Genomic DNA, 57,540 nt, shown 5'->3' with positions numbered 1-57,540 from the left:
GATGGCATTATGTAAGTAATAAGTAAGTATTTTTACTATTCTTTATATATACATGTTAATAATGCATGTTAATAACGAATTTCTTATATAATTTATAATTTTCGTCATATATATTGTAAGTTTTCCTAAACCACGTACGTAACAAACTAAGCGAAGAAAAAGTGATGCTAAGAGTAGAAGCTAGCCTTATTTTTCCCTTCCTTAAAGGAAGAATTTATTGAAATCAAAGGAAAAAATGATCACTATAAGAACATTATTTTATATAATTTAAGATTTAAAAATTACTAATTATCTATAGTTACCTTATAAAACGTCAACTCTCTCTATATCTTGTACTTCAAATATTCCACACTCTGTTACTAGTCTACCTAGATAGTCTACGAATAGAGCTTTGCATTTCTTTTCTCCGTCTTTAGTCTCCAAGAGCACTTCCCTATCCTTTAACGAAAGTACCTCGTTCACTCTAGAAATAACTTGCTCGTTATCCTTAGATAGCCATGAGTTTATAGTTTCTATTATCTCTTCTATACTTTTTTGAAATAATTTCCCAGTTTCTAGATAATAAGATGTAGCTTTAATGTCCGGAGGGAAATCCTTAACCTCTGTATCTATTCCGAAACCTATGAATAGATCTGCCTTATTATTGTTTCCGCTGACGTTAGCCTCAATTAGAATTCCTGATATTTTCTTATCATTTACTACTATGTCGTTAGGCCACCTTATTCTAGGGTTCAGCTCATCTAAAATCTCCACTATAGCTAGAGCTACTTTTAAGGTAGAAAACGGAACTTCCTCCACTGGAAAGGATCTCTTCACATAAGTTACCCATAACCCTCCTCTTGGCGAAAACCACTTCCTTCTCATCCTCCCTCTAGCTCTAGTTTGCTCCTCAGCAATCACTACGAATTCTCCTTCGATCATGCTAGCTACTGCCTCGGCGAAGTCCTGAGTGGAGGTTACCTTTCTGAGTAAGATCTTACATACCAAGAGACTCTGCCTCCTTTAAGTTATGAATTGAATTGAACCCGCAAGCTTTCCTTGCCCTGTTCATTATCGCTAATCCGATTCCTTTCTCTGGGAAAGATTGAATTAAACCTATATCTACGTCCATCGTGTCTAGCTTTCTAAACGAACCGAACAAGTTCCTAGCTATCTCAAACAAGTTTTCCTCGGAGCCCAATATTATCCTCGCAATTCCTTGAGGTATCTTACTTTCCATTTCTCTTGAGCATAGGACAGCTACTTTCATCCTGGAAGAGATCATTGAAACAACTTGTGGGAAAATTGAGTTATCGTCAATCATTATCATCTTCTTTGACGGAGCGTAATGTTTATACTTCATTCCTGGTGCCAATGCTATGTTGAATTCCCCTATTCCCTTCAGTTGTGGAGGAACGTAAATCTCGCCGAAGATTTTGTTTAACTCCTCCAATGTAAAAGGACCAGGCCTAAGCAGAGCAGGAGGAGATACTGTCATATTTAGAATAGTTGATTCTACACCAAAGAACGTCTCTCCACCGTCAATAATCATGGGTATTCTTCCCATCATGTCTTCAGCAACATGTTCAGCAGTTGTAGGACTAGGTTTTGTGGCCATGTTAGCGCTGGGAGCCGCGATAGGAACGCCGCTTTCCCTTATCAGAGATAAAGCCACAGGGTGTGCAGGCATTCTTACTGCTACGGTATCAAGCCCTCCTGTGGTCTCCTTAGGTACCCTGTCAGTCTTCTTTAGAATGAAAGTTAATGGTCCTGGCCAGACGGTTTGAGAAATTTCCATAAGTTTTTCTGGTATTTCTTCTGCGACCTCAAATAGCTGTTCATGATCAGCTATGTGAACTATCAAAGGATTATCCATTGGTCTGTTCTTAGCTACGAAGACCTTCTTTGAAGCCTCAGCATTGAACGCATCACCTCCTAAACCGTAAACGGTCTCGGTCGGAAACGCTACTATCTCTCCTCTCTTCACAAGCTCAGCGGCTTTCTTTATTTTATCGATTTCAGGATTTACTGGGTCAACTTTGATGATCTCGGTCATAAATGCATTTAAGGGGAAGTAAATAAAATGGTTTCTAGTGATGACGAACTTCCGAGTGCCTTTTATGGCATGAAATGCTCATAGCTGAACAATGATAGATGATTTATGAGGTGATCGCTGAAAGGTGAGGATATAACATGTATTAACTAGTCAAAATAGTTTAAACCAAAGCATATATAGGTGCTAAGCTTATTTGTTAATTGATATGGCAGAAGAAATATTATTAACAGGCGATCTTAACGAGTCGGCGAGGAAAGCTGCTAAGTGGCTAGTTAATAGGAAGCCAATTCGTAACCTTAGAGATTGGGGCATATCTTTCTCTTTGTGGCCACCTCACCTTACCACATCTTGTTGTGGAACTGAGTTCGGCTCGTTTGCAGCTGCAAGGTTTGACGCTGAAAGGTTTGGAATGCTGCCTTTCTCGTCAGCTAGACAATCTAACATCCTAGTCATAGAAGGTACAATGACGAGGAAGATGGCTAGGGCAGCTAAGGTAGTTTACGATCAAATGCCAGAACCAAAGTTCGTTATGGCTATCGGTGCATGTAGTCTTGAGGGAGGTATATTCTGGAACTCATATAATACTGTACTTCCATCGGATATAGGAATACCAGTCGACATTTATGTCCCAGGCTGTCCTATAAGGCCTGAAGCTATAGCTAAAGGTCTAGTAATGTTACAAAAGAAGATAAGGACTCAAGGAGCGTACAGGATGTAAACGTTATTTATGTTTGTACCTGTAGGCCCAGTTTTGATTACGCTACTTTCTTTTTTTCCATCTCTTTCCAGCAATTCGTAGGACGAGTGTCTTCTGAGAGAATATGATATTTCCCTTGTGTCAAAACTCATTGATGAATTAACGTAACATCCAGTGTATTCCGAGTTGCCATCAATTCCATCGGTAGCTATAGCAAAGAGCTGATATTCTCCCCTAGCGTATTTAGCAAAGGATAGGCAGACTTCGCCGTTTCTTCCGCCCTTACCTGATTCACCTTCTACTTTCACTTCAGGTTCTCCTCCTGCTATTAGAGTGAACGGTGGTTTGAAAGGTTCTCTTCTCTCCCTTGAAGCATTAAAGATGGACGAGAGTAAGTATCCGAAATCTCTAGCTTCTCCCCTAACGCATGAAGATAGTATCGTACCACCTATTCTTTCCTTAACTTGCCTTAAGACTCCCTTAATATCTAAAACTATCCATGCCTTCGAGTTTGGCAACTCCTTTGGGGTCTCTGAGACTGCATTAAGGAATTTTTCCTCAATGTTAATGCTTCTCATAATGTCCAGTGCATCCATAGATGTGGTAGGATCAGGCACTGTAGGTCCGCTTCCCACGGAACTTACGTCCCCTCCTACAACGTCACTTAAGACCAACGTAAAAACTGGAGCCTTAGCTTCAATTCCCAGCCTTCCTCCTTTTATTGAAGATACATGCTTTCTAACAGTATTCACTTCGTCTATTGAGAGACCGGACTTAACTAATTTCCTATTTAGGTCTATCATTTCCTCCAAGGATAATCTATCTGACCATTCCATCATGGAAGAAGAACCTCCAGATAGAAGAAAGATGAAAGACGAGTAACCACCTTTTCTTACTTCCTCCAGTATGGTTTTCCCTGCCTTATAGCTTCCCTCGTTGGGATAAGGATGCCCTGCCTCAATTATTACGTCAGCGCCGACTTCTTTAGAATTAATTGTTCCTTTTGAGGTTACAACTATTGATTTCCAAGGCTCAACTCTACGTACAAAGGCTTGATACATTCTAATTGATGCCTTTCCTACCGAAACCACCATGGGTTTCTCCAAGTATTTCGAAGGTATTTTCTTTAGTCCTTCCTCGGTAGCTTTCCCTGGGTCCGAGGATTCCAGCACAACTTTTACTACTTCTTCTACGTTCAATGTTGATTCCTTTTGTTGTTTTTCTCTTCCTTTTCCTTATAATCCTTATATAGCTGAGAAGCTATTCTTCTACCTTCCTTAGTTAGATCGTAGTAAACGCCCTTTGGCTTATGACCAAGCTCCTTAGCTTTAACCTTAAGCCACGGCTTAACAGATGAAGTCACTGACTTCTTTAGAGCACCCTTAAAGGGCGTGAGGTATCCCTCGTCCTTAAGCTTTTTGCATACATTCTCTACCTGGTCCGCATCGTATTTAGGCGCCCAACCGCTTTCTCCCATTAACCTTCTAGCCATGTACCAAGGAGTGTCTGGCCCATATTTGTAAATGTGCATCAAAACCTTAGTAGACAACTCGTCCAAATCAGTCACTTACCATCACCTCCTTAGCTAAGGATGGCTGCAACGTGATTTCTTTTTCTGAGTCGGGCAATCTAATTTTAACTCCGGTCTCGTTTACTTCAAGCAAAACTACTTCAACTCCTGGCAAAAGACCAAGCTTCTCAGCTTCCCTTAAGATCCACTCTTCTTCCCTTATTATCATGATGATTCTATGCTTGCCTAAACTTGCATTTGTCATCGATTTCCCTAGTTCTACTTTCCTTCCAGGAATAGGGTGACCATGGGGACAAGTCGCAGGCCTATCCAGCTTCATGTCTATTACGTCTAGAACGTCGTCAGGCCAGATATGTTCTAATCTATGTGCTATTTCGTGAGATCTTATCCAATCCAAGCCTATCATGTCAGTAAGAAGTCTTTCACTAAGTCTATGGGATCTAATCAGCCTTTCTGCAATCTTCCTTCCTTCAGAAGTCAATTTAAGTCCGTCCTTTCTCTGGATCAACCCCATCTTTTCCAATCTATTTATTGCCTTGCTGATAGTACCTGGTGATACGTGAAAGGCTTCTATTAGGTCAGTTACTTTAGCCTTTCCTTTAATTTCCTCAAGCTCGTAGATCTCCTTTACGTAATTTTCTAAAGGCTCAGATAACTCCTCCATGATTACTAAATTGAAATTCTAGTTTTTATGCTCTCTACGAGATTTGAACATTCGTCGTCTTTTACGTAAACTTCTATTCTCGCTATGAACTTACCCTTCATTCCTTCCTTTGACAAGTAATCTCTGAGCTTTTCAATTGCCTCGTCCACAGCAGCTGATATATGCTTATGATCCCCCGTTAGTGTAATCTCTTCGGGTATATCTAAAGAGTCTACTTTTCCTATTGCATAGAACCTCTGAGTGGTATAAGAAGAGCTCATGGCTCATTAATAATAATTAGAGCACTCTTTCTTAAAGCTAAGGTTTTTAGAAAGTATTTGAGAAATATATTTATAGTTTTCAAATCGAAAGTATAAGCATGTACAAGGTTTCTTTTAAGGTCAGTGAATCTGCTGGTAATCTTCTACAGGAACTAAAGAGCTCAGGTTTCGTTCCCTTATATTACAGGAAGGACAAAGGTGTTGAGAACTATGTTGCTTTAATTAGGAGCAACGATTTAAACGAGGTAAAAGATGCTATTCTTGACTTCGCTATTCTAGCCAAGAGAAGAGGACGGGGCGGAGGAAGGGATTTCGCCACGATCTATAAGGTTAACGATCAAATTATGGGAAAGGCTTTCGGTTCCACCCTAGGTGGTCTATTGGGCTTAAAGTTGGCTGGAATTCCTGGCCTAGTTTTAGGTGCGTTGGGAGGTCTTTTAGCAGGGGAAATTTTAGATGTGAATTTAGGAGACTCTATAGTAGGTGTAGAGCAATGGCCCATATCATTAACAGATTGAAGAAGAGGGGCCTCAGTCTAATTTCTGGAGCAGTCCTGGTAGCGCTATCGGCCTTGCTTACTATAAGATTAGGACCTTCCGGATTGACCGACTTTTCGTTTTTCTTCTTCGGGTTCGATCCAGTGTATTTCTACATCCTTGGTCTAGTGTTAGGAGGAGAAAGAATTGTTTTCGGATTGACTGGAAGCGAGAGAGTCTTCAGGATTATAGCTGGAGACGGAGTAATGTATTATTATTCTATAATGATAATAGTAATGATCTTGGCTGTCGCTGGTATATACATTATGGCACTTTCGTTTGTTACGTTTTCCTCCACTACTTTCAGGCTTTTGGATATATTAGACGGACTAGCTTTCCTGGCGTCGGCTGTAACTGTTTGGATGAGATAATCATGGTAAGCGTTTTAAATCAAACCTTATTTATGAGAGCTCTAAGCCTAAACTCTTTTGGGAGAGTAAGTAGATACAAAAAATAACGACTAGTGCATTGTATTCTTCATGTCAACAAAGAATTCCTTTAATTGCGGTTCCAGATCACGTCACTATACTCTATCTCTTTACTGATATACTTTTAACGGACCATTCAAAGCTTCGTTCCCTTTATCATGACCCAAGGTCCCATGTCTTTTGTTTCATTAACTTGGATACCGTTTTCCTTGAAGTAGGAAAGATACAAGTCCTTAGATTTTATCTCTAACTTCCACCATTTTGATAAAAAGCTTGAGATTACGTTCTTGTTAGCCAACACAGTTACTGCCACATGCCCTCCTCTTTTGGTTATCCTGGAAAGTTCCTTTATGGCGACCGAAGGATTGGGCAACATATGAAGCACGAAAGATGAAGAAACTCCATCTGCTACCTCGTTAGCAATTGGTAATCCCAACGCATTTCCCTTCACTGCTATTACATTTTTTCTTTTATTTACTAACATTAAAAGGAACCTAGTGGATAGATCAACGCCTACGCAAGTCGAACACTTAACGAAATCAAAGAGTCTGCCTGGTCCAGTTCCCACGTCCACTACGACTTCTCCCGATACGAAATCCGATATCTCCCTCATTATGGAACCGTAAGTCCTGTGGGAAGTCAAGAACATCCCTACGGGAGCCCACAAGTTCTCATAAAGCGGGGCTACCTTCTCTAGAACGTCATCTACTTTCACATCTTTAAGCACGAAGTCGTAATATCCGTTAACCTTATAGAATCTATGTTCTTTCTCACACATCAAAGTATCTGGATCGACTCTACTCCCATCTATGGGACAAGAGAAAATGTTTTTCACATTAATACCTCTATAGATACTTTGAAATAACTTTTATCAAATCTCTTAAGGTAAACAATTTAACTGAAGAGTTAGTAGTTATTATAGTACCGACATTTCTAGATAACATTAAGTTAACAGCTTCCCTAACTTCAAGGTAGCATGGAACTGATACTAAGGATGGCTGTATAAAGTTAGATATTTCAGTGGATAAGCTGACTTGTCCATAAGAGAAAACTATGTCCCTTGAAGATAGAATCCCTATGGGTTTTTTATCGGCTATTATCAAATGTCTTATCCCCCTCTTTATCATGATTTCAATTGCAGTAAAGAGTTTGGTATAAGGAGGTAAGGTTACCCCTTCGTTTGATATGTCGGAAACCCTTTCCTTTACATCTTTCCAATCGAACATGGAAACCACACTCTTTTCTGTAATTATCTTGTTTCCTACCAGAACGAAGTCAGAATTCTCTTCTACCATTCTTTTTACTATTCTCTTCAAATCGAGGCTTTCCTCAATTATGGGCTTCTTTTTCTTAGCGTCGACTAATCTGACATCTGTGGTGTTATCTAAAATGTGGTGTAACGCCTCATCCACCGAGAAGACGCCGTATATTTTGTCTCCGTCCCTTACCACTATTCTCCTTATGTTGTTTCTTTTCATAAAGAAAATAGCGTCAGAGACGAAAGCTGATGCCGAAAGTGAGATCTGCTCTTCACCTATCACCTAACCTTACCTCATCTATGTTCATTTTACGCATGAGATTATAGATTAACCAGAGCTTTAGATCTGTTGTTACGTCCTTTTCGTTACCCATGATGTTTAGATAATGTGTATCATGACATTGATCTAGCTTTTGAATTATCTGTTTTGATATTTCCTCTACCTGATCAGGTGAGCCAACAACGAACTTTTCTCCAACGGTTTCTTGGTTGTATCCTTCAATTATTATTATATGAGAAGGTAAATAATCTACTAGGTCAAAAGGGGATTTTTCCAATAAAAGCGAGGTTACCTCGTCGCTACCCGTGAAGAGCACAAGGTCTGCCCCTGCATTTCTGAATCTCCACGTGTCCTTTCCCTCTGGGTCTACAATGTGATGCGACTTCTTGATCACCGTTACTGTCATTCCCTTAAGTTTAGCTTCCCTTATCACCCTCTCTATCACGGAAGTTTTTCCTGAATCCTTAAGCCCGCTAACTTGGAACACGCAATTCATAGGTTAATATAGGACGAAATTTTAAATGATTAACAGCATTATCTTAATATATGGCATTAATATCACTAGACGAAGCTAGAGGAATTCTAATGGCATATCCATTCAATCTGAGATGTAAAGGAAAGGAAATGGACGTGTTTAGGGCAGTCGGTAGAGCAGTGTCGCGGGATGTTATAGCCGTGAAGAACGTCCCAGATAGGAGACTTTCAGCCATGGATGGCTACGCAGTGAGATTTGAGGATTTGAACTTAAAGAAGTTAAAAGTGGCAGGGAAGGTTTTTCCAGATTCCCAACCACCTTCCATAAATCCAGGGGAGGCCTATTACGTTACAACTGGAGCTCCTGTTCCCATAGGAGCAGATACCGTTGTGAGGGTTGAGAACAGCACGCTGGAAGATGGTTATGTTCAATTTAAGGGAAAGATTAGTGCAGGTAAGGATATTAGGGAAATAGGGGAGGACGTCAAGGAGGGAGACCTCATTCTAGGAAAGGGGGAAATCCTTACTCCCAACAAGCTAGGAGCCGTTCTAATTCAAGGCCTTAATATGGTAGAGGTAATGGACATGACCTTCGCAATCTTCGCCAACGGTGACGAGCTTTCATCTTACTACAGCGGTGAAAGCAACAGAGATATAATTTCTCCCATGATTATGAACTTACTCTATCCATTCGGTAAGTCAGAGTACCTCGGCGTTGCCAAGGACAAAAAGGAAGACGTCAGGTCAATGATTCTTAAGGGAGCAGAGGAGGCTGACGTAGTTATATCCATAGGCGGATCTTCAGTAGGAGAAAAGGACTTCGTCAAGAAGGTAATAAAGGAGGAGGGCGATCTCCTCTTTGAAGGCGTTAACGTTAACGTTATAAAGAGGGGAGCTGTAGGATCTGTGAAGGGAAAGCCAATAATTGTTCTGCCTGGACAAGTTGTTTCAGCTTACTTGACCTTTCTAGAGTTCGGAATGACTCTACTCTCCAAGATAGGAGTTAAGAGGAGAAAGGTAAAAGTTATCTTAGACGAAGACCTTCTAATAGTTCACAACATGGACTCAACTTTTCTACTGGATATAGAAGGCTGTTACGCCAAGCCATTGAGATGGGGAGTGGGGTTATATTCTGATTTAGCCAAAGCAAACGGTTACGGGTATTTCAAGAAGATGACTCACTACAAGAAAGGGGATGAGGTAGAGGCATATCTCTTTTGACGTCGTAATATTAGCTGGGGGAAAGTCAAGTAGGTTCGGCTGTGATAAGTGCGAGTTCAAGATAAATGGAGCTACAATGTTAGATAGGCTCAACTTCGAGTTTGGAGAACCTCTTATAGTGAGCAGACATCAAAGAGGTTACAAGAGGGAGGTAGTTGAGGAAGGAAGATACGAGGGTCCTTTAAAGGGTATTAAGACTGCTCTAAACTACATGAAGGGCGATAAAGTATTTTTGACTGGGTGCGATTACCCTTTCTTAACAAGTAGGTTAGTTGAACACTTTTGTGACAAGAATTTCAAGGTTGTTTCCTACTACGATGGAAGATTTCAGCCTTTGCTTTCATGCTATTCCTTGGATTACCTGAAGCAAGTGATAGGAAATGCAAGGAAGTTAACCGACTTAATACTCATGTCCAACGAAATTTACTTAGTAGGCTACTACGAAGTCAAAATGTTAGATCCATATATGCTTTCCGTGGAAGATATGGACAGTCTCGTTAGCCAAAGAAGAAAGGAGGAATTCAAGGTTAGTCAAATTCTACTTAAAGAAAGTTCCGAAATTCTCATGAGATCATGAAATACACAAACACTTAATAGAAACTAAAACTGTCTTCACTGTCTTAATGATACTATGTGTGTTATTCTCTGGAGGAAAGGACAGTACTTACGCACTGCATTGGGCAATATTCAAGGGTTTTAAGTTAGGTAAATTAATCACTTTTATCCCAGAGAGGGATGACTCATGGATGTTTCAATATCAGAACGTGAAGTTTACTAAATTTCAAGCCGATTCTATGGGTCTACCTTTAACATTCATCAATACATCAGGAGAAAAGTCGTCTGAGCTGAACGACCTTAGGAGGGCAATGTCAAGTTGCGTAGATGAAGGGATGGACGGAGTCCTAACCGGAGCGTTGCTTTCGGATTATCAACGGATGAACGTTAACATGATAGCTCAGGAGCTGAACCTGAGGGTTTTCTCTCCTCTTTGGAGGAAAAACCAAGAGGAATACCTCAGGTGGCTCCCCAGGGAAGGTTTCTCGTTCATAATAACTCACTCAGCCTCTATGGGTTTTCCTCACGATTTGGTTGGAAAAGAAATTGGAGAAGCTGAAGTGGAGAGAATTATCTCAGCCTCCAGAAAGTTTAGCTTCAATCCTGCGTTCGAAGGAGGAGAAGCTGAGACTTTCGTGGTTAATGCACCGCTATTCACTAAAAAGATAAACGTTAAAGGCAAAACGTCATGTAAGGGAGACTCATGTACATTCATTATAGAGAAGGTGAACCTAGTTGAGAGAGTCATTTAGGGAATTTACTATCACTGGCTGTTCATTCGTGTTGTCTGACCCTTGGAACGTGCTTAGTGGGGTTAACGTATACATTAAAGACGGTATGGTGATGGACGTAGGGGATTATCAGTCGGGCGACGTGTTGGACTGCAAAGGAGGAGTCCTAATGTCAGGGTTGGTAAATGCTCACACTCATACTCCAATGTCGATTTTGAGGGGCTACAAGGACGATTTGGACTTACATCAATGGTTGTCCTTCATGTGGGAGAAAGAGGCATCCATTTATAACGACATCATGAACGTCGGTAGCGAAATCTCTGTTATAGAGATGTTGCTCTCTGGAACTACGGCTTTCGTGGACATGTATTTCAATCCTTCGGGGATAAAGGGTTTGGCGGAAAAGTACCGCATAAGGGCATTTGCAGGTGAAACTTTCATGGATAACAGAGAGGACTCGGAATCGGTAAAGAGAAGGCAAGAATCTCTCTCCCCTTCAACCTTCTTCAAGCCCATAGTTAACGTTCACTCTCTCTATACCGCCTCCTTAGAAACCCTGCATAAGGCGGCCCAAATAGCTAAATCTCAGAAAACGTGGATTCACATGCATGTATCAGAAACAAGACAAGAGGTTTACTCTATTAAGAGAAAAACCGGTAAGTTCCCAGTGGAGTTGCTTAATGAAACCGGTTTCCTAAACCTGATTCAAGCGGTTCACATGGGTTGGATTACAAACCAAGAGATATCATATATGAAGGGAAAAACATCCACCCATTGTCCAACTTCTAACATGAAGCTTGCTACAGCTGGATCATTTCCATTCAAGGAAATGCATGAGTCAGGCGTCAACGTGACAATAGGTACAGATGGCGCTGCAAGCAATAACTCCCTGGATATGTTCAGAGAAATGAAGACTGCTGTCCTATTACAGAGACACTCTTATTGGGATCTTTGGGTTAAGGCTTCCCACGTCTTAGAGGCTTCCACAGTAAACGGATACAAATTGATAGGCATAAACGGAGGTGAAGTCAAGAAAGGAAAGGTAGCAGATCTAGTTATTCTAGATAGACGGAGCATGTTACCGCTGAAGGAGGATAGAATAGTGTCTAACTTGGTGTATAACGTTACCGGAAACGCAGTGAAGACAGTTATTGTAGGAGGAGAGATATCTTATGACGTTTCAATGAAAGAAACTTTCCTTAACAGAATTGAAACCTTATATAACGAAGTAAAGGATCTTTAGTGTTTGTGTCTTCTTACCAAGTTCCATGCTATTCCATAGGGAAAAGCTAAAGCTAGAGCTAATCCCGGAATTAGATTATAGAACCATCTCCTAAATCCTCCGTAATACTTAATGCCGACTCCAACTATCGGTAAGTAAAGTAATGAGGCAGGGTAAAATAGAACAGAGAGTACTCCTACTATGTAATATGAACCATAATATGTATATCCAGTGAGAAAGGTTGCTTGGGTTAACCCATCCATCATGAGCATAACGTCGTATTTAGGTCTCCATAAATTCCTCCTGGCTTCCTTAATGGAAGTTCTAAGGTCTTTCCTTTCATGGGATCTATTGAGGTGCAGACATCTCTCTTCAATTGATCCCACCTTCATTCCCTCCTTTCTCAGCTTAGAATAGACCCAGACATCCTCATCCCTAGCGTATTTCTCGTCGAACATACCTATCTTCTTTATAGCTTCCAAGTCGAGGGAAGCGCAACCCAAGTTAGGATTGTTCTCTCCTACTTCTGTAGGCTTGTTCATCTCATCTTCCGAGTATGCGTAATGCATCCACGAGAAAGAATATCCCTCCTCTTCTACCTTTCTTATTAGGTTGGAAGCCGACTTAATCACAACATCACTGTCCATAAGAACAACGACTCTTTCCCTAGCTAAAGAGATAAGCTTGTTCCTAAGTCTCGCCATGTTAACTTGTTTCATTCTTTTATCCTTTACGTGAACTACGTTGAATTGGTCTATCAGCTGAGATAAGTCTTCTCTCTCGCTGTTGTCGTATACTATAACTCTGCTTAAGTTCAAAGATACCGCAGAAGACAACGTTTTCTTAACCCAATCAAGCCTATCGCTTGGTCCCACTGGAATTAAAACCTCGGGCATTAATTATCTCTTGTGCCTTCAATAAAAAACGTTGAAGTCGGCGTCATCGCTCATGGTTTAGGGATCAAAGAGGTTTACAGCGGTGAAGGTAAGGTTTACTTGACTTGTTTTGACATGTTGAAGCAAAAGGGCGTTTCTTTCGTTCCTATATCTTTTGCTAAGCCAAGAAAAACCCAATCAGTTCATACTCTTCCTTTCTCTCTGCCTAAGTTTGACAAATATCAAAGGCTTCTAGTTAAGATATCAGCTTCCAAGGTGAAGCCAAAGGTTTTCTTAAACTTGTCAGGAGTTCCCATACCGCTCTCATCAATCGCACCTCATCTAGTTTACGCAGGAGCTCCAGCAATTTCGTCATTACCATCAAAGTATAAAGGAATATGGAAACTTTACCTCTTACCTTTTTACTTGTACCTTCCCGCCTTAAAGAGGGAAGCATCTAGGATCGAGATAATTGCTAACTCAAACTTGTCAGCTGAGGCCATAAGCGAGGTTTACGGTATTCCCAAACCTAAGGTTATCTATCCTCCTGTAGATGTGGAGAAATTTGAGTTAGCATACAAGTGCAAAGAGAGGGATGACATGTTTATCACTGTAGGCAGAATCGAAAGAGGCAAGATGCTAGAAAATGCAGTTAACCTGTCAGCAAGAACAGGGATAAGCGGCATCATAGTAGGCTCTCTCATTGAGAAGGATTACCTTGAAAGACTTCTCAAACTTGCTAGGGAAACTGGAGCTAAAGTTAAGATACTTTATGACCTGCCCCAAAACGAGCTGGTAAAATTGATGGGTAAGGCAAAAGTTTACTTCCATCCTACTATAGGGGAACATTTCGGAATCCCAGTAGTGGAAGCCATGGCAGCTGGGTTAACGCCTTTAGTTCCCGTAAAAAGCGGAGCTTACGAGATTGTGCCAAAGGAATTGGGTTACTCTACAATTGACGAAGCTTCAACTAAGCTTAAGGACTTAATGAAGGTAGATATGAAGGAGAAAGTTCACGAAATTTCAAAAGGATTCTCATCATCAGTGTTCAAGGAGAAAATGTGGGAACATCTATCTAAGTATTTATGAAAAAGAATTAGAATGGATATATATATTCGATTTTATAAATGTATGTTACATTTCATTTTTTAAAAAAAAGTTTTATATATAAAATTCAAAATAGCTTCTCCATGTTGATCATTTTTTTTACAATATTTCCTAATTCTGGTTAACGGATGAAGGGGTGGGAGTTAATGATAAGTCTCTCTTATTCTTTCCTTCTACTTCTTAGGGAAAATCACGGTGAACTTCTCCTTTAGAAATTCTTCGTATTCCTTCATTTCCGGCGTAACTCCGGAGATTTCCTTGAATTCTTCCTCGTTAAGCTCCCTGTATTCATACGTTGGTATTCCTACCTTTTCTTCGAACAGTCTCATAGCATATTCCTTAGCCTTTCCCTGCATTTTCTCCATAGCTTCAATGTATTCCATCTTAGAAAGACCTTCTAGCTCATCTTGAGAAATCAAGTTATCTAATGCAAGTGCCCTCAGCAAGCGTAGGAACTCAAATCTAGGCGGCTGTAGACCAAGTTTGGAAGGACTTACCTTTCCTCTCAAGTATATTCTTCCACCTACCATTCCGGTTCCAACGAAGTTTCCCACTCTAGCGTTATTTCCTTTCACGTCCAATACTATCGTTACTCCTCCAGCCATATACTCTCCAAGATAATCGTCAACAATTCCACCAATTATCAAGTAAGGTCTCTTTTCTTGATATTCTCTCATCTGTATCCCTACCCTATTACCTGCATTTCCTTTAACAAGAATTACGCCCCCCTGAAGAGTCTGCCCTAAAACGTCCCTTGCATCACCTTCTATCAATACTTTTCCGCCATGCATTGTATCGCAACAGTCGTCCTGAACATTACCATGCACGTGAAAAGTGTTTCCGTCATTAAGGTTAGCCATGGCGTTTCCCGCAACGCCGTAAATGTGAATTTCCACTCCGCGGATTCCCTTAAATGGAAGTGTATTTCCTATGAAACGTTGTCCGTTCACGTTCTTAACTACTACCTTTCCTTTGCTGGACGTTTCTTCTATCCTGAGGTTTAGCTCTTCAGACGACATGTTGATGGCATCTATGTCGAAATCGTGGGTTTCGAAGATAGGAGGAGCAGAGAAGGACAGAACCTCTTCCTCTTCCCTACCTTTGTTTATTATTCCTTTCTTCAGGGAAGCTATGAAGTAAGATCCAGGCTTTAGAGTCCAAATTGTAGCCTTCGCTGAGACTTCTCTGATTTCGCTCTCCTCGCTAGCTACGTAAAACGCGTTCTCATCCTCGCCTATTATTGCAGGTCTGAATTTGGAACGATCAGCTATTCCAACCAAGTATATGTCCTCCCCGGAGTCGTACCCAACAATTGCGGTGAAAGGTCCGTCCAGTTTAGCGTTCCTATATAAGTAGTCCTTTACCTTTGGTAGTGACGAAGAACGACGGGACGGGTTCAGTATTATCTTCACTGCCTCCTCTATTGGAAGCCCTTCCTCCAATAACTCTTGGAAAAGGAATGCTATTACTTCGCTATCAGTTCCCACAAAACTTTCCCATCCTCTGTTTTGTAGGAACTCCACGTTTGCTCCAAAAGAGCTCACGTCTCCGTTGTGAACTATGGCAATGTTGAATGTGGAGAAAGGATGAGACCAATAAGGATAAAACCCAGGGGAGTTTGTTGGTTGCCTGGTATGGGCTAGCCACATGTCTCCCTCTAAGGCATCTACGTTATATTTTCTTGCAACGTCTATTGGATATCCCACATCTTTGAATACTGACACAGATGTTCCCACGCTATAGATCCTTCCCTTTCCTCTATTGTCATCCCATAGGACCTCGTTTATGTTTCTAATGGCTTTCTTTACTCTGTTGACGTCTCCTAACGTCATTATGGAGCAATTACAGAAGTTTCCTCTCTCGTACGATACGTTAAGCGAGGTAACTTGTAGACCGTGTTCGTTGAGCAGTCTAACAACCTTTGTGGGGTCCCCCTCAACGAAAGCTTTTATCACATAGGAATTCCCTTCTCCCAAATTGAAGGTTGCAAATCCTGCTCCCTTGTCGCTTCCCCTGTGTCTGACTCTCTCTATTGCCCTCACAACCGTAGAGCCAGGTATCTTCTTCGCTGTTTCTTTTCTTATTATGCCAAAAACTCCGCATCCGGAAGGAATCATCATAAACCACCTGCTGGCTTAACTCTCAGGATTTCCCTCGTTTTTGGGTTCAAGTTTATGGCTCTCAAAAGCTCCCTGTTTCCGGTGAGTGAAGATTGAACGCTGTATACGCCAGCAGCCCCTGCTAGAAGGGATATCTCCTTTTTCATCCCGGCTATTACATTGAATGCCCTCTCCTTTAGGTCTCCTTCGCTTCCCTGTCCTATTGCCCTTTCCAGGAGAGAATAAGAGACTATAGTGGAGTCAGCTCCGAGAAGGAGATTCTTGAAGACGTCTGCAGAGTCCCTTAGTTTGCTTGACTTAGCAATGATATCATAATAGTACCTCACTCCGTTTCTCTTTAACGTGGAATCTAATCTAGATATCATGAGCTCCAAATCATCCTTTCCTTCGTCTTCGTCCACTATGAAACCAGGCACATCCAGACCAACTAACCCTTCTACGGCGTCAAGAGAGGATGGTATTACGTAGTACCTCTCTGGAAAAGGTTTTTTGCTCCAAGAGGCAATCCCTTTCCCGTCGTAGGAGAAGGATATATCCTCAAAACCTGGATTTGTTTCGTCAGTGAAGATGGCAGAACTCAAGGCTAGTGAAGCCCAGGAAAAAGCGTTTCTGAACTTCTCTGGAGCACTAGTTATATCATATATCACCGGAAGGGAAAGGTATATTTTTCCATGATTTAGATAGAATGAAGTATCTATATCCTCCCTGTATGGATCGATTGGAGGTCTAGTAACTTGCGCACCGTCAGATCTCAACCAATCGGATATCCTTCCAGGCTTCTCTACGTCAGGAGGTGCAGTACTTCCCATGCTAGTTATTACTGGCTCTCCCTTGTTCATAAGCTCGTGAAGGTAAACTTGAATTCTCTTAGTCCAAAGTTCTCCCTGCTTAACGGGAGAGTCCTCCACACGTCCATCGATTCCCAGTATTGTCAAAGTTTCCTCGCTTAACCCGTTACCGTAAAGTAGGTCTCTTCTTCCTCTCAATTCTCTCACGTTTCTTATTCCTAAGTTGTCCAAGATGTTCATTAGCTCCAATCCGAACCCGTTGATGAAATTAGTGAGTGTCTTCACTCCAAACTCTATATCCATTTCCCTGGTTCCGTCTATCTTGTTTGTCAAAGCAGTGGGACATGATCCTATATGACACTTATGAACCATTACACAGCCCATGGCAATCAGTGCCCCTGTGCCGACGCTGACTACATCTGCTCCTAGAGCAATTAGTTTGGCAGCGTCAGTAGAGGAAGTAACTCTACCAGCAGCTATGACAGTGAACCTATCTCTGAGTCCCTCCTGTCTTAACACGTTATCAGCAGAAGCGACTGCAAGCTCAATTGGTATACCTACGTTGTCCCTAATTACTTGAGGAGTTGCGCCAGTGCCAGCTCCATGGCCATCTATGATTACTCCATCAGCGTTCATTCTGGCTATTCCAGCTACAACATAGGGGATGTAGTTAGTCGCGGCAACCTTAACGAAAACTGGTTTCCCAGTCATGTCCTTTAACGCTGCTATTCTCTGACCAAGGTCTTCTATGGAATAGATGTCGTGATGGGGGGCTGGAGAAATGGCGTCCATTCCCTCGGGAATCCTTCTAGTTAACGAGATTGGCTTCGTTACCTTCTTTCCGGGTAGATGACCTCCAATGCCGGGCTTTGCACCTTGACCAATTTTTATTACAATTCCTAATCCTGCAGTTAAAGTTTTGGCGTCAACTCCAAACCTTGCCGAGGCCCATTGTACGAATATTCTCTTATGTTTTGCCACTTCTGGATGAAGTCCTCCTTCTCCGGTACCAGCCAAAGTACCCGTCATGTCTGCAACCCTCGCTATGGTGATATTAGGATTTCCGCTCAGAGCGCCATAGGACATGTCACCTAAGTAAAGAGGCATTGACATATCTATGCCTGAAAACGAGAATGATAAGGAGGAGGTAGGATTATCCGTCATTTCGGGGTTCTTCTTTAACTTGAACTCTACCTTATCAAGTACCCTGTTTCCATTTCTTTCAAATATTCCTTGAGGTTTTCCCGTCAATGATAGTCTTCTAACATGTTCAATTTTCTCAGCAGTCCAAAGCTCGCTGTCTGTTTGACGCGGAACCGGAAGGTACTTGTTTATTATCATCACGAGAGGTCGCAAGAATGGTATGTAGATTTTCTTATATAACTGTTAATGACAAAACTTTCGAGAAGATTTGGTTAGATTTAATGTAGTTAATAGTTTTATTCTAGCAAACGAAATGGACTTACTATTGAACAAAACACTTGATTTATCAAACTTTTAGTGGGAGTCTAGATTAGGATTTTTACTTTCTTATAATTTAAACTATAATTTAAAACATGATAAATTAGATGACGTTAAATATGTATATTTTTTATATCATTTGTAAGAGGAGAACTGCGTATACTAAAATTTCCTAAATGGAGATCAAAGTAGTAGAGTTATTCGTATACATGTATTGCATGAACGAGTTTGAGCTTTTTTATTTTGTACAGCTAATTTATTTATATTAAATAAAATGAAGAGATAACAAATTCTTTAGATATAGAATCGTGTTCAAGGTGTAAAAGAAAAAGAATTGAGTTTTAACTTGGAAGTTAGCCTAGGTAAGCTTAATTTCAAGTACGTTGCCATTTCCATACCCGACTTGAATAACGTCATCTTTTTTTACCTCTACTGGTCCGACGAATACTCCTGAAGACACATAACCATTTACGTTCCCTATCCTATCTGTAAGCCATCTCAACATTTCAAAAGGTCCTCCAAGAATGAATTCTGGAGAGTCCTCTCCAATTACCTTTCCATTAACCGACATCCATGCTTGTATGGGTAACTTTATAGAATCACCTACAAAAAGCCTTCCAGCTGCTGAATCGTCTGCCAACAATTGATATGCATTTAAATTCCAAGTGTTGAACCTAGTTGAAGGTAATTCCACTCCTATGTAGGTTCCTTTCACACATTCGGGCACGGTTGCAGGATTGCAGTTCTCTGCCTTCAAGACAACCTCTAACTCAGCAAAGTTCTTTTCGAACCATAGCTCTACTTCGTTCACTTTAGTAATCATCTTCTTTGTTAAAACTCCATACATTGGTTCTTTTCCTTTGAATCTTTCTAAGTGTTCCTTTCTAACAAGTGAAATCTTATATCCTCCCAGTCCTTCATCTGCAACTAGCATCGAAGAGAAGCGTAAAAATACATCTCTAGCTTCCTCTTTTGTCACTTCAAAAGGGGGAATTGATTGTTTTCTTTTATATGCTTCGTAAAGTAGGTTGGCTTTATCCATGACTTACATTTTATGAAGTTTTCGACTAAAAGGGATTCGGAACAAAACGTACGTAGAACACGAAAATAATAGAAAGGATAAGAAAAACGTGCGGCCGCCGGGATTTGAACCCGGGACCTCCGGCTTGGAAGGCCGGCGTCCTAATCCATGCTAGACTACGACCGCACTACTAATTACGGGAAGGGGTTAAAAAAATCTTTTCACTTTATCTTTCTTAAGACCAGAACTATAGCTACTATTGCTATTATTAGACCTATTATGCCAGCTATCAGAGCCGCGTATATAAGAGTGGTTGCAGAGCTTACGGAGGACTTTAGTGAACTAACTGTGCTGTTTACGCTTGACAACTCACTCTTCAACGATGATATCTGAGAGCTTAGTGACGATATCTTTGCCTCTAGGTTTGGAACTGTAGTGGAATTTATGTTAGTTACAGTGTTATTAAGAGATATCAGTGTCTTATTTAATGACGATAGTTCGTTGGAGAGAGATGTTATCTTCGACTCTAAGCTACTTACGGTACTGTTCAGAGACATTATGCTCTTGTTAAGATAGCTAGTTGTACTCTCTAGACTGGAAATCTCACTTTCTATTTCAGATATTGTCTTATAGTAGTTGAATGTCGCTGTGACGTATATCGAATATGGCAAACTTGTGTTCATAGAGTTGTATGTAGCTGATGCCTTTATTATCATGTTTAGAGTTGTGTTTGGAGATATTGTAGGAGTGAAAGTTATATTTACTAGACCAGTGGATCCAACAGTTCCAGTATAATCTACTGTACTTCCATTGGGGAATGTAACCATTTCAGTTATCTCAGCACCTTTTGCAGGCATTCCGTCATTAACTGCCTTGTATTCTATTGTCAGAGGAATACCTTGATACACATTTACGAAGTTGTCAGTAGGTGGAGCTATACTCTGCCCGTTTTGGAATACTCCTTCCTCTACTAAAATAAATCCTGTCTTAGGCAATATTAGAGTTACAGGGAAAGTTCCATTTGATGTTACGTTAACCGTAGTGTTTTCAGTTACGTATCCTGATGCGCTTGCCTTTACTATATATGTAACTGGAACTCCGAAGTATGGTACGGTCAAACTTACTGTACCAGATGAGGTAGTAGTTCCAGACGTTACAAGCGCATTGGTTGTTGAATTAAGAACTTCTACAGTAGCTCCAATTATAGGCTCATTTGTCTCATTCTCTACGGTGACTTGTAAGGTAGCTTGTTCATAATGTGGTGGTACTATGGTTACGTTAAATGCAACGGAAGCACTGTATTGGGCATCATTTACTATTATTAAGTAAGTACCAGTTGGATTATCTCCTGATAGGATAGCTCCGCTAAATCCTCCTGTGGAGTTAGTTATCGCACCTATAGAGTTGTATAGCTTAGGTATTCCATTTTCGTAGTGATCTATAGTTATGGTAAATTCAGAGTTTTTGTATGGAGAAGTGAAGGTTAGTGTAACAGTCTGCCCGTATTGATAGACTTGGTTGTTTTGTGAGGGACTATAAATTGTAAATCCACCACCAGTTATTGTAGCTCCAGCTAATAGTCCAGTAAATGAAGTAAATATGAAAGACATTGCAACCAAAGCCATTATTATTCCGATTCTATTTACCTTCATGATTTATCACACATTTAGACATATAAATAATTTATGGAGAGAGAATTAAAAAAATTTATTCCTTACACATATGTTACATTGGCGAACTCGAGGGTTATTGGATACTCAGACATTACCGGTCCGCCAGGATAGGAATATGCTTGTACATATACTGTGTATGTATGTCCAGACGTTAGTCCGCTTATTCCACCTAGGTTGAGTGATACTGGCAGAGATACTCCTGGTGCGAAGAATGGATCATACGTGAATCCCGTAGCTACTCCGAGTACTGCGCTAGATACACTTGCATTATATCCTTCGTGAACTTCGCCTTGCATGTATACGAAGAATGGATAATTTATCACTGGAGTTACGTTAAGGTCTAGCACTAAGTTTCCAGATGTGATCTGTACTGGTTTGCTATATACAAAGGTCTCAGACATGTTACCCATAGTGCCGTTATATAGAGCAGGGTTGTGAGGTACATATACTCCGTCAGGAGATATTCTCAATGGTGCTTCGCTGGCCGGAGTTATATATACTATAGCGCTGAAGTGATCTCCTATTCCATCAGATACTTGTACAGTTACTGTGGAGTTGACAGTCTCATTGACCACTGTTCCATTTTGCAGTCTAATTTGTGGAGCTACGAAATCTTGTACTGGCAGTCCTAAGTTGAGAGTTATTCCGTTAGATACTATGCTCATATTTGGATATGGGTTAGTCGTACTTCCAGGAGTGAACTCTATGTTCAGTGGAGATCCTATGTAATATGGTGCTGCAACACTGTATCTGGGTATTAATGGTAAAGCATCACCGGAGACTTTCTGAGACATCATGTACATGTACTTACCAGTTGTTGTATTCAGCTTGTATACCGTTGCATTTGTAGTGTCAGTAGTAGAATTGTACATTATTGTGACCTTGTATCCATCGGTGGAGGTTATAGTTACCTGGTTAGTCGTTAAGTATGTTATGGAGGTTGGGTTGGTCTGAGCGTAGCTTGGATCAGTTATGTTGATTTCAGGCTGGGTTAGTATTTTTACTGGAATTCTACCTACCTCCACTTGGGTTATGCTTACTTCTTTTATGGTCGTTATTATGAAGTCAACTGTTCCGTTATGAACTGGTTTCTGTAATGTAGCATTCAGATATAACAATGTACTATTGGTGACAGTCTTTCCAGTTATGTTGTCCATGTAGGATATCTTTACTGTGCTTCCGTTAAGCTGCTGTCCAGTTACGTGTAATACTGATTCAAGTCCGGGTATGCTAATCTCTGTCGTGAATACTCCGCTGCATGATGTGTCTTCAGATAGCTCTAGGTTGGGTATTATTGAACTTAGGTTATTATTGGTTAGACGTATATTTACAGTGGTTCCGTTAGCAAAGGTTACTGTTACATTAGTTAGATTACCCACGTATATCCCTTGGGTTGCACCTGGATAGAATAGATATACTGCTGGTTCAACGCTGGTTGTACTTATCTTCAGTATTGATCCTAAAGGTCCACTATAGAATCCGTCCTTTATAGAAACGTTATAGTAGTTAGCGTATATTGGTGCGGTATGAGGAGTTGTTAAAGATGGAACTGCAGATCCATTAAAGGTTATGGTATAGTTTAGTTCATATCCCTTAGTGTTGTTGAAGTAATAGTATACTGCATAGTCAGAGTCTATATAAGATATCACTATTTTTGTATTTGCTAGCTCAGATGGTGGAATACTTACGCTGATTCCAGATACATAACTTATCCCATCTAATTGAGACTGTGTTGGTGTGACGTTGATGGATGAAGTTGGTGATAGTTGCATACTGAGGTTTAGATAGTAGAATGGAGTTGTGTTTGTTATTACGTTCACAGTCTTAGTTTCATACTGCTTAGTTGTGGAATTGTATATGGTCACATTTATTGGTTTAATAGATGGTGGCTGTGGTAATGTGAATAGTCCAGATAGAGAATTTACCAGCTTACCGTTATTGTATATGTATATGTGATATCCAGTGGAATTATAGACTGGGGGTACGTTCATATCATATAATCCGTTAACAGTAGGAGAGTTAATTGGATTTGCAGTAGCATTCGTGTATAGTACATCATCGGGGGCCTTTACTGATATATATTCCTGTCCTAAGCAGAACGGTGAGAATGAGCTAATTGTGGAGTCATTAAGTATATGACTGAACTCTGGAGGTATGACCACAGCTCTGAATGGATATACGTTAGAGAAAGGAATATTGTACTGATCGTATCCTCCTACTGTTACTACTGTGTAATTTGCCCATATTCCGAAGTCTACTAGTGCTATATAGCCTATACCGGTTGCATTTACTAATATTGGTAATGGATAGTTACCAGTGGAGTGATATCCTGCTGCCTGAAGCTCTAATATGCTGGATCCAAATCCTGTGTGCTTGTTATCTTCAATCGTATACGTAGAGAAGCTCATTGTGTAGACGTTTCCGCTCTTAGTTAATGATGCAGTTGCCTCAATTGTCACATTTACCTTATCATATAGATATGGATAGTTAGGTGTGATTGTTAAGTTTAGTATAGAAATGTTATTCAGGGGTACATTGCTAAAGTAGATGGTTGCATTCATTATGTTTTCAGTTCCCGACGCATGTCCTGTCGTTAATAGTGTAGCGTTATCGTTTACTGTTATAACGGTTGAAATATTGTTTACTGTTGGTGGGGTAGAGTTGAAATTATCAGTTGGATACGATGCGTAAGTAGTTGAGTTGCTATTTGGTGTTGTAGATACTGTTCCTACGTAACCAGTTACCTCGCTTACATTTTCAAATGCCGTAGATTTGAATAGTCCAGTTATAACAAAAGGATACATGGTTAGATTGTTGACAACACCTGGTTGGTATATTAATTTTCCACCTTGGCTATATACTTTGACGTATGGTGTATTGGTTTTACTTTGTACTACTTTGAAGTATACGGTCTGTGGGTAAGGTGGAGTATATGTTAAGTTAAGGTATAATTTGTCATAATGAGCGTTTGAATATAAAGTTGCATAATACGCAGACATGTCAGATACAATTATCGATCCATTCTGCCTTCCAGCGAATTCAGTATAAGAACTCTTGGGCATGAATCCAGCTTCCTGCAGACCGTTCTCTAGACCTATAATGGTATTCTTTGCACCTACTCCAAATGTGTAAGCTGTGCCGTTGTAGTAAATTACTATTATGTCACCTATTGATATCTTTGCTGGATCAAATACGTTTGGAAGAGCTACTTCATTTACTGATGTTACTTTAGCTACATATGTTCCGTTTATCAATGCATATATAAAGGTTCCGGCGTTGGGAATTTCACCGACGTATTCTTTGTAAGGTTCTGTAACAGAGGTTGACTCAGTTGCGTTAAGTGCTAATAGTACTGCTCCTAAGCTCGGAGAGTAGTAAGTTATATTGCTTGAATAAGGAGGTACAGCAGTTGATAATGCTTGATAAAGTGTTGTAGTTGCTATCATTGAACCATTCTGAGCGTATAGTGTAATATTAACCTCGTTCTCGAACTGTTGTAGAGCTTTTAAGGAATCTAGGTTAGTCGCATTATGAATGAATAAGTTAACTATTCCGCCTGGTAGTATTCCGTTGTAATATGGAATTATGTTCGTTGCTGGGTCAGTAAATATCGTTGATGTACAAGTGCTGCCGAACATTATAGGATATGTCATAGCCGCAGATGTGGCTAGTGGGAGAACTCCCACTAACACGGACCCTAAGAAAATGCTTAAGAGGGCTAGTCCTACTATCTTGTTCATTTGAATTCCCTGCCTTTTCACTCTGGCTAGTGCTATATATACTTTAGTATATCTCTGTATACAAAGAAAAAACACTTAAATTGAAAGAGCCAAAAACTACTATTTCTAATATATCTTGTAATACCAAGTTAGAAAAAAATTAGATATGCTTTTGATATAGTAGTTTGATGGTTGATATACAAAAAGAAGTTAAGATAAGTCAAGGTTCAGTAAGAAATACTTCAGCGTTATTATTATTTGCATTATTTTTTTTAGGCGTATTTATAGGACTGAACCTTTCGCCTCTTCATGCCTCTACCGGCTACTCAGATTTACAACTTGCTCCTTTAACAATATCTGACGTGAACGGCTATGGTTTCGTTCCAACTCAGGGAGATAATACACAGTTTCCAATACTTGTCTTAAATCAAGGAAACTCTCAAGGAAGCGGAGTGATCTATGTAAATGGAGTTGCGGTAGAAACGGTAACAGTAAAGCCTCTTTCTTATCAGGAGGTTGAATTGAATTTGCCAATAGGTAAGAACGTGATAACCTTGAACGGACATAGCTTCACGGTGAATGTAGAGAAGGTCAGTAACCAGATTCAAGGAGTTGTATACATTAATGGTAGTGATGGATTATATGAAACATCCGCATCACCAGGTCAATACTTAAGCTTTAACGTTACGCTAAAATATCAAGCAAATAACCTGACTTCGTTTCAATCTTACGAGGACTTAGAAACTAATGCGTTTTTAAACGGAGTAGAACAACCAACTTCCTTTCCATCTGCTACGCCACAGAATGAGGTGAGTGAGAACGAGTTCATAATAATTCCGCAAGGAATATCTCAAGGTTTATACTACTTCTACGGAGCATTTGATATCAATTATAATGGAAGCTTTGCAGGATACGTTCCTTATTTCGTCATAGTTAACGTTAGTTATGGTCTTTCAGGGCAAGTGGTTCCGACGTATTCTGTCATGGGTCCTAATTCCTCAATGATTTGCGTTCAGAACATAAGCGAAGGATACTTCATTCTGATGAATAATTTAGTTAATCAACAGGATCAAGTTAAAATAATCGAAGGAGGAAATAGCGGCAATTCTACGTTTACTTTCACCAACATGACATATAGTTACGCATATAATTTGCAACCAGATGGAGCAAGCGGACTAATTTACGGTTCTAATAGCAACCTGAAGTTCTATATGACAAGTTCGTTTATGGAAGTCTACGTTCCAGGCTCCGCAAGCCATGGGTTATGGATACAAGTTATAGGGCCACAATATCCTAACGGAGTCACGATATCTGTATTTTCTTCCGCAACCTCGAGTACAACTACAACCTCGTCTTCCACTTCCTCAACCTCCTCCTCAACGTCATCTTCAACGTCATCAACTACAACAGTCCCGCCCGCAACCTCCTCCTCAACCTCGAGTACAACTACAACCTCGTCTTCCACTTCCTCAACCTCCTCCTCAACGTCATCTTCAACGTCATCAACTACAACAGTCCCGCCCGCAACCTCGAGTACAACTACCGTTTCAACTTCTTTATCTACTATGCCATCGTCCTCCTCAAGTTCATCCTCTACTCCAATCTATATTGCAATAATTGTAGTTATAATAGCTGTAATTGTAGCTGGAGTAGTCCTACTTAGAAGGAAGTAAAGTTAATTCTTTTTAAAAAACTTTATATATTTCACTAAATATTTTTGACAATATGATATTCCTCCTTTCTTTTTATATTTTATATTTACAATACTAAAAATCTCGTTATCATGATCTATAATATCTTCAATTCCGCTATGGCTATTAGAATGTTTCAATTTTTACAACGAAGTCATATAGCTATCAAACTATGTGAAAAACATGGTCATTGAAACAAAGTATAGTTGAGGAAGAAATAACTTAGGTAGACAAATTAAATGACATAGTCAAGCTTTATCTTAGTAGTTGGCGTTAAAGAGCATTCTCGTATGGACCGGCCGGGATTTGAACCCGGGACCTCTCGGGTGCAAACCGAGCACTCTTCCAGGCTGAGCTACCGGCCCTCATTTTGTTGTGAGCATCGTTATTATAAAAATCTTACTCATAAGATGATTCATCATTTTCTTAACTTTTTCTTAACTTTAGATTACTGAACATCATTGCTACAAGGAACGACGAGGATTTTATGCTCTCCAACGTTGGATACAACTCCCATTCTAACTCACCGTGAGCTAGCAAGTTCCTCACGTTTATAGCTAACCTAATGGCTAAATCAGCCCTCTCATCTCTTATGAACTTACTTGCCCAAGTGAGTAGGCTTCCCTGAGAGAATGGAAATACCTCGCCATTCACTTTAACTTTGTATATGCTCCACCCTTTCTTTCTAAGGTAAAGCTTAAGTCTTCTGTAGGTCGGGTGTTTAACTTTTACCTTATGGTCCTTGTATTTGATGGTAGTCACATCACCTAGCCAAGTTGTATATAAACTTCTGAGCCCCATCTCCAGGATTAAATATGTCTCTAACGTGGTAACGTGCCTTAAACAAGGGAATTCAATCAACTTGATGGCGGACCTCTGTATTTCAGCGACTTTTTCTGGCAAATCCCATATTAACTGTCCTTCACCATAAACGAAATAAGGAATGTTAGCTAGGAAAATACCAATTGCACTACTCTTTTTACTCTTTATTTCAAACTTACTCTCGCCGATTATGGCGAAATGCTTGTCTCCTTCCTTCATTACATCGAATTTGAATCCGTCTAGAACCTCTTCCAGTAATTGCTGATCACTCTTCTTCCAGTATTGAAAGAAATCCTTTACCGTTGACAGCAACTTCTTCTTGTACACTGTAGGAGACTTTTTACTTCTCATACTTAAACTGTTTCTATGCCAGGAGGAAGAGGTAGGATAGGAGTAGTCATTCCAGCAGGTAATGCCGCTATGGAATATGACTTGTGGAAGATGGCTCCAGATGGGGTCACTATTCACTTCACTAGAATGAAGCCGACCAAGGGATGTGAACCTACGGATGAGACGCAGTTCGAAAGGGAATTAAAAGAAGTGTTTTCCCTCTTGGACGACGTTGCTGAGGCGATAATTTACGGTAGGACTTATGGCACCCATAAACATGCCCACGTAATCAAGAGAGTGGCTACAAAACCCTTGGTTCTTCCAGAGGAGGAAGCAGTTAACACTCTAAGGACACTTGAGGCAAGAAAAATTTTCGTTGCTACTCCTTACATTCAGAAAAGAACCATGGAAGAAGTGAATTTCTTTAAAGAAAACGGATTTGAAGTGACCGGTTACGACGGTTTAAACAAGGTAAGGGGAGTAGACATATCAAACACAGCAGTGTTTACGATTTATAGGCTTGTAAAGCGTAATATTGAGGCTGTAAGAAAAGCCGATGCTGTATATATTGCTTGTACTGCGCTGGCGACGTATGAAGCATCAACTTATCTACACGAGGATTTGGGCATTCCTGTGGTAACCGAGAACGCGGTGGCAATGTTAGGAGCTCTAAACAAAATAGGAGTGAAGTTTTCTCCACCAGGTTTCAGCGTTTGCACCCGGAGATCACAGATCACCTAGTCTGGAAACTCATCATTGCATAGAATTAATAATTAAAATAAAAACAAAGAAAGGAAAAATTTAATGTCGAAAGGAATAAAGCTCACCATTCATAAGGGCAAAGTTGCTTCTCTTTTAATATTTTTCTTCTGGCGTAACTGCAAAGTATACATAGGTTATATGTCTCTTCCTTCTTAGTTAATACTTTTTGTGCATACTCTTTAACGATCCCCCTGAACTCTTCGCTTTCCTCTAGTTTCTTTGTAAGTTCCGTATTTCCCCTTTTCCCGTGAAGGTAATAATTGACATCTGCAGTGGTTATATCAAAAACCTTAGCTATTTCAGCTTGGGTCATTCCACCTTCGTTTAGATATCTTATAAGTAAAACCTTAACTGCTGGTATTACGTCCTTCGTAGCTTTCTCACACGGGATAACTATTCTACCCATAATTAACACACTTTTTTATATGATAGTTTTGTGATCTACGGTTTTAAGATTAGCTTAGTAAAATTTCATTTATTGGATACAAGAAGACAATAATCTTCTTGAACAGAGTTAAACTTAACTTCAGATATCTTACGGTAAACATGTAAAAAGAACAAACTGTACAAATCAAAGTATTTTTAAACATTAGCTTAGAAGGCAAACACTTTAAACATGAAAGGGAAAAATAATAAAATGGGAGAAGGGAGGGTAATTTAAATATTTTATGGTGTGATATGCCATATTTGGCGTGCATGTATACCTTGTAATGAGGTAAGTCTGTCTTTTCACATTATTTTCCCAAATCATTATTTGACAAAAACATTTTCAGGTTATGAAAGAAAATTAGATGTGGAACTTAAAATAAGAAGGGCGTCTATGTCGGATCTTCCGCACTTAACGGAACTTTACGGATCCCTGAACGATGACGATCTATATATGAGGTTCTTCATTTATCATAGAGTATCTGAGGAAGAAGTTAAGAGGATACTTGCTCAGGAAGACCATGTGACGTTGCTGGCTGAACGTGATGACAAGATTGTAGGAGAAGGATCCCTTTTCACTAACGGAGAGTTCAGCTTAGTGGTAAGAAGAGAACATAGAAGAATGGGAGTAGGAACCAAAATTGTAGAGTCGCTAATTGAGGAAGCCAAAGCTAGGAGAATTAAGATGCTAATCTTCTACACTCTTCCTAACAATTATCCAATGATAGCAATAGGAAGAAAGCTAGGTTTCACCCTTAAATTTGATGAGGATGAAGTAATAGGAACAAAGGTTCTGTTATAGATTTTAAGCAGTTCTAAAGACATTTATCTTAGATGACTTCGGCGTCAGACCATCTTGCCAACGAGAGGACCTTCCTGGCTTGGATAAGGACCGGGATAGCGCTAATTGGATTCGGTTTCGTTATAGCTAAGTTTGCGATCTTTCTGAACTTAATAAAGGGCACCAAGGGCGTATCAATCTCATCTTCCGTAATCTACGGGGAAGTCCTGATCTTCATGGGGGCAATTACAATAGCCTATGGGCTATACTCTTACGTGGAAGTGGAAAAGGATCTTCAAGAGGGAACCTATAGGTCAAGGAAACTTGAGAACGGAATCTTCGCGGGTTCCATTATAATCATTGCTTTGGTCATGTCGTTCTTGCTACTTTAAAGTGAAAAAAAGTGAATTTTCACTCAAGCTTATCCTTAGTGATATAACCCTTTCATATATAGTGAAAAGACTTTAAGTTAAATGTGGAAAGTCATTTCGATGAAGTTTGATACCTTAATTGATGTAGCATTACTTGTAACCTCAGTTGTGTTGATATACGTCTCCATGGCTAGTACTGGCAACGCAGTAATATTTTACTCTTATGCTATCTATCCCCTCTTTGCCTTTATAGTTCTCGTATTAATCGTTATGACAAAGGGGCGTTAGTTTTATGGAGGAAGAGAAGAGACTCCTTAAAGAGATAGTATATATAGCAATTGTGGTTGTGATATTTCTAGTCATACTTAGAAACTTGATAACCTCGCCTCCTTACTCTATGCTGGATACTGAACCTCCTCCTCCTTCTCCGTCCTTTCCACAGTTCTTTTCTCCCTCAAATTATGGAACATTTGGCGAAATATCACCTTCGTCCCTTCTTGAGTTCGCATTCACGCTTCTAGGTACCCTTAATGCAGTAAAGATAGAAACTATATTGCCATTCATTATAGGAACTCTAGCTTTTCATTTTATGTCAAAGGAAGTTTACGTAGGACCAAAGAAAATCACACAATTAACGCGGGCTTACAAGAATTTTGTAATTTATGTTTTACCTTTCTTCTTTGTTATAAATCCCATAAACTCGACCTTTCTCTATTTGGGCGACAGCCCCGGTATATTGTTCGCATCGTCCTTCATACCTCTTGTGTTTCTGTTTTCCTATAAACTACTGAAGGAAACCACTTTGAGGAACTTCGCCCTCCTGTCAATTTTTACCGTCGTATCCAACTTGGTTTACTTTGAAGGTTTTCTATTCTCTTTTATATTTGAGTTTCCTATTCTTTTATTATCTTTATTACAGAGAAAATTTAGAGTATCTTATCTCCTTATAACTTCCATTGTGATATCATTCATGTCGGAACTTTCCGAAGAACTTTATACATATCTTGTAGTAGTTCCTTCTGTATCTGCACCATTTAAAATAACGTATGATATTTTCATTTATTCAGTAATTGTTTTTTCAATTATTGTCTCGATTGTTTTATTGACGTGGAATTTCAGGCTATCTAAGGAAAAAACGAAGGACATGACGATTCTTTCTTTGATTCTAACCTCTTCGCTCGTTATGTTTCTGTTTCTCTTTCTATTACACTATCCGATTAAATTGCCCTTGATAGGCTCATTGATCTTGACCATTACAACGTTTCCGCAGAAGGTTTTCCTCTTTTCTTTCGAACTCATACTTTTAGCTTTACCTTTCTTCAGGTTTACTTGGTTAGTTTTCCTGATAATCTTGATTAGCGTCTTCTTTCCAACTTATTCTCCCTTGAACTCTACTTATCAAGAGCTATCCTTTTCCACAACAGGCCATGAAGTTATACCTCAGTTCTATCAGGTTTATGGGTACCTTGAATCCAAGGATCCGTATTATCTAATAGTTCAGCCAGACCGATGCGTTATACCCACCAGACTATCGTTCCAAACATGGCCTGGATTCGTGGATTTAGCGTATTATAACTCTCAGATAGCCCAAATGACGGAGAATTCGTCTTATGGAATAAAGTACGTTATAACGTTCTCTCCTATAAACGATTCCAACCTAACTTTAATAACGGTCTTCAAGGGTGACCCCTCTGTTTACTTATACAAGAATAACTTATATCAAGGTTTGATCCTTTATCCCAATGGTACTGGAACTGGAGGTAATTTCAGTATAGAAGGAGATAAGATTATAATTAACTTGGGTAATAATTACACCGGCAATGTAATTCTTCTTTTCCATCATTCGTATTTCTGGGACACTAATAACTATCATAATTTAGTGGAGGTATACGTTGAGAATGGAAGAGGCACGGCTTACTTTTCGTCTTACTTCTCATTTCTCTATATTACTTTATCTATCTCAGCAATTTTCTTTATTTTACCATTTATAATGCTTTTATACTCATTTATTAAAAAGAAGACTTGAAGGATAGAAAGGATAATAGTGTCGAAGCGATGGATAACGAAAGAAAAAGGAAAAATATAATGATAATAATATGATGCATTTCATCGTCAGAGTTCTAAATCTACATAAATTGTGCACTTTTCGGAAGACTTAGTCGAGGTTAAACCTAGCTTATAAAATCCCACGTTTTTATAATTATTATGATAGACAAACTGATGGATAATGTGAAGACTAAGATCGTTGTAACTCTTGGTCCTTCATCCATAGATAAGGTTCAAGAAATTGCGAATTTCGTTGACATATTTAGAATAAACTTCGCCCATGGAGATGAGGATTCTCACAAGCTTTACTTCGAAAAAGTCAGGAACACTATGTCATCAGTTCTAGTTGATCTTCCTGGACCCAAATTGAGGATAGGAGAGCTTAAGGATAAGTTAATTTTGAGGAAAGGAGACGACGTTGTCTTTTCTCAAAGCGATGGAATACCAGTTGAGGATCCCCTATTTTATGAGGCAGTTCAGGAAAATCACGACATTCTCCTGGCTGATGGAACAATAAGGGTCAGGATAACCGAAGTTGAAAAGGATAAGGTTAAGGGAAAGGTATTGGAGGGAGGTACGTTAACCTCTAGAAAGGGTATAAATATACCAGATGCTAAATTGAAAGTAGGTTTAACCGACAACGACGTTAAGCTTATGAAGGAAGCAATCAACTTAGGAGCTGACTTCATAGGGTTATCTTTCGTTTTGAGTTCAGAGGACGTTAAGAGAGCCAAATCAATAGTAGCAGATAGAGCGTGGATAATTGCTAAAATAGAAAAGAAAGAAGCCGTAGATAGAATAAAGGAAATAGTTTACGTTACAGACGGAATTATGGTAGCTAGAGGAGATCTTGGCGTAGAGATAGGTCTTCAAAACTTGCCAATAGCACAGAGAAGAATAATAAGGCTCTCCAAGGTTGCAGGTAGGCCTGTAATATTGGCAACTCAGGTCTTAGAATCCATGGTAAACAGCCCAATTCCAACAAGGGCAGAGGTTATAGATGTAGCTAACTCGATCGTTCAAGGCGTTGATGCAATCATGTTAAGCGATGAGACGGCAGCGGGGAACTTTCCCATAGAGAGCGTAAAATACTTGCACGATACGATTAAGGCTGTAGAACCTCATGTAAGATCTAGAAGACCGAAGGGAACTAACAACGAGGACGACGCAATAGCTTTGGCTGGAGTCAATGCTGCAGACGTATCCTCAGCAGTTGCAATAGTGGTACATAGCAGAAGCGGAAGTTCAATAGTCAGGGTATCTAGGTTGAGACCTAAACAGCCCATAATAGGTTTGTGCCCTGACGAGAGTCTTGCTAGGAGACTTAGATTATGCTGGGGAGTGTCTCCGATAGCAATACAAAAGGCAGAGAGCGTCAATGAGGTGATCGAATTAGCTGAAAGAAACTTGATCAAGGACTTAAAGGGTAAAATAGTTCTTCTTGGAGGAGACCCAGCACAGGAGGAGGGGAAGACGAACTTCCTCATGATTATGGATAAGACTTAGTCTTCTTTTTCTACATGCGCTTGCTTGTAGGGCACTATGTTTTTTATTCCTTGACAAATCTTGAAAGATAACCGTAATCTTTACGTCTATCATAAACTAAGTCCGCAGCTGCCTTTCCTATTGCTGGGGCGTAGCTCCATCCTAGCCTACACGCTCCTGTGGAGATTATCACGTTTCCTACTTTTCCAAGAATTGGGAATCCGTCTGGGGAGCAAGGTCTGAATCCACTTTTGATGTCAATGATCTCCTCAATTTTTATTAAATCTGAAGAAGAGTTCAAGATCTCCTCCCTTCTATCTTGAGCGGAAAAATCTGCGTCAAAGCCTCCTGTCAACTTTACGTGATCGTCTAAGGGTGAAATTGCTATTCCTCTTTTAACGTGAACGAAAGGATAGTTTAACACTGGTTTCCCCTTAACTCTGAATCCAACTCCTCTAAAGGCCGTAAGCGGAACTTTTATGAATTCCCTAGAATTCACGCCTGCGGTTACTATTACAACATCATATTTCCTGGTTCCTATTTTACCTTCCTTTATATGTGATACTTCCTTTTTAACTACCTTAGCGTTTATTTCCTTTTTCATTCTCTCTATAAAACTCTCAGTGGACAGCCTTGAAAGTTCTGGAAAAAATATGCCTCCAGCGAATCCCTCAATGTCCACTTCCTCAAACTTGTTCTTGAAAGGAGATTTCCTTTCCTCCTCCAGACCCTTTTCCAAGTCCTGCGTTGAAGAGTAAACTTCAAGCAAACCGTCCTCCTTATACATGAAGTCGTTTCTCTCCTCTGCCATTCTCTTATACTCGCTTAAAGAAAACGCAGCCATTTCTCTTACTGTATCCCAAGCATCCTGCGGAGGTTTTCTTTCAAGTTCTCTTAAAAGAGTTAAAAGCCAAGACTTGTCAACTTCCTTTAAAGTTGTTACTCCTTCCTTTCTGAACTTCAACATCTTCTTTATCATGGAAAGAGAATTTATTTTGTCAAATCTGTAAGGTTCAATTAAACCTGCAGCATGGACTGAACCAAAGCCTAATTCCTCTTTTTCGAAGATCGTGACTTCCTCTTCCTTCAGATAGTACGCCGCAAAAAGACCTATAATCCCTCCTCCGATTACGGCAACTTTCAACTGAGTTCATGAATAATTTTCTCAGCTTCTAATTTAACTTTGCTATCCTCCTTAGTTAGCTCCTGTAAATACGGCAACATGTTCCTTAATTCTTCCTTCGAGAAAAGCCTCGTTGACAACGCGTTTTTCCAAGCCGTGACCCTTATAGAAGCCTTCTCAGCCTTCAACAAGTTCATGTAACGCGGTTTGTCCTTTTCAGTGAAGATACCCTCTTTGACTAGCTTCTGAAAGAGCTTCCAAGCCTTCTTCCTTATTGTGGGATATCTGCTTTTTAACAACCTCCAATACGAGTCCCTTACGCTGTAAATGTAACCCCAGTCCACTATTCCCTTCTCAACCAGAAGGTTTACTCTCTGCCAAGCCGACCACTTTATTGTGTCGGATCTAGCTTTCAACGTCCTCTCTATCCCTTTTACGTTAAGGTAAACTAGCAAGTCAAGATGGGACCAAGCGTCCTCCCTGATTCCCTCCAAAGAATTCCAAAGTAAAGATCTGAGATATAGCCTACTCTTTATCAATGGGAACAAGTTGTCATTCTTCATTCTTTCTACAGCGTTCCAAGCATTCTTTCTCTTCCTTGGATCAGGGTCCTTCAATGATGATAAGATTTCCCTAACCGACATCCTTAACCACCCGTAGCTACAAGGTAAACCGTGAGGAAGTCCCCATCCTTTACCTTATCGTCTTCAGGTATTGGGATTTCTCCCCTTACTACTACCGACCCCTGAGGGATGTAACCGATCTTCTTTAACACTTCCCTGACGGTTGAACCTTCGTCTATCTCCACTTCAATGATCCTAGATTCCTTAATCAGATTAACTGTAACTTTCATAATTGTCTAAATTTTCTTGTAGCTAAAAGTTTACGGATTTTCCTGTATCAATTAGATTTCTTAATGTCTTCACAGCTTCCTCAAGTTCGTTTTGGTCTTCAGAATAAGCCGATAAGTTGTTTGAATAGAAACAAGGTCTCTCAGAGTCCAATCTCAGTTTTCCGCATATTCTGGTCCTGGCGAATCTACCTTTCTTGATTTCTTCAATGGAGAAGTTTTTGTATACCGATATAACTCCCTTCTTGGTTACTATGTTTCCCATGAACCTTCCCTTTATTACGTCTGCTACGGTAATGTACGCTGACAATTTGACGTTATCTGCCCTTCGCATTATTGGTATCATTAGAGGATTAGCGTCTATGTATCCCTTGTCGAAGTCAACCTTAAGCCTTGTTTCCTTACATTCTACGGATTCAACGATGATCTCGGTTTTCGAGGCTTTAATAACGTCTTCCCAGGATACATCGCCTGCCTCTATTGAGGCTTCCTCGAATAGAGCTACTGTATGCCCTTCGATTGATATACCAATCTTGTAAAGCTCCGTATCGTAAGTTAAATCATCTATTTCGCCGGAAAACAGCTTTCTGGTTAACGAGTTCAATTCTTCCTTAACTTCTCCTGAGCTTCTTATGACTCTAAATGATCCGAAGCCGTAGGCAGGAACATACATCATTAAGTACCCGTTTATATAAACTGTGTGATTGCCTACTTTACCCTCACGAAGGGCGGAGAAAAGTTGCTCTATGGAATTCATGTCTAGACCTTCCTCTAACGTGATCTCGAATCCTCTTCCCTTGACTATCCTCTTATTTTCACCCTCAATTGTGAAAATTGGAGGTTTCTCATTATAGACGTAAGCTTGATCCTTCAACATTCCGTTTGAGCAAACTTCCATATTAGAAAGATGAAGTGGCTCTATATTTAGCCATGTTAAGAGCCTTCTTGTAACAGTCTAAGACTGAGTTAGTAACAGACCCCCAAGTGAATTTCTCCTCTACCCTCTTTGATGCATTGTTTCTAACTTTTTCCCACAGATTAACGTCGGCTTGTTTCACGGTTCTTAACCTAGATAAATGGCTAGGATCCTTGGTCTCTGTCCCTTCAGCTAAGTGAAGGGAATCCATTATGGCGATAGCTAAATCACCGATGCTCTCTGGAGTTACTAACATTCCAGTTCCGTTTTCCTGATCTGCCCTTAGATCTATTACACTTTCCCTTAGACCGCCAACTGCGTAAGCAATAGTAGGCGTGCCAACCGCCATAGCCTCTATTGCGTTTATTCCGAAGGGTTCCCATCTTGACGGAACGATGAAGGCGGACGAAATGTAGTGGAATACCTTATACATGTTATAATCGAATCTGCCAAGAATCAGCCTGACATTATCCCTCAGTTCTGAAGCTCTGTCTATGAGATCCTGCATCAGCCCATAATCTCCTATAGGAATTCCTAAAGCTATTAGCCTTGCGTTATGGACTTCATTAACAACGTCCTTCATAGCTCTAAGTAAGAGGTCTAGTCCTTTCTGGAAGGATAGCCTTCCAGTGAAGAGCAGCATCGGTCCCTCCCCCATGTCATCGAAGGTCCAGTCATCTCTTATACCTAGAGAACGTCTGGCGTTCCACAGCATGTTTCCAGTAGTATAGTCGTCAGGAATCACCTTAAGATTGTGCAAGGAGGAGAGCAACTTAAGTCTGCCTTCCCTTCTATCCGTTGTGGATAAGGCTTTCTCAGTCAAAGACTGTGCTTCTTTTACGTTCCAATCAGTACCATTATATTCGACGCAACTCTTATTCTCTATCCAGTTCCCCACGAAGTTATATACATCGTATGTGAGATAACTGTAGCTTACTGTAGACACAACGTCTGCTTCATAACAGCCAAACTTTTCTATGGAGCCTTGAGCTAGAGTGTCCCAAACGTAGGAATACTTCATCAGGGAATGTTTGGAAACCATCCACACATAATGGTAACTGTCTTCTAACCCGCTCCAATCTACTGAAGGGTAATGCCACGGAGCCGAAACCTTGTTTAGCAAATGTATTGTGAAAACCATGGGTATAACTACTCTCCTATCTTCGAGCACTTGTTTCAGCTTTACGGCTCCAACCACTGAGTGCCAATCGTTAGCGTGGACTAAATCAGGCAAATTGTCAGGCATATAGTGAAATACCAGCCTTTCTATTCCCTTAGTAAAGAGAGAAGACTTCTCCATGGCGTTCTCGTAAATGTTCCACGAGTCCAAGATCTTACCTGTATTGTAGTCAAGTCCCTTAACCATGATCAATTTAAAACCGTCAAGTTTTCCCTCCTCAAAGCCTACCTTATAGTGGTAATACTTCCCATCAATTCCACGTCTATCTCCCTCTGCAGATATCCCCATATCCATCAATGACAGCATCGATCTGTAGTTCCCGTTCATGTGCCTACCGTGCGATGGCATGATTACAGTTACGTCGTATCCTCTGGTCGCCAGTTCCTTGCTGAGATAATAAACTACGTTCCCCATCCCACCTACTCCGGCAATCTTGAACAGCTCAAAAGAAATGAACCAAAGCTTCTTTACGTCATCAGGTATCCATATTGACTCAATTCTCTTGAGCATCGTCTAACCACCTCCTCAAGTTAGCCTCGTGAGATTTAAACTTGGGTTCTCTCTTCAATATCTCCATGAACTCCTTCTGATTCCAAGCAACGGAAGAGCGCTTATCCATTGAAGTGAAGAAGTACGGCTCATTCTTCACGTTAAGCTTGTGTAGTTCTTCGTCAAGGAATACATTGATGGCAAAGAACTCATTGATGAATGCATCTATTGGAGATCCGAAGGCGTTAAAATAAGAGTGTACTTCAGCAGGTCCTCCTTCTCCAAGGAACATGTAATAATAATTGTCACTAGTAGTGAAGTACTTCCACAACTTCAATCTCTCCTTTCCAAGTTCCTTTGATGGCATTTCCGATCTTCTCACCATATCATCGTAAGCCCACTGCATTATGTTACCCAGCCAACTGCTTTCGTCCTTTCTTATATCAGCCCAAGACGTAGTCCCCTGGAACTCAAAGTTATCATAAACGTCTTTTGAAACTTCCTTAGGAAGAGTCATAGAAACTCCCTCTCTATTAAGCGAGGAGGGAAGCCACCTCAGGAACTCCAATATTCCCGTTGACTGATCATGATGCTCCCCAAACGTTTCGTAATCAACGAATATTAACCCATTCTGTCCCGGGGTGCTCTTAACCCAACTGGAGAACTTATCTGCAGTCAACGGGTATTGATCCCAAGCCTTATTGGAAAATCTGAACGCTATATCATCACTGAGTCTATAATTCCTGAAGAGAATGGAAACATCACTATCCTTGTGTTTATAAACGTAGTTTGGATTCTTTCCTCGTAGTTCCCTCTCTATCCCTTCACTGAGTATAGCGTTGAACCCCATCTTTCCAGCCTCATCTATGATCCTGTTGTTGGTCAGTAGTTCTGTGTTCTCAAAAGTCCTAGGCGTCTGCTTAAAGTAGGATCTTATCAGTTCTGCGTGTTCCTTGACTTGATCCCTCCATTCGGTCAAGTCCTCCCACATAGACGTCACTGAATGGTAATACGTTTGAGCCAAGAATTCTACATTATGAGTATATGATAACTGTTGGAACAGCTCTATTACGTCCCGACCCCATTTCTCAGCTTGTTCCAGAAAGGTTCCACTTATTGAAAAGAAGAACTTTACATCCCTGCCTTCCTCTTCACCCCGCTCAATTTCCTCCAGAATTATGCTCGTTGCAGGAACGTAACATCTCCTCCTTACCTTCTCGAAAATTTCCCTGTTAACCTTCATGTCAATAAATCTCTCCTCCAAGTATCCTCTGTAAATTGGATTCCAGAACATGTCCCTCCTTATTCTGAAAGGTTGATGTACCTCAAAGCCTACAGTTAATTTGTTCATGACTGTTTATATGTGGTTATCGATTATTAATAATCATGAACTGGAACCTTTACGACGTAAAGGTCATAGTGCCAATAGGAGGCGAAGCCACAAGGCTTAGACCACTAACTGTAGAAACGTCTAAAGCTACAGTCAGATTACTCAATAGACCTTTAATAGAGTTCCCCGTGGCAGAGTTAGCCATGCAGGGCTTAAAGGAGTTCATCTTTGGGGTTAAAGGTTACATAAACTATAGGTCACTGTTTGATACTTTCAAGGAGGGGGTAGGGTTCTCAGCTAGGCATAGAATAAAGCCACGAGTTCATTTCAAGTACCAGCCTAGGGTTGATAGCATAGGTAACGCAGACTCGGTTAGAATAAACATGGAATATTATAAGATCCAGGAGCCGGTGCTCGTAATACAAGGGGACAACATTTTCAGGCTTGATGTGAGGAAGGCTTTAGAATATCACGACAAGAAGGAAGCAATGATGACCATAATCCTCAAAAAATGGGAAGACGTCAGAGAGTTCGGCGTGGCAGATCTAGACAAGGAAATGAGGATAAAGCGTTTTGTGGAGAAGCCTAAGAGACCAGAGGATGCACCTTCCAATCTAATCAACACGGGAATTTACATTCTATCTCCCGAGATTAGAAAGGTGTTTAAGAGCGACAAGATGTTGGAGATGTTGAAACAAGGCAAAATGGACTTCGGTAATGATGTCATACCCTACATGATAGATAGGGGTTACCCCGTTTACGGTTACGTAACGGAGGATTTGTGGTTTGACGTTGGTACTCCAGATAGATACCTTGATGCGATGATTACCTTACTCAGGGAATTACCTGATAAGGAAATAGAAGGAATGAGAATAGATAAGGATAGAAGGATTTTCGTTCAGGGAACAAGTCCAGATTCAGTTAGAAGAAGGAATATAATCAGGAATAAATACAGAAAGGGAAAGATATCCATAGAAGGTAATGTTCTAATAGGAAGACATTGCCAAGTAAATGAAGGTTCGCATGTGGAAAATTCTACAATAGACAACTTCACCATCCTAGGTAAAGGTGTAAAGGTCATCAATTCCTCTGTAATGGATAGGGTGTTTCTAGGCGACGGCACTATTGTGGAGAATTCCATTATAGGAAGGCATGTGGAAGTGAGGTCGTCCCTCGGCAAGCCAGTGAAGATAATAAATAGCGTCATAGGGGACGATGTAGTTATAATGGCAGGAGTAGAGCTAATAAGGTCTAGGGTTTACCCACACAAAATAGTTAATGAAGGTAGCAAGATGAATGATACGGTGCTAACGTGAATGAGGGTAGCTAGCCTGGGGAATGGTAACCTTCTCGTAAACGTTGATGAAAAGGGAAGAATAATAGACCTTTATTACCCTTACGTCGGAATGGAGAATCAGACCTCTGGAGAACCAGTAAGGATGGCCGTTTTCAGCGAGGGCGTTACCAGCATAGATGATGAATGGAAAGTAGACGTAGGTTATCTTGACTCAACTAACATGATCGAGGTTAAGCAGAACTTAGAAAAAATGAAACTTTCTCTCTTGACCTATTACTTTCTGGACAATGAAGAGAATACACTTTATGCTCTGATAAAGGTATTCAATGGTACAAATAAGAAGAGGGATGTTAAGCTATTCTTCATTAATAATTTCAATTTGTACTCCTCTCCATTTGGTGATACTGGATTTTATGACCCGATCACCCAATCTGTGATACATTATAAGGCAAAGAGGTACATAGGCGTGAAGCTGTTCTCCACCTCCTCCTTTACGGAGGAATATCAAATCTCGAAGGGAGACCTAATGTACGACGTTTATGATGGCAAATTGGATGGAGGAACAATAGCCAACGGTGACGTAAACTCCGCGGTTGCTGTGAACCTGACCATAGACGCGGGAAGTTTCTCCAAGGCTTACTTCACCTTGTCGTTCTCCAGGGGATTGGAGGAGCTTAGAAGGATGCTCAGGAAGGTAAACTTCGCCCAAGTGGAAACTTCCTTCACCCTTAGCTACATGTTCTGGAAAAATTGGCTCTCAAAGAGTTCATTTAAGTTTAACGACGATAAACTGAGGAAGCTTTACAACATTAGTCTCCTCACCGTGAGGAATCACATGGATGCTAGGGGTAGTATGATAGCCTCGTCTGATTACTCCTTTGTTAAGGTTTACGCGGACTCCTATCAATACTGCTGGCCAAGGGATTGTGCGTATGGAGCTTATGCACTAGAAGTTTCAGGCTATAGAGACCTTGTAAATAGACACCTCAAGTTCGCTGAGTGCCTTCCAAGTAGTGAAGGATTCCTTTATCATAAGTATAACCCTGATGGCACGCTTGCCAGTTCGTGGCATCCTTGGGTAATGGACGGCAAGCCCATTTATCCTATACAAGAGGACGAGACAGCGTTACCGATCTGGTTAATGGGTGCCCATTTTAAGAATGGAGAAGACATTGATGAAATAGAGAAACCTTATAAGAAGTTTGTGAAGGGTTCCATGAAGTTCCTTATGGATTACATGGAGGAGGGCTTACCAAGACCTTCATTTGATCTATGGGAGGAAAGATATGGCGTTCATACGTTCACTGTAGCCACAGTTTACGGAGCTCTTCAAAACGGAGCCATAATGGCTAGAGCAATGGGAGATGAAGTATTAGCTGAGGACGCCATAGAGGTTGCAACTTCGCTTAAGGAAGTTGCAATGAAGAAAATGGTTTACAATGGAAGGTTTATACGGAGGATCGATGAGAAGGGAGAGAAGGACTTAATAGTTGACGCAAGCATGTACGCCCCTTACTTCTTTGGCATGGTTAAGCCAGACGACCCTGTCATGATGAAGACAATTCAGGAAATCGAGGGTAAGCTTAACGTAAACGGGGGAATCATAAGGTATGAGAACGATTTCTACCAAAGGAGAAAGAAACAGCCAAACCCTTGGATAATAACTACCCTCTGGGTTGCGGAGTATTACGCTGATCTGGGAAAGATTGATAAGGCAATGGAGTACATAAACTGGGCTTCTAGGAAGGCAATTGCTTCTGGCTTGTTACCGGAACAGATAGATCCTGAAACTGACGAACCGACGTCTGTGACACCTCTGGTCTGGTCCCACGCCGAGTACATAATAGCTATTAACAAGGTAATGAAAGTTTAATAGTTAGCAATGATCCTCCCCGACGATTGCGAAGACAAAGAATGGGTTATTCCCACAAGGACGGGAGGGTATTCTTCCTCCACCGTTTGCGGGGTAAATTCCAGAACTTACCACGGCTTCCTTATTGTACCTCAGAATTCTCCCCACTTCAGGTTTCTCGTGCTTTCGAAGTTTGAGGATTTCCTTAGAGTTGGAAGGGAAGAGATACCCCTGAATACGAATCACTATCTAGGAGGATTCTTTCCTGACGGATATAAGTTCATAACTCGTTTTGAAAGAGGAAGGAACTATGTTAAGTGGTATTATCAATACGGAACTATTGACGTAGAAAAGACTCTCGTCGTAAATCAGTTCTATAACTCCGTTGATGTGACGTACAGGACAACCAAGGGGTCCTTCAGGATATGTCCACTGATCACATACAGAAGCCATCACCTAACTTGGAAGAACAGACAAGGTTTCTTTGTCATGGAAACGCAAGGAAACAGGATCAATATACTTTTCGAGAACAAGCCTATTCTCTCTTTTGAGATAGACGGAGAGAACAGAGTCGAACCTACTGGTTATTGGTACTATAATTTCATGTACAAACTTGACAAGGAAAACGGCTCCAACTTTGAGGAGGATCTTTACAATCCTTTCTGTATCTATTCTCTAGACAGTCATATAACCATTCACGCCTACAGTGGCGAGAAGCCTGCAACGTCTCCACCTAAAGGTTTACACAGGGATCCAGTGAAGTTAATAGGCGAAAACGGGCTGGACTTCCTAGTTAAGGGAAATAGAGGATGGGCTATAATTGCAGGGTATCACTGGTTCGATGAGTGGGGAAGAGACACATTTATCTCCATGGAAGGAATTTTGCTCATGAATAACGAGACCGAAGCTGTGTTACAGATATTGAGAAGGTATTTCTCTCTAGAGGAAAAAGGAATGTTACCGAACGGCTACATAGACTACAACGGAGAGCCAATTTACAGAGGAGTGGACGTATCATTATGGGGGATAAATGCGGTCTACAAGTATTTCTTATATACTCATGATAAGGACGCTGTGAAAGAGCTCTTCCCTGTCATGCAAGACATTGTGGAGTGGTATGACAAGGGAAATGGGATCGTTTATAATAAGGGGGGGATTATATTCCATCGTGGTGCACCAAGAACTTGGATGGACGCACAGTACGACGGTGTTGTGGTTACTCCTAGGGAAGGGGCTGCGGTTGAAGTTAACGCACTTTGGTATAACGCTCTAAAGGTGATGGACTACCTTTCTAACGTAACTGGACTGAGTGACGATAGATACGGCAAAATGGCTGAAGAGACGAAGAGGTCCTTCGTTTCCACGTTCGAAGGCGAGAGGTTCCTTTACGACGTTGTCGATTGGGATGGAAAGCCTGACAGATCATTGAGACCTAATCAGATATTTGCAGTTTCCCTTCCTTTTCCCGTTGTGGAAGGGGACTTAGCTAAGAAGGTAGTTAATACAGTGGAGGATTCGTTGTTTAGACCTTACGGGTTAAGTTCCTTATCTAGAGAATCTCCGCAGTATAAGCCGGTCTACAAAGGAGATAGGGCGTCTAGAGATAACGCTTACCATAACGGACCAATATGGCCTTGGTTATTGGGAAGCTTCATAGACGCTAAGGTTAGACTTGAAACTAATCAGATCGTGTTAAAGCTACTCATAGACCAGTTAAGACCATTGATGTCATTGGCTGAAAAGAACGGCGGGTATTTGCCAGAAATATTTGATGACGTTCCACCTTATAAGTCAAGGGGTTGTATGGCTCAAGCTTGGAGTAACGCCGAGGTTTACAGAGGGATCACCAAATTAATCAATTTATAGGACCAAGTGATTATGTCAGACTTTACATAAAAATGGTCTTTCTCGAAATGGAGATATTTCACTTTAATTTGAAGCGAAAATTCTTAGCAGATTTCTTTCTTTTTCTATATATATAATATTTGTGTTTTTATGTTTTTAAGAATTAAGTTTTACTTCGAATACACATTCATTACTATTCTGTTTTTCTGTAGCCAATATTATCATTTTTTTTAAGAGTTTAACAAAAATAAATTGTTTAATTTGAATGATATAATCATAAAAAAGTATAAGTTATCTACAACAGTTAAAGTAAATAAAAACGAGTTTAAATATGCTAAAACAAAATATGAAAGTATGGCACAACCTAAGGAGAAGGATGCAATAATTGAGAAACTGGATTCTCAATCTACTAGTTCTCTTTATTGGAGCCTAACCATCTTAGCTACAATAGGAGGCTTCCTCTTCGGTTATGATACTGCAAACATAGGCTCGGCTTTAGATCTAATGGGAAGCGTCTTCCCTGGTCTTTCATCTCCTTTAGTTGAGGGATATCTAGTTGCAGGAGCTTCCTTAGGAGCTGCAGTTGGTGCCATAATAGCAGGTCCAATAACAGACAGATTTGGTAGGAAGTCAATGCTGATCATTGATGCCGCTATATATGCTATAGGGGCAATAATTTCAGCATTGACTATTAACGTACCAATGATTCTAATTGCTAGGACTTTCATAGGACTAGCTATTGGAGCTGACTCTGGAATAGCTACGGCTTACATAGCGGAATATGCACCCAAGTCTAAGAGGGGATCCTTGTCTATTCTGCAGCAATGGATGATTACAATAGGAATATTAGCTGCATATTTGGTTGGTCTGGCTACGCTTTATCTACTTCCTTCCTTCGCTTACTCCATTGATTGGAGGATCATGTTAGGAGTAGCTGCTATTCCAGCTTTCATAGGTTTAGCTTTCAGGTTTAGAATGCCAGAGTCCCCAAGATGGTTAATACAGAACGGAAAATTCTCAAAGCTGAAGAAAGATCTTGCAAAGCTAGGTATAAACGTATCTGAGGACGATCTAAAGAGCATAAAATTACCGAAGGAGAAAGTAAAGAGCAAAGTAACCCCTGGCATAAAGAGGGCACTCTTAATAGCCGGCTTGTTCATGGTATTTCAACAGATAACTGGGATAAATATTCCATTCTACTATGGTCCTACTATACTTTCAAAGTTCTTCTCAGGTAGCGGTGCATTATCCTCCATTGAAGCAGGAATAATGGCAACTACTGTTCTAGCTATAATTAACGTAGCATCAACATACATAGGTTTCAAGTACATTGATTCATATGGCAGAAAGGCAATTGCAAGGCTTGGATACGCGGGAATGGCTGTTTTCATGGCATTGGGTATAGCAACTTTCTTCACGACTACGGGCATTGTTAAAACCATAGGTTTAATGGTAGCTTTCTCAGGATTCATAGTGTTCTTCGCCTTTGGTGTAGGAGGAACCGGTTGGCTAATTCAGGTCGAGTACTTCCCAACAGAGTTCAGAGGAAGGATGGCTGCAACTGTGGCATTCATCGATTGGATGGCGAATTTCGCAATTACTGAAATATTCCCCGTGATGGATTCGAGCGTTGGGTTGGGAGTTAGTATGGGAGTATTCGCCGTGCTTTCTATAATGGCAGTAGCATTCGTTATGACATCAATGCCTGAAACAAAGGGACTTTCCGTAGAGGAAATTGCTGAGATGTTCGATAAGAAGGCAAAACATGTAGAAAGTGAAGAGACTAGCAGATCGTAAAGAGATGTATTTTTTTCCTCATTTTCTTTATTACCTCTAGTCTTTCTTTATCTATCCCTTCTTTTTTTCTTATTGTATAGAGGTAAAGTGTGTTTATTACCTTCTATCTTCAGGTTAGATTTAAATAAATGATGTGAAATAGTGATTTTAGATGCCGTGGTAGTCTAGTGGCCTAGGATGGGGGCTGTCGAGCCCCTGACCCGGGTTCAAATCCCGGCCGCGGCGCTATTTTACGTTTTTCCTTTATCATTTCTTGAAAAAATTGATCGTGACTCAGCATCCCAGGAGATAAACGTAGTTCATGTCTTTGGTAAAGATAATGATAATATCATAAAGTAAACAAGAGAAGACTATAATATCCCGAAGCAGAGGCCAATAAGATACAGCAAAAGATTTAGTGTGAAAAAATATTCAACATATAAAAATAACGCATCAATGTATGGTTAACGAGAATTTCTCCAATTGTCTCTTAACTTCGTTCACTACCTTTTCTGTTCGTGACCTATAGAATATTAAGTCTATGAATTTTTTCTCCTTCACAGACCACATAAAGGAGTCCACTTCGCAATCTCTGTTGAAACCTAGATTTTGAAGCAATCTCTGAGACCTAATATTTCTACTGTCAACCCATGCAGTTAGTATTTTAACGTCAACAGCTCGTAGGAGTTCATTGAAAATTACGTAAATTAATCCCTTACCTCTAAAGTCCTTTCTCACAGCATAAGCTATTTCTCCTACGTGAAATTGCCTTTCCATTCCAAAGTATTTGCCCTTAATTAATTGAATGAAACCTACTACTTGATTAGTCTGTGCTAAGATCATAGTGGTCTGGTTCCCCCAACTTTTAGACCATTCCAATATCTTGTCCTTGTCTATTTTGCTGTATCGCGTTAGAGTATAATTGTCTTCATCATTGGACAAAGATGATATAAAATCTAAGTATTCATTTACATTCTCATTAGTGGCATTTATGATTTCGACTATATTTCCATTAATTTCAACTTTCATTGAAGTTATTTTACTTTACTGAATTTAAAATTACCGATTATTTCAATGTTAGCTATTGGATGCTAGGAACGCAAAATGGCATTAATGCTTATGCTAATTTCAATAACCTGCCAGTGAACCACGCACCCGGTTCTTTTGTAAGCTTAATAACTAATCCCCAACAAGACATCGCAATACCTAGTAACAGTTTTAGCGTGTTCTTAGGTCCCTAACGAAAATCTTTATAAGTCAACATTTTTTTATTGATTGTTTATGAAGAAGCTATTTTTAATATTTTTAATAGCTTTGTCGGCAATAATTCTAAGTTTAGGGGCATACCTCCATTCAATAGACCACCCTATAGCGCAGTACGTCGCAACTCCACAAATGTCACCACCGCCAGCTAAGACAGTGCTTTATATTGTGTATACTCAACCCAACGGCTCCAACACTACGTATAGTGTGTATACTCACTCCAACACTACGTATATTGTGTATACTCACCCCAACACTACGTGTAGTGTGTATACTCACTCCAACACTACGTATATTGTGTATACTTACCCCAACGGCTCCAAAATTACGTATATTGTGTATACTTACCCCAACGGCTCCAACACTACTGCAATACAAGGAAAAATACAAGATTTAAAAATAGGATGTATCACACTGTTTAATAAATGTATCCCACTCCCACCGCCTTGGTACGCTAGCTTGTGGCCTGAAGTTCTGATAGCGGGTTTTGCGGTTCTGTTTGGAACTCTTCTTGCCTTCTTCAAGACCCATAGCTATAAGGATCTCTACCACGGTCTTAAAGCGCTTTACAGGAAGTGGCATAATTACGAATTTGGGTCAGAAGAGGAAAGCCATTTCAAAGTACACAAATCCGATGAAGACTAATTTAAGGTTAAGAAAAAGTAAAATTCTTTTCAATAGTTCTCATATATAAATGTGATATGTTTTTCTTCATCTCATGAAGAGGACTATCTTCTTTTCCTTATTCTTACTTGCTGTATCGCGTTAGAGTATAATTGTCTTCATCATTGGACAAAGATAATATAAAATCTAAGTATTCATTTACATTCTCATTAGTGGCATTTATGATTTCGACTATATTTCCATTAATTTCAACTTTCATTGAAGTTATTTTACTTTACTGAATTTAAAGCTTGAGGATAGCCCTTAGGGAGTTTTGTCTAGCTTCTTTGACTTAACTTCTTCAATTATTAGTAACTAAAGTATTAGTAACTAACTCTAGTAAGATGTTAAGTTATCTAAATCAGCTTCCTCCATTTCATAAAACTTATAATTGCCAATTCTGGAAAATGCTATTTATATGCTAAGTCATAATTGGGAATAGTATATAAGACATTTTTAAACCAAAACAATGCAATCGTTATATAGATATTAATTACAAACTTTTCATTTTAACTCTAGCTTATAATTATAATTAACCTAAAGTAGCTAGAGTTATTGTAGAAGTTTTGCCTAAATCATGTATAAAGCTAACGAGTTCACACATAAGGTATCTAGAGCGTTGTGGGATTATACTATATTATTCTTATCTTAATAACCGACGTCTCAACCTTGGAGTATACTTCTAACGCTTTTTTCAAATCTTGAGTATTTTCCGTCCTTTTGTGGTTATAGAACGAGATTATCTTCCTCATAGTGTCCTTTTCGTAATACTTGGATTTCTCTGAGATTACCGAAGATGCTAGGTCTGGCTCTTCCCTCATAATTCTGATTCCCTCGTCGTAAATCTTCAGGAGGTTCTCGTCTTCTTCTTTAAAGGCAATAAAACAAGAAGGTACTAAAATACCCATTCTCTGAAACTCTTCCTCTAGTGGTTCTCCTAATGCTACTTCGTTTCCTACTATACCTGCAAATCCTTTCTTTGACATTCTAAGTACTTCCTCTGGGGTTGCATTTACTACTTCCTTCCCCATGTGTAACGCTAATAATCTAGCGTTGTAATCAGCCAAGGTCCCTTTCCTTACAGTGTATATCTTTTGAGACCTCTTATCACCTATGATTGAATACATTCTAATGTAGACTCCCGACTTCACGGTATATCCATGAGCCTTCCATATGTTAGTTATTGAATCTAGAACTATGTTCCCCAGTTCAGTATCTTGACAGGAATTAGATAGCTTGTAATCTTTCATGATACCTCTATCCTCAGCTACGAGAAGAGGGAACGAGATGGGTCCCGCGAAGGGAGCTGAGACTTTTTTCATATATCTATTAATTCCTTCACGAATATTACTCTTTCACCCAAGGATATTCTCTTGACCTTAACGTCATAAAGAGAAGACACCTTCTCCTCAGTTAGTATCATGGAGGGTTCCCCTTGATCAATCACCCTCCCGTTTTTTATCAAAATCACTTGTCTAGCTAAAGTGGCGAGCTCCACGTCGTGAGAGGTTGCTATCACTACTTTTTCACTGTCCCTCATCATTTTCATAACCTTAACCTGATTCCTTGCGTCTAGATTAGATAAAGGCTCGTCCATTATCACTGTGTCACCCTCTGCGAAAGCCTTCAATATCAATATCATCCTCTTCTCGCCCGAGCTTAAGGTCGAGAATTGTCTGAGCTCGTATCTCTCCATTCCTCCTAGTTTAAGATATTCAATGTAATGATCTCTCTTGAGGTTAGTTCCAGACATCATAACGTCTATTACCCTCATGGGAGATGGAAAGAACTCTGCTGGAGAGTATCCCATTTTCCCTTTAACTTCTATCTTACCTTGGGATTTTATCATACCTATTATTGAACGTAAAAGCGTAGTCTTCCCTGAGCCGTTTGGTCCAAGGATGACGTTTAAACCTTTTACGAAAGTTACACTAACGTCATTTAAGATTCTCTTGCCTTGAAGATCAACGTTTAATCCCTTAATCAGCGTTAGAACCACCCCTCCTTAATATTGAAGTTATCACTGGCACTGCAATCAAGGAAGTGACTGCAGTTAAAGGTATGGAAAAGCCCAAAGCTCCCCTTGAGATTACATTAGATAAAAGCAGAATTGAGCTTCCTAACAAAGAAACTGGAAGCACAAGAGAGGAAGTTGACCTTCCTCCTATGATTCCCCTTACTATATGAGGGCTAATTACTCCCAGGAAGCCTATTATTCCACCTATTGAAACGTCTATGCTAACAACTGCACTCACCAAGCCTATTATAAGGAATCTGTAACGTCTAGGATTTATACCCTTGCTTAAGGATACCTCGTCGCTCAAGGTTAAAACGTCTATTTTCCTTCCCAGCGTGTATGTAAAATAGGAAAGTATTAAAGTGGCATTTATCAGGATCATCGTATCGGTCCAACTGACATCGTCTATTTCCCCAAATAGGAAGAACAGAAGGGAAGGTACTTGAGGAGTAACCTTTGAAATTGCTAACTCCCCTACTATAATCAGTGCGGAGAAAAGGTAGGATATTACAATTCCTCCAATTACAAGGGAGTAAGTGTCTCCCTTCTTACTTATCGCAAGTGTAAGCAAGGTTGCAATCATAGAGAAAAAGAATGCTAAGAAAGGAGAAATCTCCTCAACAAGAAGGACGGGGAAGCTGAACGCTAGAAGAACGTACGAAAGCACAGCACCGAAGCCAGCTCCAGAAGCCGTCCCGCTCACGTATGGGTCCATTACGGGATTTCTGAGGAGCATTTGTAATACGAGCCCGCTTAGTGCCAAGTCAGCTCCTATCATTGATGTAGATATGGTAGTAGGTATCCTTATAGAATAAATAATGAAAGAGTAAGGACTCATCTCAAAGAGGGAAGGAGAAATATAAACTGCACCTAGAACTAAGGATGCAAAGGCTGAAACTCCCTCTAGTATAAATAAAAGGAGAACGAAAACTACTTCAGAAAACTGGTAACGTTGCATTGAGCTCACTCTCTACCCAAGTCTGGTTTATTACCTTGGGAGCAGTTCCTTCCATGATATCGTGGAATATCTCTATGCCGTATACTGATAGTGGTGCTGGCTCATTTATTATGGAGACTGGCAGGCCCTGGTCTAAGATGTAGATTCTATCTTGCTTAAATGCGGTCACGTTATGCAGAGCGGGATATTGATTCAGCATAGATTCAATCATATGTTGCGTGTAAGATGCGTTATACATCTCAGCAAATACAATTACATCTGGATTGTCTTCTATAAGCTGAGATATATGATCCAACGGATATCCAGACTGAGAGGCGAAAACATTAGTTGCGCCTGCATGATACATTATGTTAGTTATGAAGGTATTTCCTCCTACCGTATAGAAAGTGTAATCTTGACAGAGGAACAGAACGTAAGCCATGGAGCCCAATGTTTGATTGGAGGAAAACTGATCTACCTTTTCATTCATCCATGAAACTACTTTTTCTCCATGAGGTACCATATTAAATACCGTAGCTGTGGTCATAACGTCATCCTCTATTTGGTGGAAGTTTACGTCTAAGTCACCTCTTACGAAAAAAGTTTTCAGGTCTGCGCTCTCAAGTTTGTTGTAATCTGATCCCTCAAGACCTGCATCAGCGACCACTATTGAGGGATTAATCAGCTTGACTCCAGTTACGTTCAAAGGATATATGTTAGTTATTACGTGAGCGTTTTTAATCAGAGACGTTTGGTTCAATTCGGTCAATAGTTGATACGAATAACAGTCAACTCCGATAATGTACTTACCTAGTCCCAAAGACACTAATATTTGGGTATCACTAGGAGCTAGGCTAACTATCCTGCTTGGGAATTGACTTATTTCAACCTCTTGTCCCAATCCGTCCTTAACCAAAATTGGGTAATATTCTCCTTTCTCCACATAGTTTGCAACGTGGAAGCTGGAGGATAACTCCATTATGCCTAACGTTGCAGATATCCCTATTATCACGAACATAACTGCTAGGACTGCCCTAAATTCCATGGAGTTGGATAGCCTATCCAGTTATAAAAGCTTTTTCTTTTACGCGTTACTTCAACATATGAAAATTAAGAATGCAGTTTTAATTGACGGAAAGAAAGTAGAGATAAACGTAGAGGAAGGTAAATTCACTTGTGTGAGGGACCAATGTCCTCCACAAGGTGAAGTATTAGATGCGCAAGGACGTCTGGTAATCCCACCCTTCTTCAACATGCACTTCCATCTTGATAGTGTCTTTATCGGAGGAGAAAATGAAAGCGGTACCCTTTGGGAGGGTATAGAGAAGTGGAGGGAAATGAAGCAAAAAACAACAGAGGAAGATGTGGAGAGGAGGGCATACACTGCGTTAAAGTTAATGTTGTCTCAAGGAACCCTTTGGGTTAGATCCCACGTTGATGTGACAGAAAGATCGCTTAAGCTATTGAGAGCTTTGATGAAAGTCAAGGAGGAGTTCAAGGGCTTAGTTGATGTTCAGCTCACCGCGTTCCCCCAGGATGGAGTATTCACTGATAAGGGCAACGATGAGATTCTCAGGAAGTCATTAGACTACGTAGATAACGTGGGTATGATACCCCATGCCGAGATAACCAGAGAAGATGGAGTAAGATCAGTGGAGTTTGCTTTCCGATTAGCTAGGGAGAGAAACATGGATATTGACGGACATGTGGATGAAACCGATGATCCAAACTCCAGGTTTTTGGAGGCGGTAGTTAAGTACACTAGGGAATACAAATGGGAAGGAAGAGTAACTGCGGGTCATGTAACTGCAATGCATAGCTGGGATCAAAATTACGTTAGAAGGATACTTCCAAAAGTAGCTGAGTCAGGCGTGACGGTGATTGCTAATCCCTTAATTAATGTTATGTTGCAGGGAAGAATGGACGGATATCCTAAGAGGAGAGGGATGGCACCACTCAAGCTTATGAAGTCCTTTGGCGTCAACGTAGCTCTGGGACAAGATTGCATCATGGATCCTTGGTATCCCCTTGGATCTGGAAATATGTTACAGCCGCTCTTCATGGCAATTCATCTAGATCAGATGAATTGGAGGGAAATTAGGGAAAGCCTATCCTTTATTACATATAACGCTGCAAGGGCGTGGAGGACCTCGTACGGTATAGAGGAAGGTAAACCAGCTAACCTTCTTCTAACAAACGCCGAATTTCCTGAAGATCTACTTAGGTTCATGGAACCTCCTAGGTTTGTTATAAGGGAAGGTGAAGTGGTAGCTAGGGATGGAAAGGAAGTGAAGATTAAAGGGAAGTGGGAAGAGGTAAAAAGGAGACCTTAACCCTTCAAGAGTAAGATATGATATCTTATACAGTCCATATATCTATTATGATTGTCGTTTTTACTTAATGTTATATAGTTAATTACGTTCTTATCTGAAAGTAACCTTTCGGCATATTCACGAGTTAGATCACTTCTTTTCAAGAGCCCCGTAATATCTGGGACGATTACGCTTTCTTGATCGTTATTAATGGAGCTCAAGTAATTCTGTGTTTTAATCTTCCAATCTTTCACGGTTCTCCATACATCCTCACAAGAAATATTTAGAGTTTTAGCAATAAAAATTGCAGACTTGTTTCTACATCTCCAATATGCTATTTTCCTTTCCAATTCCTTGTTCATTTCGTTATGTAAATGATATGATTAAACTTAAACGGATTCCTCCTTATGTTAAAATTTTGTGTTTAGTGATAACTTAAAATCAAGCGCAAAAAGAACATTAACTAGAATAAAGAAATAAGTATCTCCGAATCTGATGCTATTGTTGCATCAGAAAAATTATTAGTGTTTTATAAAAAAGATTTTTACTTGAGCCTACTTTGTAATTCCCTTAATTCTTTCTCCTTCTTTTTACTCTGGTTTCTTTCAATTAAGTATGCTCCTGCAACTCCCACAAAGAAGAGAGCAGATAAAATGAGACCTATAACAGTCTCAATTACTCCTCCTGTAGTTCCAGGGGAAATTATCCAAGCTATAATGAAAGCTCCTAAAACACCCCATCTCCAGTTCTTCTTCCAAGTTGAAGCTTTAACAGCGCCTATATAGGTTAAGACGTCCATGACTAAGGGGAATTCAAAAGAAATTCCGGTGACGAAAAGCATGGTCATTATTAAACTGATGAACGACTTCAAACCTAGGGTAGGTAGTACTGATCCTCCGAACTCATTAACGTAAAGTATTACGAACCTTAACATAAAGGGTATGAGTACAAAATAAGCAAAAGAAGCACCAGCAGCGAAAAGAATGAACGAGGGAGCTAGAAACCATTTTATAACTCTTTTCTCCCTTTCATAAAGTCCAGGAGAAACGAATGCCCATATCTCCCTCACTATGATGGGCATAGTGAAGAACGTGGCAAGAAACATGGAAATGGTAATAGACGAAAATATTGGATCAAATGGATTTATTGGTAATAGCTTCATTTGTTTAGGCAACTCATCATATATGAACACTCTCGTTAATTCAACAGATACACTATCAAATATGCTTGGATATAGTATAGGAAAAGTGAACCCGTCCCAGGTGATATCCTTTATTCCGAATCCGAAAAATATGAAGAAGGCTATACCCAGAGATATAACTATCCTCCTAACTCTATACATTAACTCCTTTAGATGATCAAGAAGGGGAGTTTCCTTTTGTTTTTCTTCATTCTTCGTTGCTGCCATTCTTCAACCTCTCCAGCTCATCCTGGAGCTCCTTGATTCTTTTCTCAAGATCTTGAACTGTGCTTTTTACGTCTTGGTCAGGCTCTTCAAGGGATTTGTCTATTTCCCTTTTTAGCTCTTCACTGAATTGCCTCTGAACGTTCTTCATCTCGTTTATAGTCTTACCTACATCTCTTGCTACCTTGTGAGGATTCTTAACACCTCCTAATAATAATATTCCAACTACGACTACTACTATTAAATCATCTAGATTTCCCAGCATTTTACCTCCCCTAACATTTTTCGAAAATAAACAATAAAAATAATATATTTACACATATATTATTAATCTTTCATACTATTCTTGCATGTGATTTTCCCACATGCTGTTAATGTATATTATTGACCTTGGTTCTGCTTCTTTAGCTGATCTAATTGATCTTGAAGTTGTTTTATTTGCCTTTCTAGATCCTCTTTAGATATCTGATTCTGGTTGTTCTGTACGTTAACGTTAGGATTCTGCTTAGACTTTAATATTTCCTCTGCCTCTAGTTCAGATTCTAGTTTTCCCTTCTTAAATTCTCCAGTTGCTTTTCCTAAAGACCTGAAGAACTCAGGAATCTTAGTTGAGCCGAAAAGTACCAATACAGCCACTACAACAACTATTAAAACATCTGTTGGAACAGCTAGTCCCAAAATGTTACACCTGATAGCTTGTTCTCGTAAAAGTTAATAAGTTTTCACTCATTATTTATGAAAAACTACTCTAAATGCTGTTAAAATAAAATAAAATTATTAAATAACAAAAGATATTATTTTTTATATTCTGCTCGTAGTCATCAAGTCACAAAGGGAGTCTATCTCATGGTAAATAAAAGAAGATAGTAACTCCTTATTTAGAGGAACGTCACCCCTGAGCAAAAATGACTTGTTAAGTCCTGCTGAATTGTAAGCAATTATGTCGTAGGCTGTATCGCCTATGCCTATCACGTTGGTAGGTTTTACTTTCATGATATTAAGGGCCTTTAGAACCGGCTCTGGATGTGGCTTTCCCATGTTAACATCGTCGTTTGTAACTAACGTGTGTGGAGATATCTCTATAATTCTTAGGACTTCCTCCGCTGATATCCTCTTAGACGAAGTAACAACTGCAACCTTGATTCCATTATCCTTCAATTTATTTACTAATTCCTTAGCACATTCAGTTGGTTTAGCTTCCTCCTTTATAAGCGAATTGTATATTTCGGTTTTCAACGAGGCTAAAGTGTCAGCTCTATCTTCACCTATTAGAATCTTTGCTATGTCAATTGTCTTTCTGCCCAGAAGTATAGTGATGTCAAAGGTTGGTTTTTCGCCAATTCTATTCAGGGCTATTTCCCATGCCTTCTTGTGAAGTAAAGCCGTGTTAGCGAGAGTGCCATCTAGATCGAAAATTACTCCCTCCATTAAAATGCTAAGTGAGATTAGGAATAAAAGTTCGCATAACTACATATTAAGTATTAACTCAAGTTTTTAAAATGTTAGTATTTACTAAGTTTGTGTTCGATGAAATAGATAACAGGGGAATTAGTAAGTTTCAAGTTAAGAGCGTCTTAGTAGGAGGAGCTGGAGTCTTAGCGGATGGATACAACTTGTATTCAGTGTCAATTACAGCGTTCCTCATTCAGAAGTATCTGAACCTTTCCTCTATAGAGCTAGGTGCAGTGATAGCTGGAACCTATTACGGTGCTGTGATAGGCTCGCTTCTTTTGGGCTTTCTTTCAGATAAGTTAGGTAGAAAAGCTCTTTACGGCATAGATGTAACCCTCATGACAATAGGGGAAATATCTCAATTCTTCGTTGGAAACTTTGATCAGCTATTCTTAACTAGAGCATTAATAGGACTAGGAGTTGGGGCGGATTACGTTTTATCTCCTGTGATAGTGTCAGAGAACTCCAATGCGAAAGATAGAGGTAAATTGATGGTTATAACTTTCGCCTTTATGTGGGGTATTGGCGCAGTACTTTCTGCGTTCTCTTATCAGGTTCTATCCTATCTCGGAATTAATGGATCCATTCTGTGGAGGCTAGTCCTTTCATTGGGGGCAATCCCCACAGCGGCGGTAATCGTTTTTAGGAGGAAAATTACTGAGACCGTCAGGTTTGCTTCCAGAGTTAGATCAGATCCAAGGGAACTGGAGAGGATAAAGTCTGAGACTGGCTTCAAGGTAGAAACTATGGTTGATAGAAATCCTTCATCGTTCTGGTTCAAGAGAAGCTTAGTCGTTATAATTTTCTCTTCACTGTTATGGTTACTTTACGACATGTACTCATCTACCTTCAGCCTTTACGGGCCCATTACAATAGCCTCAAATCTAGGATTGACACCGGTGGAGTTCGTGTATGCTGCACAATTCATAGCAGGAATACCGGGGCAAATAGTTTGCATTTTCTTAATAGACAAGATAGGGAGGAGAAAGATGATAACAATAGGTTACGCCGGAGTTGCATTATGGTTAGGAATGTACGCTATCCTTCTGACTCGACCATCTGTTTTCGGTATATCAAACATAAGTAAAACTCTGGTCGGAGAGGCTGCCCTTCTTGGATTCACATTTTACCTCTTAAATTATTTCTCCTCAGCACTTGGTCCAGCGTCTGTAATAGGCTCAGCAATGATAACCCCGGAGCTAGTACCTACCAAGATAAGAGGAAGGGCACAGTCAATCTCCGTCGCAGTAGATAGGCTAGCCTCAGCCTTAAGCATAACAAGTTTTCCTCTTTTACTATCAAGCTTCGGACTAGGAGTGTTAGTGGGAGTTTACTCCACAATAGCTCTTGTCTCTTCAATCATTGCATTGAAGCTCATACCTGAAGCAAAAGGTAGATCGTTGGAGGAAGTAAGCGGTGAGGAAAGTATTAAGAGGGAACAAGAACATGTCTCATAATGTACT

Annotated in this window: 56 protein-coding genes and 3 tRNA genes (1 of these 59 running past the window's edge); 24 read left to right on the top strand and 35 right to left on the bottom strand. The window is 40.0% G+C overall.

What is annotated here, in order from left to right; all coding sequences use genetic code 11:
* Positions 1-303: 303 nt before the first annotated feature.
* Positions 304-987 carry a biotin--[acetyl-CoA-carboxylase] ligase gene (locus RQ359_RS02650; protein ID WP_156016143.1) on the bottom strand — a complete coding sequence of 228 codons (684 nt, stop codon included), beginning with the start codon at positions 985-987 and terminating at the stop codon, positions 304-306.
* Positions 977-2,035, bottom strand: coding sequence for an L-threonylcarbamoyladenylate synthase (locus tag RQ359_RS02645; RefSeq protein ID WP_054838206.1), 1,059 nt, complete (start codon positions 2,033-2,035; stop codon positions 977-979). The genes RQ359_RS02650 and RQ359_RS02645 overlap by 11 nt, the downstream gene beginning before the upstream one ends.
* Positions 2,036-2,240: 205 nt before the next feature.
* On the opposite strand from RQ359_RS02645, the gene RQ359_RS02640 reads away from it, so the two are divergent.
* Positions 2,241-2,753 carry an NADH-quinone oxidoreductase subunit B gene (locus RQ359_RS02640; RefSeq protein ID WP_054838205.1) on the top strand — a complete coding sequence of 171 codons (513 nt, stop codon included), beginning with the start codon at positions 2,241-2,243 and terminating at the stop codon, positions 2,751-2,753.
* On the opposite strand, the gene RQ359_RS02635 is transcribed toward RQ359_RS02640, so the two are convergent.
* The 4 genes from RQ359_RS02635 to RQ359_RS02620 are packed head-to-tail and all read right to left on the bottom strand — an operon-like array spanning position 2,732 to position 5,187.
* Positions 2,732-3,931: a glycerate 2-kinase gene (locus RQ359_RS02635; protein WP_156016144.1), complete on the bottom strand. Its 1,200-nt coding sequence runs from the start codon at positions 3,929-3,931 to the stop codon at positions 2,732-2,734. The genes RQ359_RS02640 and RQ359_RS02635 overlap by 22 nt on opposite strands.
* On the bottom strand, positions 3,928-4,290 hold the full coding sequence (locus RQ359_RS02630) for a hypothetical protein (protein ID WP_156017833.1): 363 nt from the start codon (positions 4,288-4,290) through the stop codon (positions 3,928-3,930). Before RQ359_RS02630 ends, RQ359_RS02635 begins: the two co-directional genes overlap by 4 nt.
* 1 nt (position 4,291) lies before the next feature.
* Positions 4,292-4,927: a metal-dependent transcriptional regulator gene (locus RQ359_RS02625; protein WP_054838202.1), complete on the bottom strand. Its 636-nt coding sequence runs from the start codon at positions 4,925-4,927 to the stop codon at positions 4,292-4,294.
* Positions 4,928-4,932: 5 nt separating this feature from the next.
* Positions 4,933-5,187: a hypothetical protein gene (locus tag RQ359_RS02620; protein ID WP_156016145.1), complete on the bottom strand. Its 255-nt coding sequence runs from the start codon at positions 5,185-5,187 to the stop codon at positions 4,933-4,935.
* Between the two features lie 98 nt (positions 5,188-5,285).
* On the opposite strand from RQ359_RS02620, the gene RQ359_RS02615 reads away from it, so the two are divergent.
* On the top strand, positions 5,286-5,705 hold the full coding sequence (locus tag RQ359_RS02615) for a hypothetical protein (protein WP_054838201.1): 420 nt from the start codon (positions 5,286-5,288) through the stop codon (positions 5,703-5,705).
* Positions 5,681-6,094 (top strand): hypothetical protein, encoded by a 414-nt coding sequence (locus RQ359_RS02610; RefSeq protein ID WP_156016146.1) that lies wholly within the window; start codon positions 5,681-5,683, stop codon positions 6,092-6,094. The genes RQ359_RS02615 and RQ359_RS02610 overlap by 25 nt, the downstream gene beginning before the upstream one ends.
* A 193-nt stretch (positions 6,095-6,287) precedes the next feature.
* Here the strand turns inward: RQ359_RS02610 and RQ359_RS02605 are convergent, their stop codons facing one another.
* From RQ359_RS02605 to mobB, 3 genes are read right to left on the bottom strand one after another with little or no spacing between them, the layout of a single operon-like run.
* The gene (locus RQ359_RS02605) at positions 6,288-6,986 is read right to left on the bottom strand and encodes a class I SAM-dependent methyltransferase (protein ID WP_338116939.1); all 699 of its coding nucleotides are present in this window, start codon (positions 6,984-6,986) and stop codon (positions 6,288-6,290) included.
* A gap of 10 nt (positions 6,987-6,996) precedes the next feature.
* Positions 6,997-7,692: a CBS domain-containing protein gene (locus RQ359_RS02600; RefSeq protein WP_156016147.1), complete on the bottom strand. Its 696-nt coding sequence runs from the start codon at positions 7,690-7,692 to the stop codon at positions 6,997-6,999.
* Positions 7,682-8,185, bottom strand: coding sequence for a molybdopterin-guanine dinucleotide biosynthesis protein B (gene mobB, locus RQ359_RS02595; RefSeq protein WP_083476935.1), 504 nt, complete (start codon positions 8,183-8,185; stop codon positions 7,682-7,684). Before mobB ends, RQ359_RS02600 begins: the two co-directional genes overlap by 11 nt.
* A gap of 50 nt (positions 8,186-8,235) precedes the next feature.
* On the opposite strand from mobB, the gene RQ359_RS02590 reads away from it, so the two are divergent.
* The 4 genes from RQ359_RS02590 to RQ359_RS02575 are packed head-to-tail and all read left to right on the top strand — an operon-like array spanning position 8,236 to position 11,913.
* Positions 8,236-9,384 (top strand): molybdopterin molybdotransferase MoeA, encoded by a 1,149-nt coding sequence (locus tag RQ359_RS02590; RefSeq protein ID WP_054838196.1) that lies wholly within the window; start codon positions 8,236-8,238, stop codon positions 9,382-9,384.
* Positions 9,374-9,961, top strand: coding sequence for a molybdenum cofactor guanylyltransferase (locus tag RQ359_RS02585; protein ID WP_083476934.1), 588 nt, complete (start codon positions 9,374-9,376; stop codon positions 9,959-9,961). Before RQ359_RS02590 ends, RQ359_RS02585 begins: the two co-directional genes overlap by 11 nt.
* A gap of 46 nt (positions 9,962-10,007) precedes the next feature.
* A complete protein-coding gene (locus RQ359_RS02580) occupies positions 10,008-10,691 on the top strand; it encodes a diphthine--ammonia ligase (protein ID WP_156016148.1) in 684 nt (227 codons plus the stop codon).
* On the top strand, positions 10,675-11,913 hold the full coding sequence (locus RQ359_RS02575; RefSeq protein ID WP_054838194.1) for an amidohydrolase: 1,239 nt from the start codon (positions 10,675-10,677) through the stop codon (positions 11,911-11,913). The genes RQ359_RS02580 and RQ359_RS02575 overlap by 17 nt, the downstream gene beginning before the upstream one ends.
* Here the strand turns inward: RQ359_RS02575 and RQ359_RS02570 are convergent.
* Positions 11,910-12,788: a glycosyltransferase family 2 protein gene (locus RQ359_RS02570; protein WP_054838193.1), complete on the bottom strand. Its 879-nt coding sequence runs from the start codon at positions 12,786-12,788 to the stop codon at positions 11,910-11,912. The genes RQ359_RS02575 and RQ359_RS02570 overlap by 4 nt on opposite strands.
* Before the next feature lie 12 nt (positions 12,789-12,800).
* Between RQ359_RS02570 and RQ359_RS02565 the strand changes: the two genes are divergently transcribed.
* Complete coding sequence (locus tag RQ359_RS02565) at positions 12,801-13,856, top strand: glycosyltransferase family 4 protein (protein WP_338116940.1); 1,056 nt, start codon at positions 12,801-12,803, stop codon at positions 13,854-13,856.
* A 191-nt stretch (positions 13,857-14,047) separates the two neighbouring features.
* Here the strand turns inward: RQ359_RS02565 and RQ359_RS02560 are convergent, their stop codons facing one another.
* From RQ359_RS02560 to RQ359_RS02535, 6 genes are all read right to left on the bottom strand, one after another.
* Entirely contained in the window at positions 14,048-15,994 is a 1,947-nt protein-coding gene (locus RQ359_RS02560) for a class II glutamine amidotransferase (RefSeq protein WP_420856761.1), read from the bottom strand.
* Positions 15,991-18,126 (bottom strand): glutamate synthase-related protein, encoded by a 2,136-nt coding sequence (locus RQ359_RS02555; RefSeq protein ID WP_338117013.1) that lies wholly within the window; start codon positions 18,124-18,126, stop codon positions 15,991-15,993. The genes RQ359_RS02560 and RQ359_RS02555 overlap by 4 nt, the downstream gene beginning before the upstream one ends.
* A 475-nt stretch (positions 18,127-18,601) precedes the next feature.
* On the bottom strand, positions 18,602-19,285 hold the full coding sequence (locus RQ359_RS02550) for a hypothetical protein (RefSeq protein ID WP_156016149.1): 684 nt from the start codon (positions 19,283-19,285) through the stop codon (positions 18,602-18,604).
* 89 nt (positions 19,286-19,374) lie between these two features.
* A tRNA-Gly gene (locus RQ359_RS02545) sits at positions 19,375-19,450 on the bottom strand.
* Positions 19,451-19,485: 35 nt separating this feature from the next.
* Positions 19,486-20,916, bottom strand: a complete 1,431-nt coding sequence (locus RQ359_RS02540) for a hypothetical protein (protein WP_054838190.1) — start codon at positions 20,914-20,916, stop codon at positions 19,486-19,488.
* A 62-nt stretch (positions 20,917-20,978) separates the two neighbouring features.
* Complete coding sequence (locus tag RQ359_RS02535; RefSeq protein ID WP_156016150.1) at positions 20,979-24,677, bottom strand: hypothetical protein; 3,699 nt, start codon at positions 24,675-24,677, stop codon at positions 20,979-20,981.
* Positions 24,678-24,844: 167 nt separating this feature from the next.
* Here RQ359_RS02535 and RQ359_RS02530 point away from each other — a divergent pair, with 167 nt between their 5' ends.
* The gene (locus RQ359_RS02530; RefSeq protein WP_156016151.1) at positions 24,845-26,329 is read left to right on the top strand and encodes a hypothetical protein; all 1,485 of its coding nucleotides are present in this window, start codon (positions 24,845-24,847) and stop codon (positions 26,327-26,329) included.
* Between the two features lie 309 nt (positions 26,330-26,638).
* Here the strand turns inward: RQ359_RS02530 and RQ359_RS02525 are convergent.
* Positions 26,639-26,712, bottom strand: a tRNA-Ala gene (locus RQ359_RS02525).
* A 61-nt stretch (positions 26,713-26,773) separates the two neighbouring features.
* The gene (locus RQ359_RS02520; protein ID WP_156016152.1) at positions 26,774-27,520 is read right to left on the bottom strand and encodes a hypothetical protein; all 747 of its coding nucleotides are present in this window, start codon (positions 27,518-27,520) and stop codon (positions 26,774-26,776) included.
* Between the two features lie 15 nt (positions 27,521-27,535).
* On the opposite strand from RQ359_RS02520, the gene RQ359_RS02515 reads away from it, so the two are divergent.
* Entirely contained in the window at positions 27,536-28,240 is a 705-nt protein-coding gene (locus RQ359_RS02515; protein ID WP_054838914.1) for a maleate cis-trans isomerase family protein, read from the top strand.
* Between the two features lie 82 nt (positions 28,241-28,322).
* On the opposite strand, the gene RQ359_RS02510 is transcribed toward RQ359_RS02515, so the two are convergent.
* Entirely contained in the window at positions 28,323-28,667 is a 345-nt protein-coding gene (locus RQ359_RS02510) for a transcriptional regulator (protein WP_054838915.1), read from the bottom strand.
* Positions 28,668-29,054: 387 nt separating this feature from the next.
* Here RQ359_RS02510 and RQ359_RS02505 point away from each other — a divergent pair, with 387 nt between their 5' ends.
* From RQ359_RS02505 to pyk, 5 genes are all read left to right on the top strand, one after another.
* Positions 29,055-29,489: a GNAT family N-acetyltransferase gene (locus RQ359_RS02505; protein ID WP_083477005.1), complete on the top strand. Its 435-nt coding sequence runs from the start codon at positions 29,055-29,057 to the stop codon at positions 29,487-29,489.
* 32 nt (positions 29,490-29,521) lie between these two features.
* On the top strand, positions 29,522-29,860 hold the full coding sequence (locus RQ359_RS02500; protein WP_054838916.1) for a YidH family protein: 339 nt from the start codon (positions 29,522-29,524) through the stop codon (positions 29,858-29,860).
* A gap of 99 nt (positions 29,861-29,959) precedes the next feature.
* Positions 29,960-30,127: a hypothetical protein gene (locus RQ359_RS02495; protein ID WP_156016153.1), complete on the top strand. Its 168-nt coding sequence runs from the start codon at positions 29,960-29,962 to the stop codon at positions 30,125-30,127.
* Positions 30,128-30,131: 4 nt separating this feature from the next.
* Entirely contained in the window at positions 30,132-31,865 is a 1,734-nt protein-coding gene (locus RQ359_RS02490; RefSeq protein ID WP_054838917.1) for a hypothetical protein, read from the top strand.
* Positions 31,866-32,044: 179 nt separating this feature from the next.
* A complete protein-coding gene (gene pyk, locus RQ359_RS02485; protein ID WP_240899949.1) occupies positions 32,045-33,391 on the top strand; it encodes a pyruvate kinase in 1,347 nt (448 codons plus the stop codon).
* Between the two features lie 43 nt (positions 33,392-33,434).
* Here pyk and RQ359_RS02480 read toward each other — a convergent pair whose 3' ends face one another.
* Genes RQ359_RS02480 through RQ359_RS02455 form a run of 6 tightly spaced genes read right to left on the bottom strand, consistent with a single transcriptional unit; the run spans position 33,435 to position 39,279 of the window.
* The gene (locus RQ359_RS02480) at positions 33,435-34,514 is read right to left on the bottom strand and encodes an FAD-dependent oxidoreductase (protein ID WP_156016154.1); all 1,080 of its coding nucleotides are present in this window, start codon (positions 34,512-34,514) and stop codon (positions 33,435-33,437) included.
* Entirely contained in the window at positions 34,511-35,137 is a 627-nt protein-coding gene (locus RQ359_RS02475; RefSeq protein ID WP_054838918.1) for a hypothetical protein, read from the bottom strand. The genes RQ359_RS02480 and RQ359_RS02475 overlap by 4 nt, the downstream gene beginning before the upstream one ends.
* Before the next feature lie 2 nt (positions 35,138-35,139).
* The gene (locus RQ359_RS02470) at positions 35,140-35,346 is read right to left on the bottom strand and encodes a ubiquitin family protein (protein WP_054838919.1); all 207 of its coding nucleotides are present in this window, start codon (positions 35,344-35,346) and stop codon (positions 35,140-35,142) included.
* Positions 35,347-35,368: 22 nt separating this feature from the next.
* Positions 35,369-36,241 (bottom strand): hypothetical protein, encoded by an 873-nt coding sequence (locus RQ359_RS02465; RefSeq protein ID WP_054838920.1) that lies wholly within the window; start codon positions 36,239-36,241, stop codon positions 35,369-35,371.
* A gap of 1 nt (position 36,242) precedes the next feature.
* Positions 36,243-37,949 carry a glycogen/starch synthase gene (locus RQ359_RS02460; protein WP_156016155.1) on the bottom strand — a complete coding sequence of 569 codons (1,707 nt, stop codon included), beginning with the start codon at positions 37,947-37,949 and terminating at the stop codon, positions 36,243-36,245.
* Positions 37,933-39,279, bottom strand: a complete 1,347-nt coding sequence (locus RQ359_RS02455) for a glycoside hydrolase family 57 protein (protein ID WP_156016156.1) — start codon at positions 39,277-39,279, stop codon at positions 37,933-37,935. Before RQ359_RS02455 ends, RQ359_RS02460 begins: the two co-directional genes overlap by 17 nt.
* A gap of 35 nt (positions 39,280-39,314) precedes the next feature.
* Here RQ359_RS02455 and RQ359_RS02450 point away from each other — a divergent pair, with 35 nt between their 5' ends.
* The 5 genes from RQ359_RS02450 to RQ359_RS02430 all read left to right on the top strand — a co-directional run bounded on the left by RQ359_RS02450 (position 39,315) and on the right by RQ359_RS02430 (position 46,274).
* Positions 39,315-40,574 (top strand): sugar phosphate nucleotidyltransferase, encoded by a 1,260-nt coding sequence (locus RQ359_RS02450; RefSeq protein ID WP_156016157.1) that lies wholly within the window; start codon positions 39,315-39,317, stop codon positions 40,572-40,574.
* Positions 40,575-42,428 (top strand): glycoside hydrolase family 15 protein, encoded by a 1,854-nt coding sequence (locus tag RQ359_RS02445; protein WP_156016158.1) that lies wholly within the window; start codon positions 40,575-40,577, stop codon positions 42,426-42,428.
* Between the two features lie 9 nt (positions 42,429-42,437).
* A complete protein-coding gene (locus RQ359_RS02440; protein WP_054838921.1) occupies positions 42,438-44,273 on the top strand; it encodes an amylo-alpha-1,6-glucosidase in 1,836 nt (611 codons plus the stop codon).
* Between the two features lie 231 nt (positions 44,274-44,504).
* A complete protein-coding gene (locus RQ359_RS02435) occupies positions 44,505-46,049 on the top strand; it encodes a sugar porter family MFS transporter (RefSeq protein ID WP_457921232.1) in 1,545 nt (514 codons plus the stop codon).
* 153 nt (positions 46,050-46,202) lie between these two features.
* Positions 46,203-46,274 (top strand) — tRNA-OTHER (locus RQ359_RS02430).
* A gap of 207 nt (positions 46,275-46,481) precedes the next feature.
* Here RQ359_RS02430 and RQ359_RS02425 read toward each other — a convergent pair.
* The gene (locus RQ359_RS02425; protein WP_156016160.1) at positions 46,482-47,057 is read right to left on the bottom strand and encodes a GNAT family N-acetyltransferase; all 576 of its coding nucleotides are present in this window, start codon (positions 47,055-47,057) and stop codon (positions 46,482-46,484) included.
* Positions 47,058-47,309: 252 nt separating this feature from the next.
* Between RQ359_RS02425 and RQ359_RS02420 the strand changes: the two genes are divergently transcribed.
* On the top strand, positions 47,310-47,936 hold the full coding sequence (locus tag RQ359_RS02420; RefSeq protein ID WP_156016161.1) for a hypothetical protein: 627 nt from the start codon (positions 47,310-47,312) through the stop codon (positions 47,934-47,936).
* A 650-nt stretch (positions 47,937-48,586) separates the two neighbouring features.
* On the opposite strand, the gene RQ359_RS02415 is transcribed toward RQ359_RS02420, so the two are convergent.
* The 4 genes from RQ359_RS02415 to RQ359_RS02400 are packed head-to-tail and all read right to left on the bottom strand — an operon-like array spanning position 48,587 to position 51,953.
* Entirely contained in the window at positions 48,587-49,276 is a 690-nt protein-coding gene (locus RQ359_RS02415; protein WP_156016162.1) for a DUF3834 domain-containing protein, read from the bottom strand.
* Positions 49,273-49,953: an ABC transporter ATP-binding protein gene (locus RQ359_RS02410; protein ID WP_338116941.1), complete on the bottom strand. Its 681-nt coding sequence runs from the start codon at positions 49,951-49,953 to the stop codon at positions 49,273-49,275. The genes RQ359_RS02415 and RQ359_RS02410 overlap by 4 nt, the downstream gene beginning before the upstream one ends.
* Positions 49,934-50,929 carry a FecCD family ABC transporter permease gene (locus RQ359_RS02405; RefSeq protein WP_054838069.1) on the bottom strand — a complete coding sequence of 332 codons (996 nt, stop codon included), beginning with the start codon at positions 50,927-50,929 and terminating at the stop codon, positions 49,934-49,936. The genes RQ359_RS02410 and RQ359_RS02405 overlap by 20 nt, the downstream gene beginning before the upstream one ends.
* Positions 50,907-51,953, bottom strand: coding sequence for an ABC transporter substrate-binding protein (locus tag RQ359_RS02400; RefSeq protein WP_156016163.1), 1,047 nt, complete (start codon positions 51,951-51,953; stop codon positions 50,907-50,909). The genes RQ359_RS02405 and RQ359_RS02400 overlap by 23 nt, the downstream gene beginning before the upstream one ends.
* A 58-nt stretch (positions 51,954-52,011) precedes the next feature.
* Here RQ359_RS02400 and RQ359_RS02395 point away from each other — a divergent pair, with 58 nt between their 5' ends.
* Positions 52,012-53,241 (top strand): amidohydrolase family protein, encoded by a 1,230-nt coding sequence (locus tag RQ359_RS02395; protein ID WP_054838175.1) that lies wholly within the window; start codon positions 52,012-52,014, stop codon positions 53,239-53,241.
* Here RQ359_RS02395 and RQ359_RS02390 read toward each other — a convergent pair.
* From RQ359_RS02390 to RQ359_RS02370, 5 genes are all read right to left on the bottom strand, one after another.
* A complete protein-coding gene (locus RQ359_RS02390; RefSeq protein WP_054838072.1) occupies positions 53,238-53,582 on the bottom strand; it encodes a hypothetical protein in 345 nt (114 codons plus the stop codon). The genes RQ359_RS02395 and RQ359_RS02390 overlap by 4 nt on opposite strands.
* Before the next feature lie 182 nt (positions 53,583-53,764).
* Positions 53,765-54,628, bottom strand: coding sequence for a twin-arginine translocase subunit TatC (gene tatC / locus RQ359_RS02385; RefSeq protein WP_054838073.1), 864 nt, complete (start codon positions 54,626-54,628; stop codon positions 53,765-53,767).
* Complete coding sequence (locus RQ359_RS02380) at positions 54,609-54,890, bottom strand: twin-arginine translocase TatA/TatE family subunit (protein WP_054838074.1); 282 nt, start codon at positions 54,888-54,890, stop codon at positions 54,609-54,611. The genes tatC and RQ359_RS02380 overlap by 20 nt, the downstream gene beginning before the upstream one ends.
* A gap of 116 nt (positions 54,891-55,006) precedes the next feature.
* A complete protein-coding gene (locus tag RQ359_RS02375; protein WP_054838075.1) occupies positions 55,007-55,303 on the bottom strand; it encodes a twin-arginine translocase TatA/TatE family subunit in 297 nt (98 codons plus the stop codon).
* Between the two features lie 123 nt (positions 55,304-55,426).
* Positions 55,427-56,053, bottom strand: coding sequence for an HAD family hydrolase (locus tag RQ359_RS02370; RefSeq protein WP_054838076.1), 627 nt, complete (start codon positions 56,051-56,053; stop codon positions 55,427-55,429).
* A gap of 71 nt (positions 56,054-56,124) precedes the next feature.
* On the opposite strand from RQ359_RS02370, the gene RQ359_RS02365 reads away from it, so the two are divergent.
* Together RQ359_RS02365 and RQ359_RS02360 are read left to right on the top strand one after the other, a co-directional pair.
* Positions 56,125-57,534 carry an MFS transporter gene (locus tag RQ359_RS02365; protein WP_156016164.1) on the top strand — a complete coding sequence of 470 codons (1,410 nt, stop codon included), beginning with the start codon at positions 56,125-56,127 and terminating at the stop codon, positions 57,532-57,534.
* Positions 57,534-57,540, top strand: partial view of a M61 family metallopeptidase gene (locus tag RQ359_RS02360; protein WP_156016165.1) — the 5' portion only. It continues 1,511 nt past the right edge of the window; only the first 7 of its 1,518 coding nucleotides appear in the window; it begins with the start codon at positions 57,534-57,536; its stop codon lies beyond the right edge, outside the window. Before RQ359_RS02365 ends, RQ359_RS02360 begins: the two co-directional genes overlap by 1 nt.

Origin of the sequence: Sulfuracidifex metallicus DSM 6482 = JCM 9184 (assembly GCA_032834875.1) — an archaeon.
GTDB classification, from domain to species: domain Archaea; phylum Thermoproteota; class Thermoprotei_A; order Sulfolobales; family Sulfolobaceae; genus Sulfuracidifex; species Sulfuracidifex metallicus.
Note: the sequence above shows the minus strand (reverse complement) of the source record. Positions and strands in the feature narration are given on the sequence as shown.

Excerpts from the sequence above, each read along its gene's own strand:
- RQ359_RS02450 (WP_156016157.1), top strand. The coding sequence starts at position 39,315 with ATGAACTGGAACCTTTACGACGTAAAGGTCATAGTGCCAATAGGAGGC.
- RQ359_RS02500 (WP_054838916.1), top strand. The coding sequence starts at position 29,522 with ATGACTTCGGCGTCAGACCATCTTGCCAACGAGAGGACCTTCCTGGCT.
- RQ359_RS02395 (WP_054838175.1), top strand. The coding sequence starts at position 52,012 with ATGAAAATTAAGAATGCAGTTTTAATTGACGGAAAGAAAGTAGAGATA.
- tatC (WP_054838073.1), bottom strand. The coding sequence starts at position 54,628 with ATGGCAGCAACGAAGAATGAAGAAAAACAAAAGGAAACTCCCCTTCTT.
- RQ359_RS02490 (WP_054838917.1), top strand. The coding sequence starts at position 30,132 with ATGGAGGAAGAGAAGAGACTCCTTAAAGAGATAGTATATATAGCAATT.
- RQ359_RS02370 (WP_054838076.1), bottom strand. The coding sequence starts at position 56,053 with ATGGAGGGAGTAATTTTCGATCTAGATGGCACTCTCGCTAACACGGCT.
- RQ359_RS02380 (WP_054838074.1), bottom strand. The coding sequence starts at position 54,890 with ATGCTGGGAAATCTAGATGATTTAATAGTAGTAGTCGTAGTTGGAATA.
- RQ359_RS02470 (WP_054838919.1), bottom strand. The coding sequence starts at position 35,346 with ATGAAAGTTACAGTTAATCTGATTAAGGAATCTAGGATCATTGAAGTG.
- mobB (WP_083476935.1), bottom strand. The coding sequence starts at position 8,185 with ATGAATTGCGTGTTCCAAGTTAGCGGGCTTAAGGATTCAGGAAAAACT.
- RQ359_RS02455 (WP_156016156.1), bottom strand. The coding sequence starts at position 39,279 with ATGAACAAATTAACTGTAGGCTTTGAGGTACATCAACCTTTCAGAATA.
- RQ359_RS02530 (WP_156016151.1), top strand. The coding sequence starts at position 24,845 with ATGGTTGATATACAAAAAGAAGTTAAGATAAGTCAAGGTTCAGTAAGA.
- RQ359_RS02580 (WP_156016148.1), top strand. The coding sequence starts at position 10,008 with ATGATACTATGTGTGTTATTCTCTGGAGGAAAGGACAGTACTTACGCA.
- RQ359_RS02425 (WP_156016160.1), bottom strand. The coding sequence starts at position 47,057 with ATGAAAGTTGAAATTAATGGAAATATAGTCGAAATCATAAATGCCACT.
- RQ359_RS02520 (WP_156016152.1), bottom strand. The coding sequence starts at position 27,520 with ATGAGAAGTAAAAAGTCTCCTACAGTGTACAAGAAGAAGTTGCTGTCA.
- RQ359_RS02460 (WP_156016155.1), bottom strand. The coding sequence starts at position 37,949 with ATGCTCAAGAGAATTGAGTCAATATGGATACCTGATGACGTAAAGAAG.
- RQ359_RS02610 (WP_156016146.1), top strand. The coding sequence starts at position 5,681 with ATGGCCCATATCATTAACAGATTGAAGAAGAGGGGCCTCAGTCTAATT.
- RQ359_RS02590 (WP_054838196.1), top strand. The coding sequence starts at position 8,236 with ATGGCATTAATATCACTAGACGAAGCTAGAGGAATTCTAATGGCATAT.
- RQ359_RS02570 (WP_054838193.1), bottom strand. The coding sequence starts at position 12,788 with ATGCCCGAGGTTTTAATTCCAGTGGGACCAAGCGATAGGCTTGATTGG.
- RQ359_RS02400 (WP_156016163.1), bottom strand. The coding sequence starts at position 51,953 with ATGGAATTTAGGGCAGTCCTAGCAGTTATGTTCGTGATAATAGGGATA.
- RQ359_RS02510 (WP_054838915.1), bottom strand. The coding sequence starts at position 28,667 with ATGGGTAGAATAGTTATCCCGTGTGAGAAAGCTACGAAGGACGTAATA.
- RQ359_RS02640 (WP_054838205.1), top strand. The coding sequence starts at position 2,241 with ATGGCAGAAGAAATATTATTAACAGGCGATCTTAACGAGTCGGCGAGG.
- RQ359_RS02645 (WP_054838206.1), bottom strand. The coding sequence starts at position 2,035 with ATGACCGAGATCATCAAAGTTGACCCAGTAAATCCTGAAATCGATAAA.
- RQ359_RS02420 (WP_156016161.1), top strand. The coding sequence starts at position 47,310 with ATGAAGAAGCTATTTTTAATATTTTTAATAGCTTTGTCGGCAATAATT.
- RQ359_RS02550 (WP_156016149.1), bottom strand. The coding sequence starts at position 19,285 with ATGGATAAAGCCAACCTACTTTACGAAGCATATAAAAGAAAACAATCA.
- RQ359_RS02440 (WP_054838921.1), top strand. The coding sequence starts at position 42,438 with ATGATCCTCCCCGACGATTGCGAAGACAAAGAATGGGTTATTCCCACA.
- RQ359_RS02445 (WP_156016158.1), top strand. The coding sequence starts at position 40,575 with ATGAGGGTAGCTAGCCTGGGGAATGGTAACCTTCTCGTAAACGTTGAT.
- RQ359_RS02620 (WP_156016145.1), bottom strand. The coding sequence starts at position 5,187 with ATGAGCTCTTCTTATACCACTCAGAGGTTCTATGCAATAGGAAAAGTA.
- RQ359_RS02475 (WP_054838918.1), bottom strand. The coding sequence starts at position 35,137 with ATGTCGGTTAGGGAAATCTTATCATCATTGAAGGACCCTGATCCAAGG.
- RQ359_RS02405 (WP_054838069.1), bottom strand. The coding sequence starts at position 50,929 with ATGCAACGTTACCAGTTTTCTGAAGTAGTTTTCGTTCTCCTTTTATTT.
- RQ359_RS02540 (WP_054838190.1), bottom strand. The coding sequence starts at position 20,916 with ATGAAGGTAAATAGAATCGGAATAATAATGGCTTTGGTTGCAATGTCT.
- pyk (WP_240899949.1), top strand. The coding sequence starts at position 32,045 with ATGATAGACAAACTGATGGATAATGTGAAGACTAAGATCGTTGTAACT.
- RQ359_RS02390 (WP_054838072.1), bottom strand. The coding sequence starts at position 53,582 with ATGAACAAGGAATTGGAAAGGAAAATAGCATATTGGAGATGTAGAAAC.
- RQ359_RS02415 (WP_156016162.1), bottom strand. The coding sequence starts at position 49,276 with ATGAAAAAAGTCTCAGCTCCCTTCGCGGGACCCATCTCGTTCCCTCTT.
- RQ359_RS02615 (WP_054838201.1), top strand. The coding sequence starts at position 5,286 with ATGTACAAGGTTTCTTTTAAGGTCAGTGAATCTGCTGGTAATCTTCTA.
- RQ359_RS02515 (WP_054838914.1), top strand. The coding sequence starts at position 27,536 with ATGCCAGGAGGAAGAGGTAGGATAGGAGTAGTCATTCCAGCAGGTAAT.
- RQ359_RS02365 (WP_156016164.1), top strand. The coding sequence starts at position 56,125 with ATGTTAGTATTTACTAAGTTTGTGTTCGATGAAATAGATAACAGGGGA.
- RQ359_RS02495 (WP_156016153.1), top strand. The coding sequence starts at position 29,960 with ATGAAGTTTGATACCTTAATTGATGTAGCATTACTTGTAACCTCAGTT.
- RQ359_RS02560 (WP_420856761.1), bottom strand. The coding sequence starts at position 15,994 with ATGATGATTCCTTCCGGATGCGGAGTTTTTGGCATAATAAGAAAAGAA.
- RQ359_RS02625 (WP_054838202.1), bottom strand. The coding sequence starts at position 4,927 with ATGGAGGAGTTATCTGAGCCTTTAGAAAATTACGTAAAGGAGATCTAC.
- RQ359_RS02465 (WP_054838920.1), bottom strand. The coding sequence starts at position 36,241 with ATGGAAGTTTGCTCAAACGGAATGTTGAAGGATCAAGCTTACGTCTAT.
- RQ359_RS02535 (WP_156016150.1), bottom strand. The coding sequence starts at position 24,677 with ATGAACAAGATAGTAGGACTAGCCCTCTTAAGCATTTTCTTAGGGTCC.